Source organism: Humibacter sp. (assembly GCF_035547335.1).
Classification (GTDB): Bacteria; Actinomycetota; Actinomycetes; order Actinomycetales; family Microbacteriaceae; genus Humibacter.
Map to the genome: position 1 here is coordinate 1 of NZ_DASZVF010000005.1, position 48,034 is coordinate 48,034.

The 48,034-nt window shown below is 69.4% G+C and carries 46 protein-coding genes, 1 tRNA gene and 1 pseudogene; 26 read left to right on the plus strand and 22 right to left on the minus strand.

The genetic code is table 11. The features are described 5' to 3' along the window. Together VHB92_RS01195 and VHB92_RS01200 are read right to left on the minus strand one after the other, a co-directional pair. Nucleotides 1–1,032: NADH:flavin oxidoreductase/NADH oxidase (locus VHB92_RS01195; RefSeq protein ID WP_325450556.1), on the minus strand; the 1,032-nt coding region annotated here is incomplete at its 3' end. An 11-nt stretch (nucleotides 1,033–1,043) separates the two neighbouring features. Beyond that, nucleotides 1,044–1,667 (minus strand): HAD family phosphatase, encoded by a 624-nt coding sequence (locus VHB92_RS01200; protein ID WP_325450558.1) that lies wholly within the window; start codon nucleotides 1,665–1,667, stop codon nucleotides 1,044–1,046. A gap of 98 nt (nucleotides 1,668–1,765) precedes the next feature. Here VHB92_RS01200 and VHB92_RS01205 point away from each other — a divergent pair, with 98 nt between their 5' ends. The 4 genes from VHB92_RS01205 (at nucleotide 1,766) to VHB92_RS01220 (ending at nucleotide 6,096) form a co-directional block, all read left to right on the plus strand. Further along, nucleotides 1,766–2,638 (plus strand): ADP/ATP-dependent (S)-NAD(P)H-hydrate dehydratase, encoded by an 873-nt coding sequence (locus VHB92_RS01205; RefSeq protein WP_325450560.1) that lies wholly within the window; start codon nucleotides 1,766–1,768, stop codon nucleotides 2,636–2,638. A gap of 48 nt (nucleotides 2,639–2,686) precedes the next feature. Continuing rightward, nucleotides 2,687–4,132 (plus strand): glycosyltransferase 87 family protein, encoded by a 1,446-nt coding sequence (locus tag VHB92_RS01210; protein WP_325450562.1) that lies wholly within the window; start codon nucleotides 2,687–2,689, stop codon nucleotides 4,130–4,132. 103 nt (nucleotides 4,133–4,235) lie between these two features. Further along, nucleotides 4,236–4,547 (plus strand): thiamine-binding protein, encoded by a 312-nt coding sequence (locus VHB92_RS01215; RefSeq protein ID WP_325450564.1) that lies wholly within the window; start codon nucleotides 4,236–4,238, stop codon nucleotides 4,545–4,547. A 265-nt stretch (nucleotides 4,548–4,812) separates the two neighbouring features. After that, nucleotides 4,813–6,096 carry an MFS transporter gene (locus VHB92_RS01220; RefSeq protein WP_325450566.1) on the plus strand — a complete coding sequence of 428 codons (1,284 nt, stop codon included), beginning with the start codon at nucleotides 4,813–4,815 and terminating at the stop codon, nucleotides 6,094–6,096. Between the two features lie 27 nt (nucleotides 6,097–6,123). Here the strand turns inward: VHB92_RS01220 and VHB92_RS01225 are convergent, their stop codons facing one another. The 6 genes from VHB92_RS01225 to VHB92_RS01250 form a co-directional block, all read right to left on the minus strand. Continuing rightward, nucleotides 6,124–6,780, minus strand: a complete 657-nt coding sequence (locus tag VHB92_RS01225) for a response regulator (RefSeq protein ID WP_325450568.1) — start codon at nucleotides 6,778–6,780, stop codon at nucleotides 6,124–6,126. 73 nt (nucleotides 6,781–6,853) lie between these two features. Next, complete coding sequence (locus VHB92_RS01230) at nucleotides 6,854–7,999, minus strand: hypothetical protein (RefSeq protein ID WP_325450570.1); 1,146 nt, start codon at nucleotides 7,997–7,999, stop codon at nucleotides 6,854–6,856. Beyond that, the gene (locus VHB92_RS01235; protein WP_325450572.1) at nucleotides 7,996–9,162 is read right to left on the minus strand and encodes a sensor histidine kinase; all 1,167 of its coding nucleotides are present in this window, start codon (nucleotides 9,160–9,162) and stop codon (nucleotides 7,996–7,998) included. The genes VHB92_RS01230 and VHB92_RS01235 overlap by 4 nt, the downstream gene beginning before the upstream one ends. 232 nt (nucleotides 9,163–9,394) lie before the next feature. Next, the gene (gene metX / locus VHB92_RS01240) at nucleotides 9,395–10,600 is read right to left on the minus strand and encodes a homoserine O-acetyltransferase MetX (protein ID WP_325450574.1); all 1,206 of its coding nucleotides are present in this window, start codon (nucleotides 10,598–10,600) and stop codon (nucleotides 9,395–9,397) included. Between the two features lie 162 nt (nucleotides 10,601–10,762). Next, entirely contained in the window at nucleotides 10,763–12,091 is a 1,329-nt protein-coding gene (locus VHB92_RS01245; protein WP_325450576.1) for a bifunctional o-acetylhomoserine/o-acetylserine sulfhydrylase, read from the minus strand. 163 nt (nucleotides 12,092–12,254) lie between these two features. Continuing rightward, nucleotides 12,255–13,562 (minus strand): acyltransferase family protein, encoded by a 1,308-nt coding sequence (locus tag VHB92_RS01250; protein WP_325450578.1) that lies wholly within the window; start codon nucleotides 13,560–13,562, stop codon nucleotides 12,255–12,257. Nucleotides 13,563–13,638: 76 nt separating this feature from the next. Between VHB92_RS01250 and VHB92_RS01255 the strand changes: the two genes are divergently transcribed. The 4 genes from VHB92_RS01255 to VHB92_RS01270 are packed head-to-tail and all read left to right on the plus strand — an operon-like array spanning nucleotide 13,639 to nucleotide 16,584. Continuing rightward, nucleotides 13,639–14,421: an SDR family oxidoreductase gene (locus VHB92_RS01255; protein ID WP_325450580.1), complete on the plus strand. Its 783-nt coding sequence runs from the start codon at nucleotides 13,639–13,641 to the stop codon at nucleotides 14,419–14,421. Nucleotides 14,422–14,424: 3 nt separating this feature from the next. Next, on the plus strand, nucleotides 14,425–15,144 hold the full coding sequence (locus tag VHB92_RS01260; RefSeq protein WP_325450582.1) for a potassium channel family protein: 720 nt from the start codon (nucleotides 14,425–14,427) through the stop codon (nucleotides 15,142–15,144). Beyond that, entirely contained in the window at nucleotides 15,141–15,860 is a 720-nt protein-coding gene (locus VHB92_RS01265; RefSeq protein ID WP_325450584.1) for a Type 1 glutamine amidotransferase-like domain-containing protein, read from the plus strand. The genes VHB92_RS01260 and VHB92_RS01265 overlap by 4 nt, the downstream gene beginning before the upstream one ends. A 28-nt stretch (nucleotides 15,861–15,888) precedes the next feature. After that, a complete protein-coding gene (locus VHB92_RS01270) occupies nucleotides 15,889–16,584 on the plus strand; it encodes a uracil-DNA glycosylase (protein WP_325450586.1) in 696 nt (231 codons plus the stop codon). A 68-nt stretch (nucleotides 16,585–16,652) separates the two neighbouring features. Here the strand turns inward: VHB92_RS01270 and VHB92_RS01275 are convergent, their stop codons facing one another. Further along, the gene (locus VHB92_RS01275) at nucleotides 16,653–17,387 is read right to left on the minus strand and encodes a TetR/AcrR family transcriptional regulator (protein ID WP_325450588.1); all 735 of its coding nucleotides are present in this window, start codon (nucleotides 17,385–17,387) and stop codon (nucleotides 16,653–16,655) included. A 58-nt stretch (nucleotides 17,388–17,445) separates the two neighbouring features. Between VHB92_RS01275 and VHB92_RS01280 the strand changes: the two genes are divergently transcribed. Next, nucleotides 17,446–18,333: an SDR family NAD(P)-dependent oxidoreductase gene (locus VHB92_RS01280; RefSeq protein ID WP_325450590.1), complete on the plus strand. Its 888-nt coding sequence runs from the start codon at nucleotides 17,446–17,448 to the stop codon at nucleotides 18,331–18,333. A gap of 85 nt (nucleotides 18,334–18,418) precedes the next feature. Then, nucleotides 18,419–18,997: a GNAT family N-acetyltransferase gene (locus VHB92_RS01285; protein WP_325450592.1), complete on the plus strand. Its 579-nt coding sequence runs from the start codon at nucleotides 18,419–18,421 to the stop codon at nucleotides 18,995–18,997. A gap of 163 nt (nucleotides 18,998–19,160) precedes the next feature. On the opposite strand, the gene VHB92_RS01290 is transcribed toward VHB92_RS01285, so the two are convergent. The 3 genes from VHB92_RS01290 to VHB92_RS01300 are packed head-to-tail and all read right to left on the minus strand — an operon-like array spanning nucleotide 19,161 to nucleotide 21,216. Beyond that, a complete protein-coding gene (locus VHB92_RS01290; protein ID WP_325450594.1) occupies nucleotides 19,161–19,928 on the minus strand; it encodes a hypothetical protein in 768 nt (255 codons plus the stop codon). Continuing rightward, complete coding sequence (locus VHB92_RS01295; protein WP_325450596.1) at nucleotides 19,925–20,857, minus strand: ABC transporter ATP-binding protein; 933 nt, start codon at nucleotides 20,855–20,857, stop codon at nucleotides 19,925–19,927. The genes VHB92_RS01290 and VHB92_RS01295 overlap by 4 nt, the downstream gene beginning before the upstream one ends. Continuing rightward, nucleotides 20,854–21,216, minus strand: a complete 363-nt coding sequence (locus VHB92_RS01300; RefSeq protein WP_325450598.1) for a GntR family transcriptional regulator — start codon at nucleotides 21,214–21,216, stop codon at nucleotides 20,854–20,856. Before VHB92_RS01300 ends, VHB92_RS01295 begins: the two co-directional genes overlap by 4 nt. 177 nt (nucleotides 21,217–21,393) lie before the next feature. Here VHB92_RS01300 and VHB92_RS01305 point away from each other — a divergent pair, with 177 nt between their 5' ends. Continuing rightward, complete coding sequence (locus VHB92_RS01305; protein ID WP_325450600.1) at nucleotides 21,394–22,821, plus strand: amidase; 1,428 nt, start codon at nucleotides 21,394–21,396, stop codon at nucleotides 22,819–22,821. A 121-nt stretch (nucleotides 22,822–22,942) separates the two neighbouring features. Further along, nucleotides 22,943–23,416, plus strand: a complete 474-nt coding sequence (locus VHB92_RS01310; RefSeq protein ID WP_325450602.1) for an SIP domain-containing protein — start codon at nucleotides 22,943–22,945, stop codon at nucleotides 23,414–23,416. Nucleotides 23,417–23,488: 72 nt separating this feature from the next. Here VHB92_RS01310 and VHB92_RS01315 read toward each other — a convergent pair whose 3' ends face one another. From VHB92_RS01315 to VHB92_RS01340, 6 genes are all read right to left on the minus strand, one after another. Beyond that, a complete protein-coding gene (locus tag VHB92_RS01315; RefSeq protein ID WP_325450604.1) occupies nucleotides 23,489–24,355 on the minus strand; it encodes an SDR family NAD(P)-dependent oxidoreductase in 867 nt (288 codons plus the stop codon). Continuing rightward, nucleotides 24,352–24,756 (minus strand): Fe-S oxidoreductase, encoded by a 405-nt coding sequence (locus VHB92_RS01320; protein ID WP_325450606.1) that lies wholly within the window; start codon nucleotides 24,754–24,756, stop codon nucleotides 24,352–24,354. Before VHB92_RS01320 ends, VHB92_RS01315 begins: the two co-directional genes overlap by 4 nt. Further along, the gene (locus VHB92_RS01325) at nucleotides 24,753–26,210 is read right to left on the minus strand and encodes an NAD(P)/FAD-dependent oxidoreductase (protein WP_325450608.1); all 1,458 of its coding nucleotides are present in this window, start codon (nucleotides 26,208–26,210) and stop codon (nucleotides 24,753–24,755) included. Before VHB92_RS01325 ends, VHB92_RS01320 begins: the two co-directional genes overlap by 4 nt. 72 nt (nucleotides 26,211–26,282) lie before the next feature. Then, nucleotides 26,283–27,146: an arginase family protein gene (locus VHB92_RS01330; RefSeq protein ID WP_325450610.1), complete on the minus strand. Its 864-nt coding sequence runs from the start codon at nucleotides 27,144–27,146 to the stop codon at nucleotides 26,283–26,285. Nucleotides 27,147–27,218: 72 nt separating this feature from the next. Further along, nucleotides 27,219–27,854: an NADPH-dependent F420 reductase gene (locus tag VHB92_RS01335; RefSeq protein WP_325450611.1), complete on the minus strand. Its 636-nt coding sequence runs from the start codon at nucleotides 27,852–27,854 to the stop codon at nucleotides 27,219–27,221. A 79-nt stretch (nucleotides 27,855–27,933) separates the two neighbouring features. Next, nucleotides 27,934–28,926: an SDR family oxidoreductase gene (locus VHB92_RS01340; RefSeq protein ID WP_325450612.1), complete on the minus strand. Its 993-nt coding sequence runs from the start codon at nucleotides 28,924–28,926 to the stop codon at nucleotides 27,934–27,936. 207 nt (nucleotides 28,927–29,133) lie between these two features. Here VHB92_RS01340 and VHB92_RS01345 point away from each other — a divergent pair, with 207 nt between their 5' ends. Further along, nucleotides 29,134–29,973: a DUF3097 domain-containing protein gene (locus VHB92_RS01345; protein ID WP_325450614.1), complete on the plus strand. Its 840-nt coding sequence runs from the start codon at nucleotides 29,134–29,136 to the stop codon at nucleotides 29,971–29,973. Nucleotides 29,974–30,153: 180 nt separating this feature from the next. Next, nucleotides 30,154–30,954 (plus strand): annotated as a pseudogene (locus VHB92_RS16675) (NAD(P)-dependent oxidoreductase); the annotation flags it as partial. Between the two features lie 88 nt (nucleotides 30,955–31,042). Here the strand turns inward: VHB92_RS16675 and VHB92_RS01355 are convergent. Both VHB92_RS01355 and VHB92_RS01360 read right to left on the minus strand, forming a co-directional pair. Next, nucleotides 31,043–31,118: transfer RNA gene (locus tag VHB92_RS01355), tRNA-Arg, on the minus strand. Between the two features lie 151 nt (nucleotides 31,119–31,269). Next, nucleotides 31,270–31,920, minus strand: a complete 651-nt coding sequence (locus tag VHB92_RS01360) for an iron ABC transporter ATP-binding protein (protein WP_325450618.1) — start codon at nucleotides 31,918–31,920, stop codon at nucleotides 31,270–31,272. A 216-nt stretch (nucleotides 31,921–32,136) separates the two neighbouring features. Here VHB92_RS01360 and argS point away from each other — a divergent pair, with 216 nt between their 5' ends. The 11 genes from argS to VHB92_RS01415 all read left to right on the plus strand — a co-directional run bounded on the left by argS (nucleotide 32,137) and on the right by VHB92_RS01415 (nucleotide 45,221). Then, entirely contained in the window at nucleotides 32,137–33,864 is a 1,728-nt protein-coding gene (argS, locus tag VHB92_RS01365) for an arginine--tRNA ligase (protein ID WP_325450620.1), read from the plus strand. Between the two features lie 83 nt (nucleotides 33,865–33,947). Next, nucleotides 33,948–34,799, plus strand: a complete 852-nt coding sequence (locus VHB92_RS01370; protein WP_325450623.1) for a DUF2993 domain-containing protein — start codon at nucleotides 33,948–33,950, stop codon at nucleotides 34,797–34,799. Nucleotides 34,800–34,962: 163 nt separating this feature from the next. Further along, entirely contained in the window at nucleotides 34,963–36,486 is a 1,524-nt protein-coding gene (lysA, locus tag VHB92_RS01375; protein ID WP_325450625.1) for a diaminopimelate decarboxylase, read from the plus strand. Beyond that, nucleotides 36,483–37,853 (plus strand): homoserine dehydrogenase, encoded by a 1,371-nt coding sequence (locus VHB92_RS01380; RefSeq protein WP_325450627.1) that lies wholly within the window; start codon nucleotides 36,483–36,485, stop codon nucleotides 37,851–37,853. The genes lysA and VHB92_RS01380 overlap by 4 nt, the downstream gene beginning before the upstream one ends. Before the next feature lies 1 nt (nucleotide 37,854). Next, nucleotides 37,855–38,952: a threonine synthase gene (gene thrC / locus VHB92_RS01385; RefSeq protein WP_325450629.1), complete on the plus strand. Its 1,098-nt coding sequence runs from the start codon at nucleotides 37,855–37,857 to the stop codon at nucleotides 38,950–38,952. Nucleotides 38,953–38,963: 11 nt separating this feature from the next. Then, nucleotides 38,964–39,935 (plus strand): homoserine kinase, encoded by a 972-nt coding sequence (gene thrB, locus VHB92_RS01390; protein WP_325450640.1) that lies wholly within the window; start codon nucleotides 38,964–38,966, stop codon nucleotides 39,933–39,935. Nucleotides 39,936–40,225: 290 nt separating this feature from the next. Next, complete coding sequence (rho, locus tag VHB92_RS01395; protein WP_325450631.1) at nucleotides 40,226–42,487, plus strand: transcription termination factor Rho; 2,262 nt, start codon at nucleotides 40,226–40,228, stop codon at nucleotides 42,485–42,487. A gap of 175 nt (nucleotides 42,488–42,662) precedes the next feature. Beyond that, the gene (gene prfA, locus VHB92_RS01400; protein WP_325450632.1) at nucleotides 42,663–43,739 is read left to right on the plus strand and encodes a peptide chain release factor 1; all 1,077 of its coding nucleotides are present in this window, start codon (nucleotides 42,663–42,665) and stop codon (nucleotides 43,737–43,739) included. A gap of 133 nt (nucleotides 43,740–43,872) precedes the next feature. Then, nucleotides 43,873–44,187, plus strand: a complete 315-nt coding sequence (locus VHB92_RS01405) for a hypothetical protein (protein ID WP_325450634.1) — start codon at nucleotides 43,873–43,875, stop codon at nucleotides 44,185–44,187. A 273-nt stretch (nucleotides 44,188–44,460) separates the two neighbouring features. After that, nucleotides 44,461–44,796: a hypothetical protein gene (locus tag VHB92_RS01410; RefSeq protein WP_325450635.1), complete on the plus strand. Its 336-nt coding sequence runs from the start codon at nucleotides 44,461–44,463 to the stop codon at nucleotides 44,794–44,796. 107 nt (nucleotides 44,797–44,903) lie between these two features. After that, nucleotides 44,904–45,221, plus strand: coding sequence for a YybH family protein (locus VHB92_RS01415; RefSeq protein ID WP_325450636.1), 318 nt, complete (start codon nucleotides 44,904–44,906; stop codon nucleotides 45,219–45,221). Nucleotides 45,222–45,362: 141 nt separating this feature from the next. Here the strand turns inward: VHB92_RS01415 and epsC are convergent, their stop codons facing one another. Both epsC and cysK read right to left on the minus strand, forming a co-directional pair. After that, complete coding sequence (gene epsC / locus VHB92_RS01420; RefSeq protein ID WP_325450637.1) at nucleotides 45,363–45,950, minus strand: serine O-acetyltransferase EpsC; 588 nt, start codon at nucleotides 45,948–45,950, stop codon at nucleotides 45,363–45,365. Nucleotides 45,951–45,956: 6 nt separating this feature from the next. Next, the gene (gene cysK, locus VHB92_RS01425; protein WP_325450638.1) at nucleotides 45,957–46,895 is read right to left on the minus strand and encodes a cysteine synthase A; all 939 of its coding nucleotides are present in this window, start codon (nucleotides 46,893–46,895) and stop codon (nucleotides 45,957–45,959) included. A gap of 178 nt (nucleotides 46,896–47,073) precedes the next feature. Here cysK and prmC point away from each other — a divergent pair, with 178 nt between their 5' ends. Beyond that, the gene (gene prmC / locus VHB92_RS01430) at nucleotides 47,074–48,033 is read left to right on the plus strand and encodes a peptide chain release factor N(5)-glutamine methyltransferase (protein ID WP_325450639.1); all 960 of its coding nucleotides are present in this window, start codon (nucleotides 47,074–47,076) and stop codon (nucleotides 48,031–48,033) included. The last annotated feature ends 1 nt before the right edge of the window (nucleotide 48,034 follow it).

Consider the following 48,034-nt stretch of genomic DNA (forward strand, 5'->3'; position numbering starts at 1 on the left):
CTCGACGCCGAGCTCGTGGGCGGCGCGCAGCGGGAAGTGCGGGTCGCGAAGCAGCTCACGAGCCAGCGACACGGCATCCGCCTGGCCGGACGTGATCACCTCGGATGCCTGCCCCGACTCCGTGATGATGCCGACGGCGGAGACCGGGAGACCGGTCGCCCGCTTGATCCGCGCAGCGAACGGCACCTGGTATCCGGGTCCGGCCGGGATGCTCGTCGGCACGTTTCCGCCCGACGAGATGTCGAAGAAGTCGGCTCCGGCGTCTGAGCACCATTCCGCGACGGTGGCGCAGGCGTCCACGTCCCATCCCGTCGGTGCCCAGTCGCTGGCCGAGAACCGTACGAACAACGGCAGCTCGCCGATCGCGTCGCGCACGGCGCGCACGACGCGCAGCAACGCCCTCGCCCGGTTCTCGAGACTTCCGCCGTAGTCGTCGGTGCGCAGATTGCTGGCGGGGGAGAGGAACTCGTGCAGCAGATATCCGTGTGCCGCGTGCACCTCGATCATGCCGAAGCCGGCCTGCACGGCACGGCGCGCCGCATCCGCGAAGGCGTGGACGATGCGATCGATGCCCGCTTCGTCCAGGGCGTCCGGCGCGGCGAGACCGTGGTACGGAATGGTGGACGGCGCGACCGTCGGCCATCCGCCGAGCTCAGCGGGGATCGTCCCCGTGCGCCCGTCCTCACCCCACGGCGACCAGGTCGAGCCCTTGCGGCCGGCGTGCGCGAGCTGGATGCCGGGCACGGCGCCCTGCGACGCGATGAACTCCGTCACCGGCCGCCAGGCATCCAGCTGGGCGTCGTTCCAGATGCCGGTGTCGCGGTCGGAGATGCGTCCCTCCGGCGTGACAGCCGTCGCCTCGGCGATGACGAGCGAGCTCCCGCCCGCCGCAATGGACCCCAGGTGCACCAGGTGCCACGGGGTGGGGACACCGTCCCTGCTCAGCACGGAGTACTGGCACATCGGCGCCGTGAAGATGCGGTTGCGCAGCACGGTTCCGCGCACGTCGATCGGGTCGAAGAGGTCGGCCATGGTCGATCCCTCTACGCCGCCGCTGGCAGCGACTCGAGGAACGCGCGCAGGCCGTCGGCTCCGGTGAACACGTGGCCGGTGATGCCGATGGCCTGCGCACCCTCGACGTTCTCGGCCTTGTTGTCGATGAACACGGCATGTGCCGCATCGATCCCGAGCTCGTCGAGCACGTGCTGGAAGATGGCCGCGTCCGGCTTGACCAGAAGCAGCTCTCCCGAGACGAACACGCGCTCGAACAGCGAGCCGATGAGACCCTGCCTGAAGTAGCTGCCGAAATCCGCGCCCGCGTTCGAGAGCAGGGCGAGCCGGGTGCCGCCGTCGCGAAGGTCGACGAGCACGTCGATCGTGCCGGTGTCGACGCTCAGCCAGCCGCGGAAGTCGGTGACCCACAGCAGGTGCAGCGTGCTCTCCGTCCACGCGGATCCGGTGTCGGCTTCGACGCGGCGCCAGTAGTCGTGGATGCTCAGGGTCCCCTGGTCGAGCTCCGCCCTGTGCTTCCAGTACGACGCCCAGAACGCGTCAGGATCGGTGCCGGCGACCTGGAGCAGAGCCTCCCGGTCGCTCTCGCTCGGCGTGAGGGAGATGACCTCGCCGTAGTCGAAGATGACCACTCGGCCGGGAAGGGAAAGAGGCATGCGCTCGTCGTCTTTCGTGTCGATCGGGTCGTGTCGATCCGGCTCCTCCACCTCGCAAGGGGTGGGAACGGAGCCGTCTGCCAACCTATCGTGAAGGCATGAGCAGCGACGGGGAGCGGGAACGACGGTGGGAGCTCGCGGACTGCCGTGAGTGGATCGCGGTGCCCGGCGAGCACGACGACAAGTACACCAGGGGAGTGCTCGGTGTGGTCACCGGCTCCGACGAGTACCCGGGTGCAGCGGTGCTCGGGGTGGAGGCGGCGTCGCGCACAGGGATCGGCATGGTGCGTTACGTGGGCGATGACGTTCCTGCGCGCACGGTGCTCGGCCGCCGTCCGGAGACGGTGACCGCTGCGGGACGCGTACAGGCCTGGCTGCTGGGATCCGGCATGGACGCCTCACACCGCGACGATGCCAACACAGGCCGATTGCGCGATGCGCTCGGGCAGCAGGTTCCCGCCGTCGTCGACGCCGGCGCTCTCGATCTGATCGACTCGGCGACAGGGCCGGTCGTGATCACCCCGCACTATCGCGAGCTCTCCAGAGTGCTCGCGGACCACGACATCGACGCCTCGGCGGCCGACATCCAGGCGGATGCCCGCGCCTGGGCGATCAGGGCCGCGGAGGCGACGGGCGTCACCGTGCTGCTGAAGGGGCACGTCACCCACGTCGCTGCCCCCGGCGGGCGCGTCATCGACGTCTCGACGGGACCGCAGGCCGGATGGCTCGCCACTGCGGGAAGCGGGGACGTGCTCGGCGGCATCCTCGGAGCCCTCGTGGCGACGCACGCGGACGAGGTCGCTCGAGGCGGCCACGACGCGCTCGCCGAGCTCGCGGCGACGGCTGCGGCGCTGCACGGGGCGGCCGCCGGAGCCTCGACGGATGCGCACGACGGCGGCCCGTTCATGGCGCTCGACCTCGCCGAGGCCATGTCGGGAGTGGTCGGACGTGTGCTGCGCGGTGACCGCTGAGCCTTCGGCCGTCCGGCTGCGAAGAGGGCCTCGATAGCATGAACCACTATGGCGACCGAGACCGCGACAGATGCCGCAGGCGGCGCCTCTGACCTCCCGGCGCCGCAGCGACTCCGACGCGATGTGATCGTCGCGCTCTCCCGCAATCCGTACGCGCTGTGGGGCGCCTTCCTGCTCGTGCACGTGGTGCTCTGGCTTTGCGCGCTGTTCGGCGACGGCATGCCGCTCGGCGATGTCACGATCGTCTACCTGCCGTGGGCTCAGCTCGCGCAGAACGGCTATGCCTTCATGGGCGTCACGGCACCGTGGGTGTACCCCCTCGTGGCCATGGTGCCCGTGCTCATCCCCCTGCTCGCGGGCGCCGAGAACTATGTGATCGCGTGGCTCGCGATGGTGACGATCGTGGATGTCGTCGCCTTCGCCGTGCTCACCGCGCGCGGCCGCCGACGAGCGCTGATCGCGGCCTGGTGGTGGCTCGCCTTCCTGGTGCTGCTCGGTCCCATCGCCGTCGGGCGGCTCGACGCCGTCTCGGTGGCGATCGTGATCGTCGCGGTGGTGTGGCTCGCAGCACGCCCCCGCACGGCATCCGTGCTGCTCGCCGTGGCGATGTGGATCAAGGTGTGGCCGGCGGGGGTCATCCTCGCCGTCGTCGTCGCGGTGAGGCGCCGCTGGCGCGTGATCGGCTACGTGCTGCTGGCGAGCGCCGTGATCGCGATCGTCGGCATGGTGTTCGGCGGGGCGGCCGACCTGTTCAGTTTCGTCACCCAGCAGACCGGCCGCGGGCTGCAGATCGAGGCGCCGGTCAGTGCGCCCTGGCTGTGGGGTGCCGCCCTCCACGCGGACGGCACGATCGTGTACTACGACCAGCGGCTGCTGACCTTCCAGGTGACCGGACGCGGCATCGACGTCGTGAGCGCCGCCATGACCCCCGTTCTCGGCATCGCCGTGCTCGCCGTCACGCTCATCGGAGTGCGCGCCGTCGTCCGGAAGGCGCCGACGGCTCTCGTGCTGCCCCAGCTCGCGCTCGGCATCACCACTGCGCTCATCGCGTTCAACAAGGTCGGCTCGCCGCAGTACATCGACTGGCTGGCCGCGCCGGTCATCCTCGGCATCATCACGGCCGGAAGGCGGTTCCGCACCCCTGCCATCCTCGTCGGCGTGACGGCGGGCCTGACCCAGCTGTTCTACCCCTACCTCTACCTGCAGGTGCTCTACCTCAACGCCTGGATGATCGCCGTCGTGACCGCACGCAACGTGATGCTCTTCGTGGTGCTCGGGTGGGCGGTGGTGGCGCTGTGGCGGACCGGAACGAGAGGACGCTCTGCGGTGACGGCGCTGTCGCGAGCCGCAGAAGCGAGCGATCCCGCCGGGAGGGTGTGGCCGCTCGGCGGCACGGACAGCCGGACGGACACCGGGCCCACGCGCGACCGGAGTTCCCGGGAGACGGCCGCAGAGCCCTCGGCGGACGAGCTCTTTCCCGGCCAGGCCACCTGATCGAACCCGTGGGCAACTCGTCGCCCATCGCTCGGCATCGGGGCGACGACGCACGCAGCGGAGCAGACTGGATGCCGTCACCATCGCAACGAAGGGAACCACCATGCTCGTCGCATTCTCCGTCGCCCCCAGTGGAACAGGTCGCGAAGGCGACTCGGTGCATGACGCCGTAGCCGCGGCCGTGCGCGTGGTGCGGGAATCCGGTCTCCCCAATCGCACCGACTCCATGTTCACCACGATCGAGGGGGAGTGGGACGAGGTGTTCGACGTGATCAAACGGGCGACGGATGCCGTCGGCGAGTACGGATCCCGGGTCTCCCTGGTGCTCAAGGCCGACATCCGGCCGGGTCACACGGGCGAGCTGACCGGCAAGGTCGAACGGCTGGAGCAGGCGCTCAAGGCTCAGGACCGCTGAGCGGCGAATGCTGCTCGCCGGCGGCCGACGCTCGTCCGGCGCCAGCTGAAGGCCGACTCCCGTTCGCCGCGACGACCGACTCCTGCTCGCCGGTGGCTGACGCCGGTCCGGCCGCAACTGAAGGCCGACTCCCGACCTCCGGAACCCCGAGCGTCCGCCGCTGGCGAGGGCGTTCCGCGACGACGCCGACCCGACCTGAGCGCCCGCGCCGCAGCGCATGTCGAATCGTTTCGACTGGAGCGTCGTCGACCTCTACGATGGGTGCATGGCCCCTCGCACCGCCGGGCCGGCGCTCTCGCCGGCCCGCATCCGTCTTGCCCTGCTCGCGCTAGCGTTGGGCGGCTTCGGCATCGGCTCCACGGAGTTCGTCGCTATGGGCCTGCTGCCGAACATGGCGGCCGATCTGCTGCCGCACATCTACGCCACGAACGCCGCCGAGGCTAACGCACAGGCCGGCTGGCTCATCTCGGCGTATGCCCTCGGCGTCGTCGTCGGCGCGCCCACCATCGCCGCTGCCGCAGCACGCTGGCCGCGCAAGCGACTGCTTCTCGCCCTGCTCGTGACGTTCACGCTCGGCACCGTCGCCGCCGCCGTTGCGCCGACGTTCGGTCTCGTGCTCATCGCGCGGTTCATCGCCGCCCTGCCACACGGTGCGTACTTCGGCATCGCGAGCCTCGTCGCGGCGTCGCTCATGGGACCGGGCAAGCGCGGCCGTGGTGTCGCTTTCGTGCTGTCCGGCCTCACCATCGCCAACGTGCTCGGCGTCCCGGTCATCACCTGGGTCGGCCAGCAGGCGGGATGGCGCGTCGCCTACCTGGCCGTCGCCGGGATCTTCGCGCTCACGTTCATCGCCGTGCTCGTCGCGGTGCCGTGGCAGCAGGGCAACCCGGAGGCCACGATGCGGCGCGAGCTGCGCGCGTTCACCCGCGTGCAGGTGTGGTTCGCACTCGCCATCGGCGCGATCGGCTTCGGCGGACTCTTCGCCGTGTATACCTACATCGCCCCCATCGTCACCGAGGTGGCAGGGCTGCCGGAGTGGGGCGTTCCGCTGATCCTGGTGTGCTGCGGCCTCGGGATGACGGCGGGCAACCTCGCGGGCGGCGCGATGGCCGACCGAAGCGTGAAGCGCACCATGATCACGTTCTTCGTCGTGCTCATGATCGCGCTGATCGGCATCGGCGTCCTGGCGCAGAGCTGGGTCGCCCTTGCCGTCGGCGTGTTCCTCGTCGGCGGGTCGTCGGCGGCGATCTCGCCCGCCATCCAGACCCGCCTGATGGATGTGGCGCGCGACAGCCAGTCCATCGCGGCCGCGCTCAACCACTCGGCGCTCAACATCGGAAACTCGCTCGGCGCCTACCTCGGCGGTGCGGCGATCGCGGCAGGGCTGGGCTATCGCGCTCCGGTGTGGGTGGGTCTCGTGCTCTCGGCACTCGGACTGGCGCTGGCGATCGGCACGTTCACGCTCGACCGCGTGCGGGCCGCGCGAGGCATCCCGCTTCCCGGTCACACGGGCGGCATCGCCACCACGGTGCCGACCGAAGCGGTCTGAGCGCCCCTCACCGGCCGAGTCGACGGCTCAGTCGTTCTGGAGCAGGATGCCGTCGAGGATGGCCCGCTTGCGCAGCGCGACCTTGGTGCCGACGTCGAAGCCGGCCACGCGGTACTTCTCCCTGATGCGCTTCAGGTAGCTCTTCGCCGTCTCGTCCGAGATGCCGAGCTTGAAGGCCACCGACTTCACGGGCTCGCCCGCGCCGTACAGCGCCATCACCCTGCGCTCCTGCGCGCTGAGCTTGGGCGATCCGGTCGTGGTCTGGCTCAGGGCGACGTCGAGCTCCTCGGAGATGAACGAGTCGCCGCGCATGGTGGTACGGATGGCCTCCACGATCATGTCGGCCGTCTCGCTCTTGACGATGTAGCCCTGAGCGCCGGCCGCGAGAGCTTCGCGCACCACGTTCGGGTCGGAGTAGGCGCTCATCAGCATGGTGCGGACACCCGCCGCCTTCAGCGCCTGCAGCTTGATCGAGATGGGGATGTTGTCCTTGAGATCAAGGTCGAGCAGCACGACATCGACGGGGAAACGGGCGTGCGTGAGAAGCTCGGGCCAGGTCGCGACAGCCGCAGCGACGTCGATGTCGTCGGCCGCGCTGGTGATCCATTGCGTGAGCGCGGCAAGGAGCATCCGGTGGTCGTCGACGATTGCGATGGTGATCGGAGCTTCATCGTTCTGGTTCACCTGTGCTTACCTTCTTCCGCGCTGTTCCTGACGTTCTTCCGCGCTGTCGCGACGCGCTCGGCCGCGAGGCGTCTCATCGATCGGCCGAGGCATCGACAAGGCAGTCGATCTCAATCCGGACCATAGCCGATTGACCGGTCTCGGTGTATCGCCCCACTCGGCGAATAGCCTCCCACGCCGCGGGATCGATCTGCCGTCGCGGAACACCGGTCGCCTCGATCCGGATCTGCAGGCTGTGCACGTGCGGTCCGGCATCCGCTCCACGGACGATGTGGATGACCAGTGAGGTCGATGACTTCGGAGCGCGTCCCACCAGGAGCCAGATCGCCGAGAACAGGCCGTCGCGTTGCCGAGCGGACAGCGAGGCGGCCAGCCCGTCGGCGTCGTCGATCTCGGTGAGCGGGTCGAGAACTGCCGATTCGGTGACGGCATGCTGCAGCCAGGTCTGCCGTCTGTCTTCGACGAGATGCAATCGCAGCTGCGTCGCGAGCGCTGACGCCCTCGCGGCCGTCTCCTCATCCAGCGGCAGCGTCGCCCGACCGGCCGCCACGTCGTCGAGCAGCTGCTCGGCCGCGAGGTCGAGACGCTCCAGCTCTTCGGATGCCAGCATGCCGACGGCGACGTCGGTGCTCGTCGTGCTCTGGGTCTGGGCGATCTCGGAGTGGAACTGCACGATCGAGCGGAACGAGCGAACGAGGGAGACGCCCACCAGGGGAGGGGCGCACGCGATGGCGATGAACGCGATGCGTGGCGGTATCGAGAGCACGTCCCGCACCTGCAGACCGGTCACGACGATCAGGACGAGCGCGAACGCGCCGGTGGTGAGCAGGATGTCCCGCGGCGGTCTTGTCGTGACCGCCGCCGCCAGCAGGCCGCCCACCCCGATGCACGTTACGGGGAACACGGCGGTCGTGCCCGGATCGAACGACCCGGCGAGATCGAGACCGACGATCAGGGCGCACGCCGCCAAGAGCCCGGCGAATCTGTTCTGCTCGATCGACGCCTCGCGCGCGACGGGCAGGACCCACATGAGCACCGCGACCGCGACGAGCAGCACGACGGCAGCGATGCCGAAACCGATGAGCGGGTACTCGAAGCCCCAGCACAGGAACCGCAGCACGGACGCGGCCACGAGCAGGTCCGCGATCACTGCTGTTCCCACCCGCAGCCGGTTCACTCCCGTGAACACGTGGGTGGCTCGGGCATCGAGCGTGCTCATGCCTTCGGCACCTCCAGCACCACCGTGGTCCCCGAACCGGGAGCGCTGAACAGCCGCGCGTTGCCTCCGACGTCACGCACCCTGGCCACGATCGATTCGGTGAATCCGAGCCGGCCGGGTGACACCGAGCCGGTGTCGAACCCGATCCCCGAGTCGGTGACCATGGCCCGCACCGTGACGTCGTCGTCGGTGATGGTGACGTGCGCCTGCGTCTCGCCGGAGTGTCGACGCACGTTCTCCAGGCACTCGGCGAGGGCGAGCAGGAAGGCATCCAAGGTCTCGGACGGCAGGAGCACGTGACCTGTGCCATGCCACGCGACGTCCAGACCCATCCGCTGGAAGCGCTGCTTGACTGTCTCCAGAGTGTTCCCCAGCGTCGACTCCTGCACCTGCCGGAGCCGGTAGTCTCCGGATGCCGCAGGGTCGGGCGTGTAGCCGAGGCGCAGCTGGCGCAGCAGCGCGGCGTCTTCCGCCGCCTGCGAGCGCAGTGCCTGCTCTCCGACCCCTCGTCCCGAGTGCGCCAGCAACGTGAGCGTGGCGAGCACCGTGTCGTGCAGCAGTCTGGCGCTCTGCCTGCGTCGCGCCTCGAGCTCGCTCGCCTGCCGCTCAGTGCGGTAGGCGTCGCTCATGCCCTCGATGCGGTCGATGGTCTCGGGAACCACGCGCGCCACCCACACCGAGATGCCCGTGCAGAACGCCCAGCTCCCGATGGCGATGAGGAGCGCGGTGACGAACTGGCCGTGCACCGCGAGCAACGTGGGAACGGTGACGGCCATGAGCACGGCGAAGCCGGCGACGAGGATGATGCGTCGCCGCGGTTCGGCTCCCAGGAGGAAGGCGGAACTGGAGGATGCCGCCGCCAGCAACGCGACGACGGCCGTCGCACCGAGTCCGTCGGTCTCTCCGCTCAGGCCGACGACCGCGATGCCGATCACCGCGGCCGCGAGCGTGATGACGACGGGGATCGGGGACGTCCGGCGTCGTAGCGCCGCAGCAGCGGCGAGGATGAGCAGGCAGAGGACGACGACGATGATGGTCGCCTCGATGTCGGAGAGCGCACCGGGAACGAGCGCGGCGACGAGCGCAGTGGAAGCCAGCAGGGTGCTCGCCGTGCTGCTCGCGAAGGCGAGCATGCGATCCCGTTCGGCGACAGTTCGCGCCATCGGTCCTCCTCCCTGCCGCTGGACGTCGCGCTGGTCGGCACCGCAGCGTGGTACGACGGGCGCGGTGCGTCCCGGTGGCCGGCGATCGGCTCGGAGCCCTCGGCCGCTCGCGCCTGCCTGACGGTCGTCCGGTCCCGATCGCACGGACAATACACAGATTAGGTCACGCCGGACGAGGTGCACGTCGCCTGCCGTTCCCGGTGGAGAGACGGCCGCACGCGACGGCGCGGCCTCAGGAATCGAGCAGACGGCGCAGCGGCGGACCGATGAGCTCGTCCTCGATGAGGAAGGCGTCGTGTCCGAACGGAGAGTGGATCACGATCGGGTCTGACCCGTGGATGCTGTTGCGCAGCCCTGCCGCGATCACCTGTTGACCCTCGACTCCGTACAGGCGATCGCTGTCGATGCCGAGCACCAGCGAGCGAGCGGTGACGCGATCGAGGGCGGAGTCCACGCCGCCTCTGCCGCGGCCGATGTCGTGCGACGTCATGGCGTTCACGACGGTGATGTAGCTGTTGGCGTCGAAACGTCTCGTGAACTTGTTGCCGTGGAAGTCGAGGTACGACTCGACGGCGAACCGGCCGCCTGCGCCGAGCGGGCTGATTCCGCTCTGCCAGCTGCGCTGGAATCGCTCGTTGAGCTCGTTCGCGCTCCGGTAGTTCAGCAGCGCCATCCTGCGCGCGAGCGCGAGGCCGGCATGCGGGCCATCCCCGTCTTCCGCGTCGTAGTAGCGACCGCCGCGGAAGAGAGGGTCGGCGCGGATCGCCTCGATCTGCACCGAGTTGAGCGCGATCTGGTCTGCCGTGGAGAACGGGGGAGCGGCGAGCACGGCCACGCGCTCCAGGCGGTCTGGAAAGCCCACCGCCCACTCCAGCGCGTGCATCCCGCCCATGGATCCGCCGATCACGGCGGCCCAGCTCCGGATGCCGAGCCGGTCTGCCAGTGCCGCCTGCGCGTTCACCTGGTCTCGGATGGTGGTGTACGGAAAGCGAGGACCCCACTCGATGCCATCGGGCGCGAGGGATGCCGGGCCGGTGGAGCCCTGGCATCCGCCGACCATGTTCGGCGCGACGACGAACCAGCGCTCGGTGTCGATCGCGAGACCGGGGCCGACGATGCCGTTCCACCAGCCGGATGTCGCGTGCCCCGGACCCGCATCGCCTGCGACGTGGCTGTCGCCGGTCAGGGCGTGCAAAACGAGAACGGCGTTGCCTCTGTCGGCGTCGAGCGTTCCCCACGTCTCGTACGCGATCACGACGTCGGAGAGGCTGCGCCCGCTCTCGAAGGCGAGCGGACCGACACGGGCGAAGAGCCGTTCGCCTAGCGGGTCGCCCTCTCGCCACGCGCCCGTCGCGCGCGGCTTGCCGAGCAGCGAGCGCGCCTGCGCGTCGGTGATGAAGCTCGACGGCACGGTGTCTTCTGAGGTCTGCCAGTCCATGGTGAGGTCAATTCTCCCGCCCGTGGCACGCCGCTTCGGTCGTGTTACGAGCACGGGGCCGCGATGCCCGACGGGGCAGGCCGGCGAGAACACGACAAGGACCCGGCGAGTGCCGGGCCCCTGTCGTGGTTCGGTTGTTACGCGGACTGCGCCCGCGGTGCGCTATGCGGTGACGCTGTCCGAGCGGGTGGCGGCGCGCGCAGCGGCCAGGCCGTTTTCCAGATCGGCCTTCAGGTCGTCGATGTTCTCGAGTCCGACCGAGAGGCGCACGAGTCCAGGCGTGACGCCCGCCGTGAGCTGCTCCTCCGGGGAGAGCTGGGAGTGCGTGGTCGACGCCGGGTGGATCACCAGCGACCTCACGTCGCCGATGTTGGCCAGGTGGCTGAACAGGTCGAGGTTGTCGACCAGCGCGCGGCCGGCATCCACCCCGCCCTTGAGCTCGAACGACAGAACCGCGCCGACGCCCTTGGGGGCGTACTTGTTGGCGGATGCGTACCACGGGCTGGTCGGGAGCCCGGCGTAGTTGACGGAGGCGACGTCGGGGTGGCTTTCCAGGAACTCGGCGATCTCCTGCGCGTTCTGCACGTGACGCTCGACGCGCAGCGACAACGTCTCGATGCCCTGGATGAGCAGCCATGCGCTGTTCGGGGCGATGGCGGAGCCGAGGTCGCGCAGCAGCTGCACCCGGGCCTTGATGATGTATGCGAGCCCGTCTCCGACCGCCTGCGTGTAGCTGACGCCATGGTAGGACTCGTCGGGCTCGGTGAGGCCGGGGAACTTGTCGACGTGCTTCGACCACTCGAAGTGGCCTCCGTCGACGAGGACGCCGCCGATGGTGGTGCCGTGGCCGCCGAGGAACTTGGTGGCCGAGTGGATGACGATGTCCGCACCGTGCTCGAACGGCCGGATGAGGTAGGGCGTCGCGATCGTGTTGTCCACGATCAGCGGCACGTCGTTCTCGTGCGCGATGCCCGCGATCGTCTCGATGTCGAGGATGTTCACCTTGGGGTTGCCGACCGTCTCGGCGAAGAACAGCTTCGTGTTGGGCCGGATGGCGCGGCGCCACTCCTCCGGGTCGTCCTGGTTCTCCACGAACGTGGTCTCGATGCCCAGCTTGCCCAGCGTGTACTTGAACAGGTTGTACGTGCCGCCGTAGATGGAGCTGGACGAGACGATGTGGTCGCCGGCCTGAGCGATGTTGAGCACGGCGAACGTGGATGCCGACTGCCCCGACGACAGGAGCAGGGCGCCGGTTCCGCCCTCGAGCGCCGCGACGCGCTCTTCGACCACGGCCTGCGTCGGGTTCTGGATGCGCGTGTAGATGTTGCCGAACTCAGCAAGAGCGAACAGGTTCTTGGCGTGGTCCGAGCTGTTGAACACGTACGAGGTCGTCTGGTAGATCGGGGTCGCCCTGGCGTTGGTCACCGGGTCGGGGGCCGCCCCGGCGTGGATCTGCTTGGTCTCGAACTGCCACTGGGCTGCGTCGGTCATGGTCCTACTTCCGATCGGTACTCGGGTGTGCCATCGGGGCACGTCTGCTGTTGGGGTCGGCGTCGTTGCCGCGCCTGCTATGACCTCAGGCTAGACGCGCCGCCGTTCAGGGTTCAAAAGCCGCGAAACACGGCGTAATCGGGCATCCTGCGTCGCATCGGCCTCAGGCCGAGCCGTCCCGTGCGGCCTTCTCGGCAGGGGCCGCGGTCCGTGTGTCCGCACCGGCCGGGGTCGCGGTCGGTGTGTCCGCGCGGGCCGCTGCCGCCGTGGAGTCGCGCGGAACGGTCGCCCCTTGTGCCTCGCCTCGTCCACGACCGGCGGTGACGGCCGGTATGCGGTGTTCCTCGTCGTTCAGCAGCACCGTTCCGGGTGGCACGGGCACGTCGGGAGCGCTCGGCGGCGGGATCTGCGCGAGCGCCTGTTTTCGGAACAGCCAGGGGAAGTCCGGCTCGATCACCCAGTGGAACGCCTTCTTGATGAAGGGCTGGGACAGGAAGACCGAGATCGCGATTGCCAGCAGGATCATGCCGATCAGCACGAACGGCGACGGCTGGTGGTCGAGCACGCCGGACTCGCGCAGCGGATAGAGGAAGAAGGTGTGCAGGAGGTAGATGTACATCGTGGCTGCGCCCCACGTGGTGAACACCACCTTGCGTCGGGGGACGAGCGTGAGGAAGGCGAGCGTGAGCAGAGCCCCCATGGCGAGAACGAGGATGCGGACGCCGCCCGCCCACCACTGGTCGTAGCCGAAGCTGTCGTACTGCTCGTCGTAGAGCAGGAAGCGGCGGATCAGCAGGTCGCGCCACACGTCGATGTAGGCGCCGAGGAAGAAGAGCACGATGCCGAAGACGGCGACGGCCCCCGCCCGCCACCGCCATGCGACGGCCGAGCGGAGCTGGATCCAACGCTTGGTGATGTTCCAGTGCCGAAGCCTCCAGCCGAGCACGAAGAACGGCAGCAGGCCGGCCACACGGGCCAGGGCGAGCGTGCTGTCTACGTTGTGCAGGTATCCGGCCGCGACGGAGATGACGAGAGCGAACGCCATGGGGAACCTGAGCATCACGAGGTAGGGCAGCGCGACCCGCCAGATGCCCAGTGCGATCAGGAACCACAGCGTCCAGCTCGCCGTCGTGTAGTCGAGGCTCAGCTTGCCCCTGACCGCCCAGTCGATCAGGCTCCACACCGTCTCGAAGACGAGGTAGGGGAACACGATGTCGGTCAGCAGCCGCTTCACGCCCCGGTAGCCGGGTGGCTGGGCCTTGGCGAAGTAGCCGCACACCGTCACGAAGACGGGCACATGGAACAGATAGATGAAGAGGTACAGCGTGTAGGCGGTGTCGGAATCCGCGATGAGCTTCAGGATGGCGTGTCCGATCACCACCTGGGTGATGGCCAGCCAGCGGGCGTTGTCCCAGTAGGCGACCCGAACCTTTCGAGGCGTCGTCGTCTTGATCCGTTCGGCGATCGTCATCCCGTCCAGGCTAGGGCGGCGGCCTTGGGATCCGCTATGTCGACGGGCGCCCTTGACGGCCGCCACAATGGAGGGCATGGCATCCAGACGGGCAGTGGTGACGGGAGCGAGCACGGGCATCGGAGAGGCCACCGTGCGATTGCTGAGGCGGAACGGATGGGGCGTGGTCGCCGTCGCGAGGCGCGCCGACCGGCTCGGGGCGCTGGCCGCCGAGACCGGCGCCGAGGCGTTCCCCGCCGACATCACGGTGCAGGGCGACGTGGAGGCGTTGCGCGACCGTCTCGCCGCGACCGGCGGAGTGCACGCGCTGGTGAACAACGCGGGAGGGGCGCGCGGTCTCGACTCGGTGGAGAAGTCGTCGATCGACGACTGGAAGTGGATGTACGAGGTCAACGTGCTCGGCACCAAGCGCGTCGTCTCGGTGCTGCTGCCGCTCCTTCGCGAACGAGCGGATGCCGACGGCCACGCCGACATCGTCAACGTCACGTCGATCGCCGGCCACAACGTCTACGTGGGCGGTGGCGGATACAACGCCGCGAAGTTCGCCGAGCACGCTCTCACCGAGGTGCTGCGCCTCGAGCTGAACGGCGAGCCCATCCGGGTGATCGAGGTGGCGCCGGGAATGGTGCGGACAGAGGAGTTCTCGCTCTCGCGGTTCTCCGGAGACCGGGAACGGGCCGATGCGGTCTACGCCGACATTCCCGACCCGCTGAGCGCTGACGACGTGGCGTACACCATCGTCGACGCCGTTGAGCGTCCGCCGCACGTCGACCTCGACCTCATCGTCGTCAAGCCGGTCGCCCAGGCGGCCTCTCATCGGCTGCACCACGGCCCGCTGCGTGTCGCGAGCCGGGACTGACGCATGTCGTCGACGGGCCAGCCCGACGACGCGCGATCGCGCGCCGTGCGCGCCTGGGAGAGATGGAGCTCCTGGCCGTTCCTCGTGCTGTCGGTCGTGTTCATCGTGTGCTACAGCATCCGCTGTCTCGACCCGGCGATCGGGTTGAACGAACGCACGCTGCTGAGGGTCGTGCTCACCACGATCTGGGTCGTCTTCGTGGTCGACTACGTCGTGCGGCTCATCCTCGCCGACCGCAAGGGCGCGTTCGTGCGGGCCAACGTGCCCGACCTTCTCGCGGCGCTCATCCCGATCTTCCGCCCCTTCCGGCTGCTGGGGGAGTTGCGCAGGATCTCGTTCTTCCGAAGACACAGCGGGTCGGCGGTGCGTGCGCGCGTCGTGGCCTACTCGCTGGGCTTCGTGGTGCTGTGGGTCTACACCATCGCCGTCACCGTCGTCGCGGCGGAACGCGGTGCGCACGGCGCGACCATCCTCAGCCTCGGCGACGCCATCTACTGGGCCGTCGTCACGATCTCCACTGTCGGCTACGGGGACATGGTGCCGGTGACCACTTTCGGCCGGGTGCTGGCCGTCATGCTCATGCTGAGCGGTATCCTCATCGTCGGCGTCACGACGGCCACCGTCGTGTCGTACTTCAACGAGACGATCCGGCGCCGCGTCGCGCCGCCTTCCGACCACGGCATCGACGCGTCCGCGGCCGCCGACGAGAAGGAGACCCGATGAGCGTGTTCCTGGTGGGCGGCGGCTTCCGCGACGGCTATGAGGAGGCGGTCTACGGCGGATTCGTGGCCGAAGCCGTCGCGCGAGCCGGTGACGAGCGGCCCGCCGTGATCGTCGTGCTCACGGTGCGTGAGGATGCCCACCCCGGCCACGGAGAGACGCTCGCGTCCGTGGTGCGCCGGGTGGCGGGCAGCCGTGACGTCATCGTCGAGACGACCGTGGTCGCCGAGGGCGACGTGATGCCGGCCTCCGCGCTCGACGGGGCGGACGGCATCCTGGTCGGCGGTGGTCTCACGCCCGCCTACCTCAGTGCGTTCGCCTCGCTGGCGGAGCGGGTACGGAACGAGGTGGAGTCCGGAGTTCCGTATCTCGGGTTCTCGGCAGGCGCCATGATCGCACCCGACAGGGCGCTGCTCGGCGGCTGGCTGATCGGCGGCATCGAGGTCGTCGGCCAGGACGCGGCAGAAGACCTCGATGAGTTGACGATCGACGACGGCCTCGGCCTGATCGACGTCACCGTCGACGTGCATGCCGTGCAGTGGGGGAACCTGTCGCGCGCGATCGCGGCCGTCGACTCCGGCGCGCTCGACGAGCTGATCGCGATCGACGAGGCGACCGTGCTGGCCGTGGGCTCGGGTCCGTTGCGCTCCGGCGGCGCGGGCACGGTCTGGGTCGTCACGAAGGACGACCGCGGCGTGCTCGTGCGGAGCATGCGGTAGGACCGGCAACGGCCCTGGAGCGAGCAGGATGGCGAAGACACTCACCCAGCTGGCGGCAGACGGTGCGATGGATCCCGGGTGGGCAACGGCGCTGCAGCCCGTCGCCGGCGACATCGCCGCCATGGGCGACTGGCTCAGGCAGGAGGTGGCGTCGGGCCGCTCGTATCTGCCGGTGGGGGCGAACGTGCTCAGGGCGTTCCGCTATCCACTCGCCGACGTGCGCGTGCTCATCGTCGGGCAGGACCCGTATCCCACTCCAGGGCATCCGATCGGGCTCTCGTTCGCCGTGGACCGCCACGTGAGGCCCGTGCCGCGCAGCCTGCAGAACATCTACCGAGAGCTGCGCAGCGACCTGGGACTGCAGCCGCCGGAACACGGCGACCTGACGGCGTGGAGCGAGCACGGCATCATGCTGCTCAACCGCGTGCTGACCGTGCGTCCAGGTGCCCCTGCCTCGCATCGCGGTGCCGGCTGGGAGCGTGTCACCGAGCACGCGATCCGCGCGCTCGTGGAGCGGGGCACGCCGCTCGTCGCCATCCTGTGGGGGAGGGATGCCGCCGGCCTGCGCCCGCTGCTCGGAACGACACCCGTGATCGCGTCGGCGCACCCGAGTCCGCTCTCGGCCGACCGCGGCTTCTTCGGCTCCAGGCCGTTCAGCAGGGCCAACGAGCTGCTCGCGCGGCAGGGTGCTCAACCCGTCGACTGGTCGCTCGACGACGCCTGATCGCCGTGCTCCGGTGACCGGGTGGTCGTGCTCGCCGGCGAGAGAGCGTCTGGTGACGGATCCGGACGTCATCCGTGCCGGTCGGCGACGAGCATCCCGGTGAGCAGCTCGGTGAGGATGCGACGCAGTCGCGGCTCGACCTCGACGATCGCGTGGCCGAGGCGAGGGTCGCTACGGTAGAGCCGCGCGATCTCCGGACCCGGTGTGGAGATCTGCCAGAAGGCGCCGGCGAGTGCCGTCGCGGTGGCGACGACATCGACCCCGTCGCGGGCGGACAGACCGGGCAGCGCTCGCCGCATGGACTCGACGATCGAGTCCAACTCCTCGTGCGTGACGTACTTGAAGCGCCGAACGGCCTCGACCGACACATTGCGCTCGAGGTTCATCGGCGCTTGCGCGAGGAGATCGCAGAACATCCCGCGAGCGGCGAGCGTGCGCGCGAACGCCGCGCCCACCTGCTCGGCGTCCGGTGCAACGAGCCCGTCGATCGCGGCGCGCAGCTCAGGTGCCCACGCCCGCCACCCGTCGGCCGTCAGGCGGAGGAAGATCTCCTCCCTCGTCTCGAAGTAGCGCAGCAGCGCGGACTTGTGCATTCCGACGGCGTCGGCGATGTCGGTGAGCGTGACCTGCCTGATGCCGGAGACCGCACCGAGCTCACACGCGGCGGACAGGATCGCCTCTTCCCTGGCGAGCTTGGCTTCGGGACTGCGGGCTCGCTGGAATTCCTGCTCGTGAAGCGTGGCGGAGCGAGGAACGGCGCCGCCGACCGCATCCGCTTTGCCTGGCCGTCGCGCGTCATCCATGACGACAGCTTAGCAAAACAGTGTTGACTAAATAAGAGAACGGTGTTTTACTAATGGGATGAACGACATCAGGACCCCGACCAAGACGTGGCTCATCACTGGTTCGTCGAGAGGCTTCGGCCGCGCGCTCGTGCGCGCGGTGCTCGAAGCGGGCGACCGCGTCGCCGCCACGGCCAGACGACCGGAACAGCTCGACGAGCTCGTCGCCGAATACGGCGACCGCGTGCTGCCCCTCAGGCTCGACGTGACGGATGCCGCAGCCGTCGCGCGCGCGATCGCCGACACGGTCGACCACTTCGGTCGCATCGACGTCGTGGTGAACAACGCCGGGTACGCCAACGTGGCACCCATCGAGACGGGTGACGACGAGGACTTCCGTGCGCAGTTCGAGACGAACTTCTGGGGCGTCTACAACGTCTCGAAGGCGGTGATCCCCGTGCTCCGGAACCAGGGCGGCGGCCTCATCCTGCAGTTCTCCTCGGTCGGAGGACGAGTCGGGGGATCGGCGGGAATCGCCTCGTACCAGGCGGCGAAGTTCGCCATCGACGGGTTCAGCCGGGTGCTGCGTTCCGAGACCGAGCCGTTCGGCATCAGGGTCGTCGTCGTGGAACCGAGCGGATTCCGCACCGACTGGGCGGGCAGCTCCATGAACGTCGCCTCGATGCCGCAGGAGTACTCGGCCATCGCCGACCGGTACGCGGCCGCCGGCGATGCCGGATCGAGCCTGCAGGCCGGCGATCCGGAGCGTGCGGCGGAGATCCTGGTCAGGCTGTCGCGTCGCCGCGATCTGCCGCGCAACCTGCCGCTCGGTGCGAACGCCGCTGCGTTCTCGATCGCGTTCGATCGCGCTCAGCTCGAAAGCGATCTCGCGTGGCAGCAGGTGAGCAAGTCGGCGGACTTTGCACACGAGTACCCCGTGGAGTTCCCGCCGGAACGGGTCGCCTGACGAGGGCGGTGCTCGTTCCGGCCGCTGCGTTCCGCCCCGTCGACGTGAAACAGCGGCGCAACATGCGGCGATTACGCTGGACGGCGTGCTGGAAGAGGAATACGAGACGCGCCGGATGCCGCCACCGCATCTGCGCAGACGCGAGCCGCCGGAAGCGCCGTTCGCCTACGAGATCAGGGCGGCGAGGCCGGCCGATCTTCCGCACATCCGCGAGATCTACAACTACTACGTGACCAACAGCACGGTGACGTTCGACGAAGATGCCATGACGCTCAAGGAATGGAAGTCCAAGTACGCGTACCTGACGAAGCTGGGCATGCCGTTCCTCGTCGCCGAGTCGCCGCGAGGTCAGATCCTCGGCTACGCCCTCGTCACACCGTGGAAGCAGAAGAAGGCGTACCGGTTCACGGTAGAGAACTCGATCTACCTGGGCCAGGCGTCGACGGGCAAGGGCCTCGGAACGGCGCTCATGACGGCCTTGTTGGACGCGTCGAAGCAGGCCGGGCTCAAGGAGATGGTCGCGGTGATCGCAGACCAGGGGGCCGACGCATCCATTGCGATGCACAAGGCGTTCGGCTTCAAAGAGGTGGGTAGCATGGGCCACGTCGGCTTCAAGTTCGGGCGTTGGCTCGGCACCGTGCTCATGCAGAAGAGCCTCAAGTAGTTCGTCGGGCGCCGGCGCGCCGACGCCGCGACCTCACGAGGCCGGCGGCGGAAGGACGACGACGCGTCGCGGCCTAGACGACGACAGACGATCGAGGCCTGCCGGCATCCCTTGGATGGGGCAAGCCTCGATCCGTGCCCAGACGACGTTCTCGTCGTGGTGGCTACGCGCGGGAGGGCGCCTTGCGCAGCACGAAGTAGCCGATCACGGCGCTCACCACCATGGGGATGAGCAGCCACGCGACCACGCCGACCGTGCGGGAGTCGGCGAACCACGCGCCCACAGCGGGCCAGGAGCCGGTCAGCGTCGTCACGGCGACGAAGCCCACGCCGAGCACCGCGACGATGGCGCCGAGGAGGTACAGGCCGTTGGATCGCCACCGCACGAAGACGCTGCCAGCGAGCGCACCGAGCGCGAAGCAGAACATGAAGGCGAAGAACGCGGTGAACAGCCGCTGCCAGAGCGGTCCCGTTCCCATGTAGATGTTGCTGAACATGTGTGCGCTCATGCCGTAGCCGTTGGTCCAGTCCTCGACGTAGGACAGCAGCGTGCACACGGCCGTGAACAGCAGGCCCTGCAGGGCGAACGCCACGACGGTGCCGAGGTAGTAGTCGCGCCGCGTCGCCGACATGCCCATCGCGAAGCGGAATGTGAGGTTCATGGCCTGCACCGCCGCGATGCCGAAGTACACGAAGATGTACATCGTCGATCCCGACCACTGGGTGCCCGTGAGCTGCTCGTGGGTCGAGGCGAAGATCGAGATCCAGATCACCAGGTTCACCAGGTAGATGAACCCGATGATGATCCACGGCAGCGCGATCATGCTGAAGCGGTTCGCGAAGTGCAGTCGTGTGACGTTCCAGATGCGCCTGCCGGTGCTCGGCACGGCGGTGGTGTCCCTGAGCGCTGCTGTCGTGCTGATGGCGGTCATGATCGCGTTCCTTCCTTGATCGAGGAGGGTTCCTCGGCACCGAAGTCGGTTGTGGCCGAGTTCGTCGTGCGGACGATGAGCTGCTGAAGCGAGACGGGAGCCAGTTCGAGACCGGCCGCGAGTGCTTCGCGCCGCTCGTCGGCATCCAGCCGCTCGACCGTGACGGACGCGAGTCCGCCGATTCCCTCCCTGTGCAGCACGCGGCGACCCGCGACGAACGCGTCGATCGCGCCGCGTGGCCCGACCACGGTGGTCGCGGACTCGCGTGCCGAGTCGGCCGACTCGTCCATGATGATGCGGCCCCTGTCGATCACGACGACATGCTCGAGCATGTTCGCCACCTCGTCGATGAGATGCGTGGAGAGGATGATCGTGCGAGGGTGCTCGCCGTAGTCCGCAAGGAGCCGGTCGTAGAACGTCTGCCTGGCCACGGCATCCAGTCCGAGATACGGCTCGTCGAAGAACGTCAGCGGCGCGCGGGACGCCAGACCGACGATGACGCCGACGGCCGACAGCTGGCCGCGTGACAGCTTTCTGATGCGGCGGTTGACCGGAAGCTGGAAGTCGTCGATGAGCTGCGCGGCGAACTCGGCGTCCCAGTTCTCGTAGAACCAGGGAGCGCACGCGAAGACGTGCTTCGCCTTGAACTCGTCCGGATACTTCTGACCCTCCTTGATGAAGGAGATGCGGGAGAGCACCTTGGCGTTCTCGACCGGGTGTTCCCCGAACACCCTGATCTCGCCCGAGTTCGCGAAGTCCTGCCCGGTGATGGTCTGCATCAGCGTGGTCTTGCCTGCGCCGTTGCGGCCGAGCAGACCCGTGATGGCGCCGGGGCGAACGGTGAGCGTGACGTCGTCGAGGGCGACCACGTCGCCGAAGCGTTTCGTGAGGCCGCTGACCTCGACCACGGGAGTGGCCGTATCGGTCATGATGCTTCTCCTTCTTCCGAGATGAGCTGATTGAGCTGCGCAGGTGAGATTCCGAGCTTCTTGGCTTCCGCGATGAGCGGCGCGACGAAGTCGGTACGAAAGCTCTCGCGTCGTTTCGCGAGCAATCTCTCGCGCGAACCGGTGGCCACGAACATGCCGATGCCGCGCTTCTTGTAGAGCACGCCGTCGTCGACGAGCACGGCGACGCCCTTCCCGGCCGTCGCCGGATTGATCCGGTGGAACGCGGCGAACTCGTTCGTCGACGGCACCTGGCTCTCCTCCGGCAGCGCGCCGGAGATGATGTCGTTCTCGATCTGCTCCGCGATCTGCTGGAAGATCGGCTTGCTGTCGTCGATCACCGCACTCCTTGTTGGTTCATTAGTAGAGTAACTAACCCAAGAGGCGGTGTCAACGGTTTCTCGTGTCCGCTGGGTATCCGGCCGAACGCGTATCGGCGCACCGACGCGCTCGTCTCCGGTGCTTCAGCCACCCGAGGCGCCGTGCCGGGTTCGAGCGCCGGGCCATAGGCTCGTGCCATGGTCGAGGATCTGCACGAGCTCACCGCCCTTCAGCAGTGGAACCTGCTGCAGAGGGGCACGATCTCACCTCGCGAGCTGGTCGACCACTACCTCGGTCGCATCGATGCCCTGAACCCGCAGCTCGGCGCTTTCGTGACCGTCACGCCGGAGCGGGCGCGCGAGCGGGCCGCTGAGGTGGAGGCATCCGTTCCGCATTCGGCGCCGCTCTGGGGCTTGCCCGTCGGCGACAAGGACCTCTGGCGGAGGGCGGGTGTGCCCGCCGGGTTCGGTTCGCGACTGCTCGCGGGGTACGTGCCCGACGAGTCGGATGAGATCGTGCACGACCTGGATGCCGCCGGCGCCGTCAGTCTCGGCAAGACGGGCGCCCCCGAGTTCGGGCTGCCCTCGTACACCGAGACGCTCGTCGCGCCGCCCGTGCGCACGCCGTGGAACCTGGAGCTGGGCGCCGGCGGTTCCAGTGGCGGAGCGGCGGCCGCTGTGGCGAGCGGGATGCTGCCGTTCGCCCCGGGATCGGACGGGGGCGGCTCGATCCGCATCCCGGCCGCCGCGTGCGGCGTGGTGGGCCTCAAGCCGTCACGGGGTCGGGTCCCCTCGGGCAGCGGGCTGGAATCCCTCGGCGGGCTCGTGGTCGACGGCCCCATCGCGCGCACGGTCGAGGATGCCGCCCTGCTGCTGGACGGGATGATGGCACGCAGGAATGGCCGCATCGAGCACAGGTTCGCGGTCGTGGCGCCGGAGGACGACACCGCCTTCCTCGGTCACGCCGTGCGCGGCGAGGGCCGGTACCAGCTGGGCGTGATGACGACGAGCGCGTGGGACCTGGACTACGAGATCGCGCTCGATCCGGACGCCGTGGCGGCGCTCGACCGCGCCGTCGAGGAGTTCGTCGCCCTTGGGCACGGCATCGAGCAGACGGCGCTCCGGCCGGATGCCGGCTACGCTCCCGCGTTCACGACGCTGTGGAAGGCGGGCGCCGCCCGCATCCCCGCCGACGGTGAGGCGCTCGACCTGCTCGAGCCGCTCACCCGCTGGCTCGTCGAGCAGGGTCGCGCGATCGGTGCCCGCGAGCTCGGTGCGGCGCTCGCCGCCCTCGCGGCCTACGAGCGCTCCTTCATCAGGCAGCTGTCCTCGTTCGACGCCGTGCTGACCCCTGCCGTGGCGATGACACCTCGACCCATCGGCTGGTATGACACCGAGGACGGCGAACGCAATTTCGCGCAGCAGGTGCAGTACACGCCGTACACGTCGATGGTCAACGTGAGCGGACTGCCCGCCATCACGCTGCCGGTGCTGCAGACATCCGACGGCCTCCCGATGGGAGTGCAGCTGATCGGACGCCCCGGCGGAGAAGCCGTGCTTCTCGCGCTCGGCGCTCAGCTGCAGCGTCGCCTCCGCTGGCAGGACCGCAGGCCCCCCGTCTGGTGAGCGCACCGGGTTCCACGTGAGCCGGTCTCCGTCCACAGCGGCGAGTGAGCGCCGAGCGGGGCCTGTGGATGCGCTTCGAGCGCGGATCGTTAGGTAAGGCTGCCCTTATACTGGAACCACGATGTACCAGCCCGAGCACTCCGCCCACACCGGCGCCACAGCACACCGAGACGACCGGGTGCAGTTCGTGGTGACGGCGGACGAGACCTCGCTCGCCGAACTCCAGACGGAGCTCGCGCTGCTGCCGCTGTGTGCCAAGGGCAGGGTCTTCGTCGAGGTGCCAGAGCCGAAGGACGTGTTCGCGCTGCAGGTGCCGATGCGCATGACGGTCACGTGGCTTCCGCGCTCCGTGCGCGGGGGCCGCGCCGGCACCGGCGAGCGTTGCGCGCCAGGGCAGGCGCTGCGCCGAGCGGTTCGGGCATGGGCCGCCGAGATGCTGTGCGATGGACCGGGCGACACCAAGGCCATCCTGACCGGCGATTTCCGCGGCGTGAGCGACGTGTACGAGGTGCTCACCGTCGAGGCACGGATGCCCGAGGAGCACGTCGCCGTCCCCGAGCGCTACGGCCTGCGGCACGGGTCGCGCGCGAACTGAGACCTGCTCCCTCGACGACCTGATGCCTCCGCCTCGTCGATCTCGCCCCCCGAGACCGGCCGCCGGTCGTGGTCAAGCGGCGGCGAGCCCACCGGCCGACGCGAGCCCGAGGATCTTCGCGGTCGTCGTCCACAGGTCGTGCGCCAGCTGCGGGTTCCGCGCCTTCCTGTTCACCCTGCCGTTCGCTGTGAACCGGTCGAAGTAGGTGCCGGTCGGCTCACCGACGGGCCGGTCCGAGGCGAGCGCGATGAGCGGTGCGGCCCCGCCGACGGCGGAACGGCCGTACCGCCCTCCCGTGACGGCGTTGCCGAACCTGATCAGCGGCGACTGTTCGCCGAACCTCGTCACGATCGTCCCGGGATGGAACGAGTAGGCGGTCACGCCCGTACCGGTGAGGCGCTCGCCCAGCTCGCGAGCGAACAGGATGTCGGCCAGCTTCGACGTTCCGTACGCCTGCCATCCGCCCCGCCACGGCCGCTTCTGCCAGTCCAGGTCGTCGAGGTCGAGGGAGCCGAACGTGTTGGCCATGCTCGCCGTGCCGATGACGCGAACGGGGCCATCCTTCGCGCTCTCCACCAGGCGGTCCCGCAGCAGGTGCGTCAGCAGGAACGGCGCGAGATGGTTGGTCTGGATGGTGCGTTCGTGTCCGTCGACGGTGTTCTGCCGCTCGTGATACAGGCCTCCGGCGTTGTTGGCGAGCACATCGATGCGGTCCAGCCGCTCCAGCAGGCCGGATGCCAGCGAACGCACGTCGTCCAGCCGCTCGAAGTCCGCGACGAACGAGTCGGCTCCCGTACGCTCGGCCACCTCGCGCACGCGCTGCGCGTTGCGGCCGACGACGACCACGTGCTCGCCCTGCGCCGCGAGCGCCTCGGCGGCGCTCGCTCCGATTCCCGAGCTGGCGCCCGTGATCACGATGGTGCGCGGTGACGGCTTCACAGGTATCCGCCCTTCTCGAGGCCGGCCTCGATCTCGAACCGGTTGCGCAGCGGGTCGCGCCCCGCTGCGAGGTACAGGAGCGGTAGCAGCATGCCGTACCGCTGCCACTGCCGCTTGTGCACGGCCTCGTGCTCGAGCACGCCGTCGTCGATGCTGCGGTCGGTCAGGTAGCAGCCGCCGATGCACGAGCCGCCACGCCCGAAGGTGCGCTGCGGCATCCCGGCGAACACCCACAGGCCCTTGCGTCGCTCGACGCGGCCGACGCTCCACGCGAAGCCCCACACGAGCCCGACGCCCGTCGCGTACCAATAGCCGAGCCGGGAGATCGCCGAGTCGACGAGCAGCAGGCGAGGGATGCCGGCCAGACCGGTGAGCGCCGAGCGCAGGCCGAGCTCGCTCACTCCGTCGGCCGGCCGTACGTCTCGAGCAGGCGCAGCCAGACCTCGCTCAGCGTCGGGTACGACGGAACCGCGTGCCACAGCCTGTCGATGGTGACCTCGCCCACGATCGCGATGGTGGCCGAGTGCAGCAGCTCGCCGACGTCGAGGCCCACGAACGTGGCGCCGACCAGCACCTTGCGGTCCTCGTCGACCACCATGCGCGCCTTTCCGACGTAATCGTCGCTGGCGATGGTCGCTCCGGCGACGCCGGAGATGTCGTAGTCCACGACCCGGATACGGATGCCCGCCTTCTGCGCCTCCGCCGCGCTCAGCCCCACAGAGGCGACCTCCGGGTCGGTGAACGTCACCTGCGGGACTGCGGCGTGGTCGGCCGTCGCCGCGTACGTGGACCACGGCGCCAGCGAGAGCGTCCTGCCTTTGGCGCGGGCCGCGATCGCGTCGCCTGCGATGCGCGCGTCGTACTTGCCCTGGTGGGTGAGCAGCGCGCGGTGCGTGACGTCGCCGACGGCGTACAGCCAGGCATCCTCTCCGGCGTCGTCGAGCACGGAGCCGTCGTGGTCGAGCACCCGCATCGAATCGTCCACCGTGAGCCAGTCGCCGGAGGTGAGGCCGACGCTTTCCAGCCCGAGGTTCTGGGTGTGCGGAATCCGGCCGGTCGCCACGAGCACCTCGTCGGCCGTGATGCTTCGCCCGTCGTCGAGCTCGATGGTCACCGTCTCGTCGTCGCGCGAGACTCGCACGGGCGAGACCCCGATGAGCACCTCGGCGCCGAGGTCGGTCAGCGACTGCTGCACGAGTTCGCCGGCGAACGGCTCGTTCTTGGTCAGCAGCGCGCTGCGCGAGATCACGGTCACCTGCACGCCGAAGCCCGCGTAGGCCGTGGCCATCTCGACGGACACCACGCCGCCTCCGATGATGGCGAGCGACGAAGGAAGCTCCTGCGCGCTCGTCGCGTCACGGCTCGTCCAGGGATCGGCTTCGGCGAGCCCGGGGATGTCAGGTAGCAGCGACGCGGACCCGGTGCACACCGCGACGGCTCGTCTGGCGACGATCGTGGTGAGCTCCCCGTCGGACCCGGTGACCTCCACGCGCTTCTGACCGGTGAGCCTGGCGTGGCCGCGCACCAGATCGATGTCGGCGCCGTTCAACCACTCGACCTGGCCGTCGTCTTTCCAGTTGCTGGTCACCTTGTCGCGGCGGCGCAGCACGGCCGCGACATCGAGGTCGCCCTGCACCGCCTGTTGCGCGCCGTCCACGTTGCGAGCGGCGCGGAGCAGCGCGCCGCTGCGCAGCAGCGCCTTCGACGGCATGCACGCCCAGTACGAGCATTCGCCGCCGACCAGCTCGGACTCCACGAGCACTGTGCGCATGCCGCCCTGCACGGCCCGGTCGGCCACGTTCTCGCCGATGGCGCCGCCGCCGATCACGACGACGTCGTATTCGAGTTCGCTCACGTTCTCACCCTCGCTCTTCAGACTCCGGCCTCTCGGCAGACTATCGGCGACGGCCCGTCGGCGACGGCCCGCTCACGCGCCGGGCGCTGGGCGGGTGAGCGCTCCGAGGATGCGCAGGATGACGGGCAGGTCGTCTGCTGCGGCATCCGGGTTGCGCGGCGCGAACTCGGTGATGCCGGCTCCGGCCAGCTCGAACCGGGAGCGCAGCGCCACGATGGCGGCGACGAGTTCGTCGGGCGCGAGGCCGAACGGCTCGGGGAACTGCACGCCGGAGATCGCACCGGGATCGAGCACGTCGAGGTCGACGTGGATGTAGACGGCGGTCGCTCCCGTCGACTCGACTGCCGTCACGAGCTCGTCGGGCGTATGCAGTTGCTCGGGAGGCAGCACCCGGATGCCTTCCTCGTCGATGAACGCGGCCTCCGGCTCGTCGAGCTCGCGCGTTCCGGCCAGCACGAGCGAACCGGCCGTGAGTTTCGCACGCCCGCCGGCGGCCAGCGGCTCGGGCGCCTCGCCGAGGATGGCACGCACGACCATGCCGTGGAACGCACCGGACGGCGAGGTGTCTGGCGTGTTCAGGTCGCCGTGAGCATCCAGCCAGACGAGCGCGACGCTGCCCGGCTCACGTGAGGCAACGGCGTGCCCGACGCTGGCCAGTTCGACGCCGCAGTCCCCTCCGATCGTCACGATCGTCCCGTCGCCGATCGCCGACAGCTCGGTGAGGGCGGCGACGGCTCGATCGCGGATGGCGGCGATCGAGGACAGCCGCTGCACACCGGTGCCGAGCGACTCGCCGGCCTCCATCGGCACGTCGACGGTCGTGGTGGCGGAGGACGGCAGGTCGCCGGCGATGGCGGCCGCGCCATCCATCAGCTGCATCGCCCGCGACGAACTGGAGCCCTGCCACTGGGGCACCATCAGAAAGCGTGTCGGCACGGCCTTCACCCTAACCCGTCACACTCGCTGCGCCTCAGGCGGGCCGTCGTGACCGAGACCGCCGCCGTGGTTCTACCTGGTCGCCGCCTGCAGTGCCTCTCGCAGCTCGGCCGCCGTCATCCGCGGGCCGTATCCGGGAGTGTCGCGCTGGATGCGCCAGCTCTCGCTGAGCGGTCCTCCGTCGACCACGTCGAATCCGATCGAGTCGATGAAGTCCGACACCACCTTGTTCGCCTCGGCGTCGTCGCCGTAGACGGCCAGCGCGCGGCGACCATCGGTGCCCGGCTTCTGCGCGTTGTCGGTGATGTCGGAGGCGAAGATGTGGTTGAACGCCTTCACGACGTGCGCGCCGGCCAGGCGGCGCTGCAGCTGCTCCGAGCTCGTCTCGCTGAAGTCGTCCAGCTCGGGGCGGTGGCCGTCGCGCTCCCAGTAGTAGTTGTTCGTGTCGATGACCGGCTTGCCGTTCAGCGGCTCGACAGGCACCTGGTCGATCGCGTGGAACGGGATGGTCACCACCGCGATGTCCGCTGCCGCAGCAGCCTGCTCCGTGGTGGCCGCCGTGGCGTGCTCGCCCAGCTCCGCGACGAGTTCCGTGAGCGTCTCCGGGCCTCGCGAGTTGCTCACCACCACGTCGTATCCGTTCGCGACCGCCTGCCTGGCGATCTGCGATCCGATGTGTCCTGCTCCGATGAGTCCGATGGTCGTCATGCGTGCGGCAACGGGCCAGGCGCACGGTTCATTCCCACTCGCCGGCGATCCGCGCGGAACCGGCGAGTGGGAACGCCGCTCACGCGCTGGGAATCGTGGCGACCATCCGGTCGAACGCGGCATCCAGCTCGGCGTCGAAACGCTGCTGCTCCGGGTGCGCGTCGTACCACTCGATGATCTGCGCCGCGCCGCGGTCGAACGTGACGGTGGTGGAGAACTCGGGTACGAGCGCCTTCACCTTGCTGTTGTCGAACACCATCGAGTTCGCCTTGTCGCCGATGAGCGCCGGGCCGAGATCGGGCCAGATGCGCGCGATGGTCTCGGATGCCACGTGGGCGAGCTCCGGCTCGACCCCAGCGGCCTCACCGAGCCAACCGTAGATCTGGTTCCACGTCGGCGCGTGGTCTCCGGTGATGTGGAACGTGTCGCCGACCGCGACCGGGTTGCCCAGCAGCCCGTCGAAGGCCACGGCGAAGTCGGTGCTGTGCGTGATGGTCCACAGGCTCGTGCCGTCGCCGTGCACCACGACGGGCTTGCCCGCTCGCATCCTCGCGATGTCCGTCCAGTGGCCGGAGGTGGGGATCGAGGTGCGGTCGTAGGTGTGGGATGGCCGCACGATCGTCGCGGGGAAGCCGTTCTCCCGGTATTCGCGCACGAGCAGGTCTTCGCATGCGATCTTGTCGCGCGAGTACTTCCAGAACGGGTTGCGCAGCGGAGTGGACTCCGTCACGGGCACGCGCTGCGGCGGCGTCTGGTACGCGCTCGCCGAGCTGATGAACACGTACTGTCCGGTGCGCCCGGCGAAACGGGCGACGTCGGCCGCGACGTGCTCCGGCGTGAAGGCGAGGAACTCGGCGACCACGTCGAACTCGCGAGAGCCGAGCGCGGCATCCACCGACGCCGCATCGTGGATGTCGCCCTGCAGCTCCTCGACGCCCTCCGGCAGCGGTCGCAGCTGCGACCTTCCCCGGTTGAGCACCGTGACGGATGCTCCGCTCTCGAGCGCCCGCGCGACGCACGCCGAGCTGATGGTTCCCGTACCGCCGATGAAAAGAATCGTCTTCGAAGCCATGCTCCGATCCTGGCAGGGATGCCGCGCGCTCGTCGTGCGCCTGCCGCGCTCCTGCCGCGTGCCCGCAGCCGCGCTGCTGTGCGCCGAGCGGTCCCTTTGCTGCCGAGCGGTCCGGTTGCCCGCGTCAACAAGCGGACCGCTCGATGACAAGCGGACCTGCCGCGCGCGGATCCCGGCGACGCGACGCATCCGCCCTACCGTTGTCTGGTGACTTTCGACGATCGCTACGGCACGGACGCGCTCGCCGGCAACTGGCGCTCGCGCGGCATCCCGCAGCCGACGACGGTGGCCGCGGAGAACGATCTCGTGGTGGAGCTCGCCGACACCGGATTCACCGGAGCGATCGTCGGCATCGAGAACCGCCTGGTGCAGCTCGAAGACAGGTTCGGCAAGGTGCGCGCCTTTCCGCTCGGCGGCGGCTACCTCATCGACGGCAAGCCCGTGGTGCTGGTCGCGCCGCCGCCCTCGAAGCCCAAGGGGCGCGTGCGGACGGCATCCGGATCTCTCGCCGTTGCGGATGCGCCGGCCAGAGTGGCGCGGGCGAGCCGCATCTTCGTCGAGGGCAGACACGATGCGGAGCTCGTCGAGAAGGTCTGGGGCGACGACTTGCGGGTCGAGGGTGTCGTCGTCGAATACCTCGGGGGAGTGGACGATCTGGCGGCGATCCTCCGCGACACCCGCCCGGGACCGGGCCGCCGCATCGGTGTGCTCGTCGATCACCTGGTGCCGGGCTCCAAGGAGAGCAGGATCGCGGATGCCGTGGCGCGCGGACCGCACGGGCCCCACGTGAAAGTGGTCGGGCATCCGTATGTCGACGTGTGGCAGGCCGTGAAGCCGCAGCGGGTGGGACTGGGGGCGTGGCCCGAGATCCCGCGGAACGTCGAGTGGAAGAAGGGCATCTGCGCGGCGCTCGGCTGGCCGCACAGTGATCAGGCCGATATCGCGAGGGCGTGGAAGCGCATCCTCTCGACCGTGACGACGTACCGAGACCTCGAGCCGGCGTTCCTGGGCCGGGTGGAGGAGCTCATCGACTTCGTCACCGAGTGATCGGCGGCGTTCGCGACTCGGCACGATCTTGCCGCGCTTTGTCGCTCGTCGACGTTGCCGGCTTCGTCGCACGGCACCAGCATGAAGCGGGCGACGGTTCTGCAGATCCTCGGCGAATCGAGGAGCGAACCGAGGAGGAGCGAACCGACAGGCGAACCGAGAAGACGGACGGAGAAGCGGATGACGATCGATGCTGCGGCACGAGTCGGGTTCCTCGGCACGGGGCTCATGGGGGAGCCGATGGCGCGCAACCTGTTCGCCTCCGGCATCGAGCTCACGGTCTGGAACCGCTCGTCGCCGCCCGTCGAGCGACTGGTGAAGGACGGCGCGACGCTCGCGGAGAGCGTCCCCGCCCTCTTCGCGTCCTGCGACGTCGTGCTCGTGATGCTCTCGACGGAAGAGGTCATCGATGCCACGCTGAGGCGCGGGACCGACGACTTCGGCCGCATGATCGCGGGCACGACCCTCGTGCACCTCGGGACCACGTCTGGCGAGTTCTCGCAGCGACTGGAAGACGAGGTGCGACGAGCGGGCGGCTCCTACGTCGAGGCGCCGGTCTCCGGGTCCCGGGAGCCGGCCAGGCGGCGCGAGCTCGTCGGCATGCTCGCGGGCGAGCCGGATGCCGTCGCACGCGTGCGCCCCATCCTCGACCTGCTCTGTTCGTCGACGACAGTGTGCGGAGCCGTTCCCGCTGCGCTGACCATGAAGCTCGCCGTCAACGTGTTCCTCGTGACGCTGGTCACGGGCCTCGCCGAGGCGTTCGCGTTCGCGGAGGCTCAGGGCCTCGACGCCGAGCAGCTGCGGAGCATCATCGACGCCGGGCAGATGTCGTCGCCGATCTCCCGGGTGAAGACCGCGAAGCTCGTCACCGGTGACCTGAGCCCGCAGGCCGGCATCGCGGACGTGCTCAAGAACTGTCAGCTGATCCTGGATGCCGCGGGCCGGGCATCCGTTCCGGTTCCGTTGATTCAGGCGTGCGGCGCGCTCTTCGCGGCGGCCGTCGAGCGAGGAGACGGCGGTCTGGACATGGTCGGCGTACTGACGCCGTCAGCGACGGGGGATGGAGACGTGGTGCCCCCAGAAGGATTCGAACCTTCGGCCTTCTGCTCCGGAGGCAGACGCTCTATCCCCTGAGCTATGGGGGCTCAGTGCCCGTCAAGGCTAGCACCCGGCGGCGGCCGGAACCGAAACGGACGAACGTCCGCCCGCATGTCAGACGACGCACCACCCCGGTGCGCGCTACGCGGCTCGCGGGGCGCCGAGTGCCGCTGCCTCCGGCCGGCTGGGCGGGCGACGTCAGCCGGGCAGATTCGACAGCACGTCGGCGATGACCTGGCCGGCATCGCCCGGCTCGTGGTAGTCCTTCGACTCGGCGACGATCCAGTAGCCGCCGGAGAACGCCTGAGCGACGCCGCTCGACGAGTCGGCGTTGAAGTAGCCCATCACCTTCGGCGGCACTCCGTAGGTGGGGACGACCTTGCTGCTCCGGATGGCGGTGTTGTTGAGCGCCGTGAGGTCGTCGGCCGCCGGTCGCGCGACGGACAGCGCGACCGTGTGCCCTGTGGACGGGTTGGTGAAGCCGCACGCGACGCCCGCGTACGCGACCGCCTTCGCGGCATCCGACCCCTTCTCCGGCGTGAAGTCGGACGCCGGCGTGATCTTCGGCACAACAGCAGAGAGCTGGTCGGACGTGAGCAGCTGATCGCATGTCATGCCGACGGGAGTGGGGTTGGGCTTCGGCGTCGTGGTGGGACGCGCGCTCGCCGTTGCGCTGCTGGACGCCGTCGGCCGATGGGATGCCCCGCCGGTGGCGGCGGGAGCCGGCGACCCCTGGCATCCCGCGAGGAGCAGAGCGGATGCCGCGAGCACCGCGGCGACGGCGACGCGAGTGGGGCGGCTGCGGAGCGGAGCGCGCCGTTCGAGACGGCGAAGGCGGGATGAGCGCATGAGGGGATGCTTCCGACGGCGGTGGGGACGCGTGCGACGAGGATAGCAAGAGCCCAGGCGAGCTTTGCTCAGAGCCCAGGCGAGCTTTGCTCAGAGCGCTGGCGAGCATTGCCCCGAGCGCGCGGGAGAGCTCTGCCCGAAGCGCTGGCGAGCTTTGCTCAGGGACGAAGGGCGCTCGCCAAATCGTGCGGGAGGCGGCCGATAGACTTGGCGGTCGTGAATCCCGATCAGCTCGCCGACCAGTTGTACGCCATCGTCACACGCATGGTGGAACGACGCTGCGCCGAGCAGGGGCCGGCCGAGCAGGGGCCGGCCGAGCAGGGGCCGGTCGAGCAAGGGGCGGGGGAGAGGCAGCAGATCCTGACGCGTTCCGACATCCGTCTGGATCGTCCCAAGAACCGGGATCACGGCGACTGGGCCTCCAACGCCGCCATGCGTCTGGCCAAGCCGCTCGGCGTGAACCCGCGCGAGCTGGCCGAGGAGATCGCGCTGGAGGCCGAGCGGCTCGACGGTGTGGCCTCCGCAGAGGTGGCCGGGCCCGGGTTCATCAACTTCCGGCTGGATGCCGCGGCGGCCGGAGCTCTCGCCAAGACCATCGTCGACGCAGGCGACTCGTACGGCAGCAACGTGAGCCAGGCCGGTCGCACCATCAACCTGGAGTTCGTCTCGGCGAACCCCACCGGGCCGTTGCACATCGGCCACACCAGGTGGGCGGCCCTCGGCGACTCCATCGCGCGCGTGCTGAAGGCGTCGGGTGCTCAGCTGGCCAGCGAGTACTACATCAATGACGCGGGCTCCCAGATGGACAAGTTCGGAGCGTCTATCCTCGCCGCAGCCAAGGGCGAGCCGACGCCGGAAGGCGGATACCCCGGCCAGTACATCGCCGACCTCGCGACCGCCGTGCTCGAACGCGAGCCCGGCCTGCTGTCGCTTTCCGACGAGGATGCCCTCGCCCGTGCCCGCGAGCTCGGCTACGAGCTGCAGCTGGCGGAGATCAGGCAGGCGCTGAAGGACTTCAACGTCGAGTTCGACGTCTGGTTCAGCGAGCGCTCGTTGCACGAGCCCGATCCGTCGACGGGGTCGAGCCTGGTCGACGACGCCGTCGGCCGGCTCCGCGCCCAGGGACACGTGTTCGATGAGGACGGCGCGGTGTGGGTGCGCACGACCGACTTCGGCGACGACAAGGATCGCGTCATCCGGCGCAGCAACGGGGTGTACACCTACTTCGCCTCGGATGCCGCCTATTACCTGAACAAGACCGACCGCGGCTTCGAGCACAAGGTCTACCTCCTCGGCGCCGACCATCACGGATACGTGCACAGGCTGCGCGCGCTCGCCGGCGCGGCAGGCGACGACCCCGACCGCGACATCGAGGTGCTCATCGGCCAGCTGGTGAGCATCAACGGCGCTCGCCTGTCCAAGCGGGCGGGGAACATCATCGAGCTCACCGACCTGCAGAAGTGGCTCGGAACCGATGCGCTGCGCTACTCACTGAGCCGTTCGCCTGCCGACTCGCCGCTCACGCTCGATCCCGATCTGCTGCGCAGCCACAGCAACGACAACCCCGTGTACTACGTGCAGTACGCGCACGCCCGCACTCGCTCGGTGGCGCGCAACGCGGAGGCGGCGGGCGTGACCCGCAGCGCCTTCGCGCCCGAGCTGCTCACGCACGAGACCGAGTCGGCGCTGCTGGGCGCGCTGCAGGAGTTCCCGCGCGTCGTCGCCACGGCCGCTCAGCTGCGCGAACCGCACAGGGTCGCCAGGTACGTCGAGGAGGTCGCGGGTCTGTACCACAAGTGGTACGACAGCTGCCGGGTGATCCCGCTGGGGGAGGAGCCCATCACCGACCTGCACCGCACCCGGCTATGGCTGAACGACGCCACGGGCCAGGTCATCCGCAACGGGCTCGGGCTGCTGGGCGTCTCGGCGCCCGACCGCATGTGAGGTCGCGTCGCGGGCACGTGCTGCAGGACGGGGCAGCAGGATGATCGCGAGAACGGGACGCGCCACGACACGAACGGGGGACCATGTCGAAGCACGATGAGCCGGCCACAGGCCGGAACGTTCCGGTGAACGGCGAGAGCGATGCGGCGCGCGCTGCCGGCGCGCATCCCGCAGACGCCGCGCCGCATCGCTCCCGGCTGAGCCGCGCTCAGCACACGGTGCTGTGGAGCTCCGTGACGGTGCTGGTGCTGGTCGGCCTGTTCTTCGTGACGGATGCCGTGCTGCGACAGGTGGTGCAGAACGTCGTGCACACCCAGATCCAGAGCGCACTGCCTCCCGACGTCACCGCGAAGGACCTCTCCGTGAAGGTCGACGGGTTCTCCGTCATCCAGCAGCTCATCGCCGGGCGCTTCCAGAAGATGGAGCTGACCTCCCCGGATGTGCGCGTGCAGGGCAACCCGCTGAAGGCATCCGTCGTCGCGCACGGCGTTCCCATCGACACCATGAAGCCCGTGCAGAACGTGCAGGGCACCGTCGTCATCGGTCAGGATGCCGTCAACGGCCTCGTCTCCCTTCCGAACCAGACGACCGTGACGCTGAACCGCGATGCCGTCGGCCTGAAGGGCACCGGCCAGATCCTGGGCATCGACGTCGGCTACACGGCCTCCGTCACGCCGACGCTGCAGAACGGCGACACCGTCGTGCTGACCCCGCTGAAGGTGAAGGTGACGGCAGGCGGCGGCGCCTTCGACGTCACGAGGTTCGCCAAGGATCTCGTGCCCTCCCAGATCCCGATCTGCGTCGCGCAGTACCTGCCGAAGGGTGTGCAGGCCACGGGTCTCGACATCCACGAGCGTTCGGCGACGGTCTCCGTCGCCGCGGACGGGCTGGTCCTGGGCGGCGACGCCCTGCAGAAGCGCGGCTCCTGCGGCTGAGACCGCCGGGTACGCCGTCGTTCTGTGACGCCGCGTTTTCGTCATCGGTATACCGGGCCCGGTAAAATCCGCAGAACGCGCCTTCGCGCGACACATCTGCCGGCTTCAGGGGCCAACCCGGGTCCGCTCGCCAGTCCATCGATCAGTCCGAGGTGACTCCGCCGTGCCCGACAACCCCCTGGCTCCCGACTGGCTGCAGCGGCCCGACGACCCGAACGCGTTCGCCGCGGAGGTCTGGCCGCCGAGTCTGCGTCGCGAGCCCGACGGCACCGCAGCGATCGCCGGCGTGCGAGTCGACGACCTCGCCGGGCGGTACGGCACGCCTCTGTATGTGCTCGACGAGGACTACGTGCGCTCCCGCGCAGAACGCGTGCGCCGGGCCTTCACGGATGCCTTCGAACGCGTCGGCTCCACCGCCGAGGTGTACTACGCGGGCAAGGCCTTCCTGAGCACCGACATCGCCCGCTGGATGACGGAGGCCGGCCTGCGCATCGACGTCGCCAGCGGAGGCGAGCTGGCGGTGGCGCTGGCGGCGGGTGTCGACCCGTCGAGGCTGGGATTCCACGGAAACAACAAGTCGCGCCAGGAGCTCGACCGCGCGGTCGACGTCGGTGTCGGCACGGTGGTGATCGACTCGGAACAGGAGATCGAGCGGGTCGCGGCCGCGGCATCCGCTCGCGGCCGGGTGCAGCGCGTGCGGCTGCGCGTGCGCACCGGAGTGCACGCGCACACGCACGACTTCCTGGCCACGGCGCACGACGACCAGAAGTTCGGTGTTGCACTCGACGACGCGGAGCGGCTCGCCTCGGTCATCCGCTCGCACGAGAGCCTCGACTTCGTCGGGCTGCACTGCCACATCGGATCGCAGATCTTCGGCGCCGACGGTTTCGCCGAATCGGCGGCGCGACTGGTCGCCGTCCATGCCAGGCTGCTGCAGCACGGGCCCGTCCCCGAGCTCAACCTCGGAGGCGGCTTCGGCATCGCGTACACCAGCGCAGACCGGCCCGACCGCATCGAAGACCTCGCCCAGCGCGTCGCGCAGGTGCTGGCGGCCGAATGCGAGCGGGCCGACATCCCCATGCCGATCGCCGCGTTCGAGCCGGGCAGGTACATCGTCGGACCGGCGGGCATCACGCTCTACACCGTCGGCACGACCAAGCCCGTCGTGCTGGATGCCGCAGGCGGCACAGCAGAGCGTCTCTACGTGAGCATCGACGGCGGCATGAGCGACAACGCCAGGCCCTCGCTCTACGGCTCGGACTACACCAGCCGCATCGTGGGAAGAACGTCGCAGGCGGATGCCGCGCTGGTGCGGGTGGCGGGAAAGCACTGCGAGTCCGGCGACATCGTCGTCTACGACGACTACCTCCCCGGCGACGTCGTGCCCGGCGACCTGCTGGCCGTCGCCGCGACGGGCGCCTACTGCTGGTCGCTGTCGAGCAACTACAACTACCTGACCAGGCCTGCCGTCGTCGCGGTCGCCGATGGACGCTCGCGCGTCATCGTGCGAGGCGAGACGATCGACGACCTGCTCTCCAGAGACCTCGGCGCCGGGCACGTCGCCGCCGAATCGGGTGCCGCGCCGCTCAGGGACTCGGATGCGCCTGGACCTCTTGCGCGCACGAACGGCGGCCCTTCCGTCGAGACCGGCCGCCCGCGGCTGAACGAGCGGGAGGAGGCGAAGTGATCGAGTACCGCACGCTGAAGGTCGCTCTTCTCGGGGCCGGCTCCGTGGGATCCCAGGTCGCCAGACTGCTGCTCGACAATGCCGAGGAGCTGGCGGCCCGCGTCGGAGCGGGTCTGGAGCTCATCGGCGTGGCCGTGCGCAACCCCGACGCCGAACGCCGCACCGACCTGCCGCGCGATCTGTTCACGACCGACGCGCGCTCTCTCATCCTCAGCGCCGACATCGTCGTCGAGCTCATGGGCGGCGTCGAGCCGGCCAAGGAGTACGTGCTGCTGGCCCTGACGTCGGGAGCCGACGTCGTCACGGGCAACAAGGCGCTCCTGGCCGAGCACGGAGCCGAGCTCTTCGCGGCGGCGGAGCAGGTGGGCGCCCAGCTGTACTACGAGGCGGCCGTCGGTGGCGCCATCCCGATCATCCGGCCGCTTCGCGACAGCCTCGCAGGCGACCGCGTCGAGCGCATCCTCGGCATCGTGAACGGCACGACGAACTTCATCCTCGACCGCATGGACAGCGCGGGCGAGAGCCTTCAGTCCGCTCTGGAGACCGCGACCGAGCTCGGATACGCCGAGCGCAGCGATCCCTCGGCCGACACCGAGGGCTACGACGCCGCGGCCAAGGCGGCGATCCTCGCCGGGCTCGCGTTCCACACCACGGTGCCGTTGGCCTCCGTGCACCGCGAGGGCATCACCGGCATCACGAAGCAGCAGGTGGATGCCGCCAGGGACGGCGGGTACGTGATCAAGCTGCTGGCCATCTGCGAGCGGGTCACGTCGGCCGACGGATGCGAGGGGGTCTCGGCGCGCGTCTACCCGGCGCTCGTGCCGAGGCAGCACCCGCTCGCGGCGGTGCGCGGCGTGCACAACGCCGTGTTCGTGCAGGCGGCCGCCGCAGGCGACCTGATGTTCTACGGCGCGGGCGCAGGCGGCCTGCAGACCGCATCCGCCGTGCTTGGCGACGTCGTGTCCGCCGCCAGGAGACACGTCGTCGGCGGGCCGGGAGTGGCCGAGTCGACCCACGCCGACCTGCCGGTGCTCGAGGTGGGCGCGGTGCGCACCAGATACCAGATCACCCTGCTCGTCGCGGACGCGCCCGGCGTGCTCTCCCGCATCGCGGCGGTGTTCGCCGACAACGACGTCTCGGTCGAGACCGTGACCCAGACGGTCGCGTCCGCGCCCGCTTCGGTCGCCGCATCCGCTGCCGCTTCCGCCCCCGCCGCCGCAGGTCAGGACGCCCCACCCGGCACGGCTACGCTGGTGATCGGGACGCACGAGGCGTTCGAATCCGCACTGGCGGCGACGGTCTCGGCCCTCCGCGACAGCGACGAGGTCGTGGCGGTGTCGTCTGTTCTACGAGTTGAAGGAGCCTGACGTGGCGCACCAATGGCAGGGCGTTCTGCGCGAATACGCCGACCGTCTCGATGTGACGGAGGCCACGCCCATCGTCACACTCGGCGAGGGCGGCACCCCGCTCATCCCTGCCCCCGCGCTCTCCCGTCGAACCGGAGCGGATGTCTACGTCAAGTTCGAGGGCATGAACCCGACGGGCTCGTTCAAGGACCGCGGCATGACGATGGCCGTCTCCAAGGCTGTCGAGCAGGGCGCGAAGGCCGTGATCTGCGCCTCGACAGGCAACACATCGGCCTCCGCCGCGGCGTACGCCACGCACGCGGGCATCAAGGCCGTCGTGCTCGTGCCGGAGGGCAAGATCGCGATGGGCAAGCTCAGCCAGGCCATCGCGCACAACGCCGAGCTGCTGCAGGTGCGCGGCAACTTCGACGACTGCCTCGATATCGCCCGCGACCTCGCGGCCAACTACCCCGTACACCTGGTCAACTCGGTCAATAACGACCGGATCGAGGGCCAGAAGACCGCTGCGTTCGAGGTGGTCGAGGTGCTGGGCGACGCGCCGGACTTCCACTTCATCCCGGTCGGCAACGCCGGCAACTACACGGCATACACGCGCGGTTACACGGAGGAGGCCGAGCGCGGCGTCTCCAGCAGGCTGCCCCGCATGTTCGGCTTCCAGGCGTCGGGCAGCGCGCCCATCGTTCTTGGCCACCCCGTGCGAGAGCCGGAGACCGTGGCGAGCGCCATCCGCATCGGAAATCCCGCCTCCTGGGAGTTCGCACTCGCGGCACGGGATGCCACGAACGGGTACTTCGGCGCCATCGACGACGACAAGATCCTCGCCGCCCAGCGCATCCTGTCCGCCGAGGTGGGCGTCTTCGTCGAGCCGGCCAGCGCGATCAGCGTCGCGGGGCTCCTCGAGCGTTCGGAGGCGGGCGATGTCCCTGCCGGGTCTCGTGTCGTCCTCACGGTCACAGGCCACGGGCTCAAGGACCCGCAGTGGGCGCTCCGCCTGCCGGAGGGCGGCGAGGTGCAGCCCACGTCGGTGCCCGTGGATGTCGCGGAGATCGCCGACGTGCTCGGCCTCAGCCCCGCGGCCAGCCCCACGAGCGCGCCGTGAGCGCGTCGCCCATGGCCGCCGCGCCGGCCCCCGGCACCGCGGCCGGAGACCTCGCGGTTCCGGTGGGTCGCAGCGTACGGGTGAAGGTTCCCGGCACGTCCGCCAACCTCGGCCCCGGCTTCGACACCCTCGGACTCGCACTGGCGCTGTACGACGAACTCACCGTCACGGTGCGGGCGCAGCCCGGCGTGCACGTCGAGGTGCACGGCGTGGGGGAGGGCGAGGTGCCCACGGACGAGTCGAACCTCGTCGCACGCTCCATCGCCCACGCGTTCAAGGCGGCGGGGGTCGCACTGCCCGGGCTCGAGCTGGTGGCGAGCAACGCCATCCCGCACGGACGCGGCCTCGGGTCATCCGGCGCCGCGATTGTGGCCGGCATCGTCGCGGCGAAGGGGCTGCTGGAGGGCATAGCCGAACTCGGACCCGACCGTCTTCTCGCGCTGGCGACCGATCTCGAGGGACACCCCGACAACGTGGCGCCCGCTCTCTTCGGTGGACTCACGATCGCCTGGATGTCCGACACGGGCCCGTCCCACAAGAAGCTCATCGTGCATCGCGGCGTCTCGCCGCTGGTGTTCGTTCCCGACCACGTGATGTCGACGGCGCTGGCCCGCAGCCTCCAGCCGCAGTCCGTTCCGCACGAAGACGCCGTGTTCAACGTGTCGAGGTCGGCTCTGCTCGTCGCGGCACTCGTGCAGAGCCCCGAGCTTCTCCTGGCGGCGACGGAGGACAAGCTGCATCAGAACTACCGCGCGACAGCGATGCCGGAGACGCACCGTCTGATCTCCGAGCTGCGGGCATCAGGGTTCCCCGCCGTCGTGTCGGGAGCGGGACCGTCGATCCTGGTGCTGTGCAGCGATCCGGCCCAACGACTGGCCGCAACGCAGCTGGTCGCCGACCACGCGGAGACCAGCTGGCAGCCGCTCATGCTGGCCGTCGACTTTCTCGGCGCGACGGTGCACCGAGTGGACGGGACGCCGTAGCGAGCGGCGCGACACCGTCTCGCGTCGACACTGCGTCGCGTCGACGGCGTGTGCATGGCGGGCAGCGAACCTCCGGGATGCTAGACTTGCAAGCACCTGCCAGACGGCGCGGACAATACGCGAATCTGGTGTTCGGGTGAAATTCTTGTAACTCACTCCTGTCGTGTCTGCCCGACAAGCGGCGCAGCGATCCCCGAAGCACGCGGTCGACCATGACCGGGCGGTAATCCCACGACACGCACTCCGGGAGAGGCGCATCTATGCCCTCCGGAGGAAAGGAATCCTCTTCAGTGACTGACGTCAACACCCACGCCGACGGCGTGGACTCCACCACCGACTTGTCGGCTCTGCGCGTTCCGCAGCTGCAGTCGCTCGCGGCAGGCCTCGGCATCGCCGGTGCGGCCAAGCTGCGCAAGGGCGAGCTCGTCGCGGCCATCGACGCCGCCCGCCGCAGCGCCGGTGCAGCTTCCGGCGATGCCGCACCGACGGATGCCCGCCCCGCGCAGGAGCCGGCCACCGACGCATCCCGGCCGGCCGCAGGCGATGACGCCTCGGCCGACGCGCAAGACCCGGTCGCGACCGGCGCGGCAGAGCGCACGGCAGAGACCCCGGCGTCGTCCCCGCAGGACGAGCCGCTGAATCCCGCCGCAGCCGAAGCGGCTCTGCAGGCCGCGCTCGACCTTCAGACTCCTCCCACTCGCACCCGTCGCGGCTCCCGCAGGGTGACCAGCGTCGACGGAGGCCGTACCGTCTCGGCGGCGGCGCACGTCAACGCGGGCGAGGCCGGGCTGCCCGGACTCTCCGCAGGCGGTGAGTCCGCGAACGCCGAGGCCGCTGTGGCCCCTGCCTCGCAGGAACAGCGCGCGCAAGGCGCCGCACAGTCCGCCGCAGAGACTGCTGGTCGCGTCGACGAGCCCGAGCAGGGCTCCGGCGAGGATGCCCAGCGCCGGCCGGCCGAGGCCGCGGAAGGCGGTCGCGGCGAGCAAGGCGACGGCGAGGGCCAGGCGTCCGACGACGGCCAGCGGGAGCAGTCCCGCCAGGGCCGCCGCAACCGTGGCCGCAACAAGAACCGGCGCGGCGAGAACGGCCAGGGCGGCGAGAACGGCCAGCGCGACCAGAACGGCCAGCGGGGCGAGAACGGCCAGCGCGGCGAGAACGGCCAGCAGGCCGACGCCGACGCACAGCCGAATCAGAACCAGCAGAAGCAGTCCCAGAACCAGCAGAAGCAGGGCGGCCAGCAGAACCAGCGCCAGAACCAGGGCGGCCAGCAGGCGCAGGAAGACGAGCGCGGCGGACGGGGTCGCTACCGCGACCGCAAGCGTCGTGGCGGCGGGAACGACGACGTCGAGCCGGAGATCCTCGAGGACGACGTGCTCATCCCGGTCGCCGGCATCCTCGATGTGCTCGACAACTACGCGTTCGTGCGCACCAGCGGCTACCTGCCCGGCCCGAGCGACGTGTACGTCTCGCTCGGCCAGGTCAAGAAGTACAACCTCCGCAAGGGCGACGCCGTCGTGGGCGCGATCCGCCAGCCCCGCGAGGGCGAGAACAGCGGTCGCCAGAAGTACAACGCGCTCGTCAAGGTGGACTCCATCAACGGGCAGACGATCGATGACGCGCAGAACCGCGTCGAGTTCGGCAAGCTCACGCCGCTGTACCCGCAGGAGCGGCTGCGTCTGGAGACCGAGCCCACGAAGCTCACGCAGCGCATCATCGACCTCGTCGCCCCGATCGGAAAGGGTCAGCGCGGCCTGATCGTCGCGCCGCCCAAGGCGGGCAAGACGATCGTGATGCAGCAGATCGCCAACGCGATCACCACGAACAACCCCGAGGTGCACCTCATGGTGGTGCTGGTGGACGAGCGACCCGAAGAGGTCACCGACATGCAGCGCACGGTTAAGGGCGAGGTCATCGCGTCCACGTTCGACCGTCCGGCCGAAGACCACACGACAGTCGCCGAGCTGGCCATCGAGCGCGCCAAGCGCCTCGTGGAGCTCGGACACGACGTCGTCGTGCTGCTCGACTCGATCACGCGCCTCAGCAGGGCGTACAACCTCGCCGCGCCGGCGTCGGGTCGCATCCTCTCCGGCGGTGTGGACGCTTCGGCGCTGTACCCGCCGAAGCGCTTCTTCGGCGCTGCCCGCAACATCGAGCACGGTGGCTCGCTGACCATTCTGGCCACGGCGCTCATCGAGACCGGATCCAAGATGGACGAGGTGATCTTCGAGGAGTTCAAGGGCACGGGCAACTCGGAGCTGCGCCTGTCGCGACAGCTCGCCGACAAGCGCATCTTCCCGGCCGTCGACGTCAACGCATCCGGTACGCGCCGCGAAGAGATGCTGATGAGCGCCGACGAGGTGAAGATCACCTGGAAGCTGCGCCGCGCGCTCGCCGGTCTCGACCAGCAGCAGGCGCTCGAGGTGGTGCTCGGCAAGCTGAAGGAGACCAGCTCGAACGTGGAGTTCCTGGTGCAGATGCAGAAGTCGATGCCCGCGCCGGCGGTCGGCCACGGTGTCGCGCACTCGCACGCTCACGAGAACGACCACCGCTAGCTACGTCACGGATGCCCGCACCGGGCTGCCGCCGCGTCGGGTCCGCTTGTCGCCGAGAGGCTCGTTTGTCCACGTGGACAAGCGGACCGATCGGCACGAAGCGGACCCGGCGGGGTGAGGCAGAACGGGCGGGCATCCGCCGTTGACGCATCCGCAACGACCACAGGACGACGACGTGTTCGATTCCATCCAATCCCTGCTCGACGAGTACGAGGCCCTTCAGGAGCAGCTCGCCGATCCCGCCGTGCACGCGGATGCCGCGCGCGCCAAGAAGCTCAACCGCAGGTACGCCGAGCTCAGCCAGATCAAGGCGGCGTACGAGCAGTGGAAGCGGCAGGGCGACGACCTGGATGCCGCGCGCGAGCTCGCGAAGGAAGACGCGGCCTTCGCCGACGAGGTCCCCGGGCTCGAGGAGTCGCTGGCCGCAGCGCAGGAGAAGCTGCGGCGTCTGCTCATCCCGAGGGATCCCGACGACGGACGCGACGTCATCATGGAGATCAAGGCGGGCGCCGGGGGAGCGGAGTCTGCCCTGTTCGCAGCCGACCTGCTGCGCATGTACCTGCACTACGCGGAGTCGAAAGGCTTCAAGACCGAGATCCTCGAGCACGACGACACGGATCTCGGCGGGTACACGAACGTGCAGGTCGCGATCAAGGGCACGTCGTCGGATCCGGCCGACGGGCCGTGGGCGCACCTCAAGTACGAGGGCGGCGTGCACCGTGTGCAGCGCGTGCCGGTGACCGAGTCGCAGGGGCGCATCCAGACGTCGACGGCCGGCGTGCTGGTCTTTCCCGAGGTCGACGAACCCGAAGAGGTCGAGATCGCGCCGAACGACATCCGGGTCGACGTGTTCCGTTCGTCGGGTCCCGGCGGTCAGTCCGTGAACACGACGGACTCCGCCGTACGCATCACCCACCTGCCAACGGGCATCGTGGTGTCGATGCAGAACGAGAAGTCGCAGATCCAGAACCGCGAGGCGGCGATGCGCGTGCTGAGGGCGCGCCTGCTCGCCAAGCAGCAGGAGGAACTGGAGGCCGCGGCGTCGGACGCGCGCAAGTCGCAGATCCGCGGCATGGACCGCTCCGAGCGCATCCGCACCTACAACTTTCCCGAGAACCGCATCGCGGATCACCGCACAGGCTACAAGGCCTACAACCTCGACCAGGTGATGAACGGCGCGCTGGACCCCGTCATCGAGTCGGCCGTGCAGGCCGACGAAGAGGCACAGCTCGCCGCTCTCGGCGAGGAGTAGGGATCACCTTTCGCCATCCGCATCTCTCCACGCCCGGGTCGCTGGCGGCGACTCCCTACGCCGGTAGGTCGTCACTCGCCACGGTCGATCTCGACGACGCTTGGTAGCCTGGGCACACCGGAGGGAGGACGGCATGAAGCGCATCGCGCCATCGCTGCTGATGCTGCTCGTCGTCGTCGACACCTGGGTCAGGACCTCGATCCACGGCGAACCGACGGCAGTGACCGTCCTCGCGCTGGTGGCGCTGGTCGCCGTGCTCGCACTCTCGTGCACGGGCGTCGTTCGAGGAGTGCTGGCCGCCGTCCAAAGAGCGGACGCGACGCGCAAACGACCGCAACGGAGGATGCCGGCCCCTCGCCGGGAACCGCGGTGGGACCAGGAGTGCGTGGGAGGCCGCGGCGCACGGGCGCCCGGATTCGGTGCGGTCCCCGCTGCCGACCTCTGCTGACACAGCGCACCGCTGATCCGCTTCGTGTGACGAGCCGTCGCTCCGTCTGATCCGCTCAGGCTGGCAACGGCACAGGCCGATCATGCATCGGCTGTTCAGCTGCACTGCCTGATCCGCTGCCGGCCGATCGGCTGCACAGGCTGTTCGGCTGCACAGGCCGAGAGAGTTCGTTCACCTCTTCTCGCGGCATCAGACGGCGCGAAGCGCAGCAGCGTCGCAGCTCGGACCGATGACGCAGTCCTCACCCGTACGTCGCCATCGTCTGGAGCCCTCATGCTCGCCTCATCGCACATCCATGCCCGGCCCGTCCGACGGGCGCTGCTCGACCTCCGTCCCGTTCGCGTGATCCGACTCGCCTTCGCGGTGTTCAGACGGGACGTGAACCGGACGCGGTCGCGTCTGCTCCTGTTCTCCGGCTGGGTCTGGGTCGCGGCAGGTTCGCTGGTGGGCTTCGAGATGCTGGAGATCCTCGTCGGCGGCCTGATCGCCGTGCCCGAGGTGCTGCCCGTCGTGCTCATCGCGCTGGCGTTCGCGTGGTATTTCCGGCGTGGCATCCGACGGATGTGGTGGCGAGCCAGTGCGTGGTGGCGCCGCCGCCGTCCGCGCTGATCGGGACTGCGGTACGTCTACGGCCCCGCGTGTGACATTTCGGTGTGCTGTTGCGTCGTTCTGAGAGAGACACCCATTCAGTGAGACGTACTCGAAGGACACACACCATGAACGACGAAGCTCGCGAGCTGGAGCTGCGGCACCTGATCGACTCCATCGTCGAGGCCATAGCGGCGAAGGACATCGGCGCGCTGCGCGCGCTCTACGCGCCCGACGTCGTCTCGTTCGACGTCGAGCCTCCGCTGCAGCACGCGGGAATCGAGGCGAAGCTGAGCAACTGGGAACGCGTCTTCCAGGTGTTCGGAACGGCGGCCTACGAGGTGCGCGATCTCGCGTTCGAGGTATCGGATGAACTGGCCTTCGGGCACGGCTTCGGCCGGCTGAGCGGAACCCTCGGCAGCGGCGCACCCGTGAAGGGCATGTGAGTGCGGGCGACGTTCTGCTTCAGCAGAGTCGACGGCGACTGGCTCGTCGTCCACGACCACGTCTCCGTGCCCCTCGTCGTCGAGACCGGCAAGGGCGCCATCGACCTCGAGCCCTGATCCGGCCACGCGCCTGCGCGGACCTCAGATGTAGATGCCCGGGTCGAGCCAGGTCTCGTCGGAGTGTGTCTGGGCGAGGTGGTGCGGCGCATCCTGCCGCTTGACGCGGGCGGGGATGCCCACTAGAACCGAATCGGCGGGCGCCGACTTCACGACGACGGCGTTCGCACCCACCACGGTGCGTTCACCGATTACGATGTCGCCGAGCACCTGGGCGCCGGCGCCGATCACGACGCCGTCGCACAGCGTCGGATGCCGCTTGCCGCGACCCCGCGACTTTCCGCCGAGCGTCACGCCGTGGTAGAGCATGACGTCGTCGCCCACGACGGCCGTCTCACCGATCACGACGCCCATGCCGTGGTCGATGAAGAACCTGCGCCCGATGTGCGCCCCGGGGTGGATCTCGATGCCCGTCAGAAAGCGGGCGAACTGCGAGAGCAGGCGCGCCGGCAGCTTGAGGCCGGGTGACCGCCACCACCGATGGGCGATGCGATGCAGCCAGATGGCGTGAAGCCCGGAATAGGACAGAGCGATCTCGACGTCGCTCCTCGCGGCGGGATCGTGACGTCGCGCACCGACGATGTCCTCGCGCATCCGCGAGAGCACGGTCATCGCGACTCAGTCCTGCAGGTCCTGGTACAGCACAGTCGAGACGTAGCGCTCGCCGAAGTCGGGGATCACCACCACGATGGTCTTGCCGGCGTTCTCCTCCCGCTTCGCCACCCGCACGGCCGCCTCCACGGCCGCTCCCGAGGAGATCCCGCCGAGGATGCCCTCCTCTGCCGCCAGGCGGCGCGCCATCGCGATGGCGGCATCCGCGTTCACGTCGACCACCTCGTCGTAGATCGAGGTGTCGAGCACCTCGGGCACGAAGTTCGCGCCCAGGCCCTGGATCTTGTGTGGGCCGGGCGCCCCGCCGTTCAGGATCGGCGACTCCTCCGGCTCGACGGCGACGATGCGGATGTCGGCCTTCCGCTCCCGCAGATACCGCCCGGCTCCCGTGATGGTTCCGCCGGTTCCGATGCCGGCCACGAGCACGTCGATCTCGCCGTCGGTGTCCGACCAGATCTCCGGGCCCGTGGTCTCGTGGTGGATCTCGGGGTTGGCGGGATTGGCGAACTGCCGTGCCCAGATCGCGTTGTCGGTGCTCGACACGATCTCCTGAGCCTTCTCGACGGCGCCGCGCATGCCGTCGGGGCCAGGGGTGAGCACGACCTGTGCACCGAACGCGCGGAGCAGCACGCACCGCTCCTTGCTTGCGGTCTCCGGCATCGTGACGATCATCCGGTAGCCACGGGCTGCGGCGGCGAAGGCGAGGGCGATCCCCGTGTTGCCGCTGGTGCCCTCGACGATGGTTCCGCCCGGCTTCAGCGCGCCCGCACGCTCCGCCGCGTCGATGATGGCGACGCCGATGCGGTCCTTCACGCTGGCCGCGGGATTATAGAACTCGAGCTTGGCCAGCACGGTGGCCGCGGCGCCGTCGGTGACGCGGTTCAGCCGCACGAGCGGTGTGCCCCCGACGACCCGGGTGATGTCGGTGTAGATCTTGCCGGACATGAGCCTGCCTTTCCACAAGCGGCGCGGTGACGTGGACGGAACGGGCGGGTGACGCCCGGTTGCAGCCTATTCTTGACGCCGGGCCCGGTCACGCCTCGACCACCCGCCGGTGGCCGTCGCCCGACCGGCCATCGAACCGGCTTCGATTCCGCCGCCGTTTCCCGTGAAGGAGTCAGAGATGGCCGACGACCACGAGCCAGAGCCCGGGCGCCGGCCCGCGCGAGACGACGGGTCCGCTACCGACGACCGGTCCGCGCCCGACCACGAGCCGGCGCATGACGGCGTCCCGCTGCGGGAACTCCTCGACGAGGCGGCCGGCGCGCTCGCCGCTGCCGGCATCCAGGATCCGACGGTCGACGCCGAGCTCATCGCCGGCCATGTGCTCGGTCTGAGCCGCGGGGGAGTGCAGGCGCAGGCCGTGCTTCGCGCATCCATCACGGCGTCGGATGCGCGCCGGATGCGTGAGCTCGTCGGCAGGCGCGCCGCGCGGGAACCCCTGCAGCACCTCACGGGCAGCGCCCCGTTCCGCTCGCTCGAGCTCCTGGTCGGGCCAGGGGTGTTCGTGCCGCGGCCGGAGACCGAGCTCCTCGCGCAGCTCGCGGTCGACGCACTGCGCTCGGCCGCCGAACCGGAGCCGATCGGCGTCGACCTCGGCACGGGCAGCGGCGCGATCGCGCTCGCCATGGCGACCGAGGTGCCGCACGCCCACGTCTACGCCGTCGAACGATCGGCCGACGCCCACGCCTGGGCGCGGCGCAACGTAGAGACCGTCGGAGCGGACAACGTCCGTCTCGAGCACGGCGACCTCGCGGATGCCTTCGCCGAGCTCGACGGCCGCGTCGCCGTCGTCGCGTCCAACCCGCCCTACGTGCCAGACGACGCGATACCCCGCGACCCCGAAGTGCGCCTGTTCGACCCGCCGGCCGCCCTGTACGGCGGCCCCGACGGCCTGGATGTGGTGCGCGTGATCTCACGTCGCGCGCTGCGACTGCTGCACCCAGGCGGACTCGTCGCCATCGAGCACGGCGAGTTGCAGGGGACGCACGTGCGCGCGATCCTGGAGGCCGACGGCTGGCGCTCGCCGTCGACGCACGTCGACCTCACGCTGCGCGACAGGGTGACGACCGCCCTGCGGTGAT

What these genes read in the sequence shown, in the direction of transcription:
- VHB92_RS01200 (WP_325450558.1), bottom strand. Translation starts at nt 1,667, where the DNA reads ATGCCTCTTTCCCTTCCCGGCCGAGTGGTCATCTTCGACTACGGCGAG.
- VHB92_RS01205 (WP_325450560.1), top strand. Translation starts at nt 1,766, where the DNA reads ATGAGCAGCGACGGGGAGCGGGAACGACGGTGGGAGCTCGCGGACTGC.
- VHB92_RS01210 (WP_325450562.1), top strand. Translation starts at nt 2,687, where the DNA reads ATGGCGACCGAGACCGCGACAGATGCCGCAGGCGGCGCCTCTGACCTC.
- VHB92_RS01215 (WP_325450564.1), top strand. Translation starts at nt 4,236, where the DNA reads ATGCTCGTCGCATTCTCCGTCGCCCCCAGTGGAACAGGTCGCGAAGGC.
- VHB92_RS01220 (WP_325450566.1), top strand. Translation starts at nt 4,813, where the DNA reads ATGGCCCCTCGCACCGCCGGGCCGGCGCTCTCGCCGGCCCGCATCCGT.
- VHB92_RS01230 (WP_325450570.1), bottom strand. Translation starts at nt 7,999, where the DNA reads ATGAGCACGCTCGATGCCCGAGCCACCCACGTGTTCACGGGAGTGAAC.
- VHB92_RS01235 (WP_325450572.1), bottom strand. Translation starts at nt 9,162, where the DNA reads ATGGCGCGAACTGTCGCCGAACGGGATCGCATGCTCGCCTTCGCGAGC.
- metX (WP_325450574.1), bottom strand. Translation starts at nt 10,600, where the DNA reads ATGGACTGGCAGACCTCAGAAGACACCGTGCCGTCGAGCTTCATCACC.
- VHB92_RS01245 (WP_325450576.1), bottom strand. Translation starts at nt 12,091, where the DNA reads ATGACCGACGCAGCCCAGTGGCAGTTCGAGACCAAGCAGATCCACGCC.
- VHB92_RS01250 (WP_325450578.1), bottom strand. Translation starts at nt 13,562, where the DNA reads ATGACGATCGCCGAACGGATCAAGACGACGACGCCTCGAAAGGTTCGG.
- VHB92_RS01255 (WP_325450580.1), top strand. Translation starts at nt 13,639, where the DNA reads ATGGCATCCAGACGGGCAGTGGTGACGGGAGCGAGCACGGGCATCGGA.
- VHB92_RS01260 (WP_325450582.1), top strand. Translation starts at nt 14,425, where the DNA reads ATGTCGTCGACGGGCCAGCCCGACGACGCGCGATCGCGCGCCGTGCGC.
- VHB92_RS01265 (WP_325450584.1), top strand. Translation starts at nt 15,141, where the DNA reads ATGAGCGTGTTCCTGGTGGGCGGCGGCTTCCGCGACGGCTATGAGGAG.
- VHB92_RS01270 (WP_325450586.1), top strand. Translation starts at nt 15,889, where the DNA reads ATGGCGAAGACACTCACCCAGCTGGCGGCAGACGGTGCGATGGATCCC.
- VHB92_RS01275 (WP_325450588.1), bottom strand. Translation starts at nt 17,387, where the DNA reads ATGGATGACGCGCGACGGCCAGGCAAAGCGGATGCGGTCGGCGGCGCC.
- VHB92_RS01280 (WP_325450590.1), top strand. Translation starts at nt 17,446, where the DNA reads ATGAACGACATCAGGACCCCGACCAAGACGTGGCTCATCACTGGTTCG.
- VHB92_RS01290 (WP_325450594.1), bottom strand. Translation starts at nt 19,928, where the DNA reads ATGACCGCCATCAGCACGACAGCAGCGCTCAGGGACACCACCGCCGTG.
- VHB92_RS01295 (WP_325450596.1), bottom strand. Translation starts at nt 20,857, where the DNA reads ATGACCGATACGGCCACTCCCGTGGTCGAGGTCAGCGGCCTCACGAAA.
- VHB92_RS01305 (WP_325450600.1), top strand. Translation starts at nt 21,394, where the DNA reads ATGGTCGAGGATCTGCACGAGCTCACCGCCCTTCAGCAGTGGAACCTG.
- VHB92_RS01310 (WP_325450602.1), top strand. Translation starts at nt 22,943, where the DNA reads ATGTACCAGCCCGAGCACTCCGCCCACACCGGCGCCACAGCACACCGA.
- VHB92_RS01335 (WP_325450611.1), bottom strand. Translation starts at nt 27,854, where the DNA reads ATGACGACCATCGGACTCATCGGAGCAGGACACATCGGATCGCAGATC.
- VHB92_RS01340 (WP_325450612.1), bottom strand. Translation starts at nt 28,926, where the DNA reads ATGGCTTCGAAGACGATTCTTTTCATCGGCGGTACGGGAACCATCAGC.
- VHB92_RS01360 (WP_325450618.1), bottom strand. Translation starts at nt 31,920, where the DNA reads ATGCGCTCATCCCGCCTTCGCCGTCTCGAACGGCGCGCTCCGCTCCGC.
- VHB92_RS01370 (WP_325450623.1), top strand. Translation starts at nt 33,948, where the DNA reads ATGTCGAAGCACGATGAGCCGGCCACAGGCCGGAACGTTCCGGTGAAC.
- thrB (WP_325450640.1), top strand. Translation starts at nt 38,964, where the DNA reads ATGGCCGCCGCGCCGGCCCCCGGCACCGCGGCCGGAGACCTCGCGGTT.
- VHB92_RS01405 (WP_325450634.1), top strand. Translation starts at nt 43,873, where the DNA reads ATGAAGCGCATCGCGCCATCGCTGCTGATGCTGCTCGTCGTCGTCGAC.
- VHB92_RS01410 (WP_325450635.1), top strand. Translation starts at nt 44,461, where the DNA reads ATGCTCGCCTCATCGCACATCCATGCCCGGCCCGTCCGACGGGCGCTG.
- VHB92_RS01415 (WP_325450636.1), top strand. Translation starts at nt 44,904, where the DNA reads ATGAACGACGAAGCTCGCGAGCTGGAGCTGCGGCACCTGATCGACTCC.
- epsC (WP_325450637.1), bottom strand. Translation starts at nt 45,950, where the DNA reads ATGACCGTGCTCTCGCGGATGCGCGAGGACATCGTCGGTGCGCGACGT.
- cysK (WP_325450638.1), bottom strand. Translation starts at nt 46,895, where the DNA reads ATGTCCGGCAAGATCTACACCGACATCACCCGGGTCGTCGGGGGCACA.
- prmC (WP_325450639.1), top strand. Translation starts at nt 47,074, where the DNA reads ATGGCCGACGACCACGAGCCAGAGCCCGGGCGCCGGCCCGCGCGAGAC.